Annotated in this window: 52 protein-coding genes, 1 tRNA gene, 2 pseudogenes and 1 riboswitch (1 of these 56 running past the window's edge); of the genes and pseudogenes, 27 read left to right on the top strand and 28 right to left on the bottom strand. The window is 66.0% G+C overall.

Annotated elements, in window-relative coordinates; genetic code table 11:
* From M2650_RS15910 to M2650_RS15900, 3 genes are all read right to left on the bottom strand, one after another.
* Window positions 1-269 carry the 5' portion of an Rv1355c family protein gene (locus M2650_RS15910; protein WP_249476144.1) on the bottom strand. Its footprint begins 1915 nt before the window's first position, so 269 of the gene's 2184 nt are visible here — the first part of the coding sequence; it begins with the start codon at window positions 267-269; the stop codon falls past the left edge of the window.
* Window positions 266-1030, bottom strand: a complete 765-nt coding sequence (locus M2650_RS15905) for a GNAT family N-acetyltransferase (RefSeq protein WP_249476143.1) — start codon at window positions 1028-1030, stop codon at window positions 266-268. The genes M2650_RS15910 and M2650_RS15905 overlap by 4 nt, the downstream gene beginning before the upstream one ends.
* Before the next feature lie 258 nt (window positions 1031-1288).
* Window positions 1289-2527: a hypothetical protein gene (locus tag M2650_RS15900; RefSeq protein ID WP_249476142.1), complete on the bottom strand. Its 1239-nt coding sequence runs from the start codon at window positions 2525-2527 to the stop codon at window positions 1289-1291.
* A 42-nt stretch (window positions 2528-2569) separates the two neighbouring features.
* Between M2650_RS15900 and M2650_RS15895 the strand changes: the two genes are divergently transcribed.
* Window positions 2570-2953: a putative signal transducing protein gene (locus tag M2650_RS15895; protein ID WP_249476141.1), complete on the top strand. Its 384-nt coding sequence runs from the start codon at window positions 2570-2572 to the stop codon at window positions 2951-2953.
* Between the two features lie 93 nt (window positions 2954-3046).
* On the opposite strand, the gene M2650_RS15890 is transcribed toward M2650_RS15895, so the two are convergent.
* The 3 genes from M2650_RS15890 to M2650_RS15880 form a co-directional block, all read right to left on the bottom strand.
* Window positions 3047-3883, bottom strand: coding sequence for a nucleotidyltransferase domain-containing protein (locus M2650_RS15890; RefSeq protein ID WP_249476140.1), 837 nt, complete (start codon window positions 3881-3883; stop codon window positions 3047-3049).
* Window positions 3880-5769, bottom strand: a complete 1890-nt coding sequence (gene mnmG, locus M2650_RS15885) for a tRNA uridine-5-carboxymethylaminomethyl(34) synthesis enzyme MnmG (RefSeq protein ID WP_249476139.1) — start codon at window positions 5767-5769, stop codon at window positions 3880-3882. The genes M2650_RS15890 and mnmG overlap by 4 nt, the downstream gene beginning before the upstream one ends.
* A gap of 555 nt (window positions 5770-6324) precedes the next feature.
* Window positions 6325-6927: a hypothetical protein gene (locus M2650_RS15880; RefSeq protein WP_249476138.1), complete on the bottom strand. Its 603-nt coding sequence runs from the start codon at window positions 6925-6927 to the stop codon at window positions 6325-6327.
* A 142-nt stretch (window positions 6928-7069) separates the two neighbouring features.
* Between M2650_RS15880 and M2650_RS15875 the strand changes: the two genes are divergently transcribed.
* From M2650_RS15875 to M2650_RS15855, 5 genes are all read left to right on the top strand, one after another.
* Window positions 7070-8038: a pyridoxal-phosphate dependent enzyme gene (locus M2650_RS15875; protein WP_249476137.1), complete on the top strand. Its 969-nt coding sequence runs from the start codon at window positions 7070-7072 to the stop codon at window positions 8036-8038.
* Between the two features lie 196 nt (window positions 8039-8234).
* The gene (locus M2650_RS15870; RefSeq protein WP_249476136.1) at window positions 8235-8999 is read left to right on the top strand and encodes a hypothetical protein; all 765 of its coding nucleotides are present in this window, start codon (window positions 8235-8237) and stop codon (window positions 8997-8999) included.
* 47 nt (window positions 9000-9046) lie between these two features.
* Window positions 9047-9799: an MHYT domain-containing protein gene (locus M2650_RS15865; RefSeq protein ID WP_249476135.1), complete on the top strand. Its 753-nt coding sequence runs from the start codon at window positions 9047-9049 to the stop codon at window positions 9797-9799.
* A 103-nt stretch (window positions 9800-9902) separates the two neighbouring features.
* Window positions 9903-10328: a ketosteroid isomerase-related protein gene (locus M2650_RS15860; RefSeq protein WP_249476134.1), complete on the top strand. Its 426-nt coding sequence runs from the start codon at window positions 9903-9905 to the stop codon at window positions 10326-10328.
* Window positions 10329-10510: 182 nt separating this feature from the next.
* Window positions 10511-12013 (top strand): ArnT family glycosyltransferase, encoded by a 1503-nt coding sequence (locus tag M2650_RS15855; RefSeq protein WP_249476133.1) that lies wholly within the window; start codon window positions 10511-10513, stop codon window positions 12011-12013.
* On the opposite strand, the gene M2650_RS15850 is transcribed toward M2650_RS15855, so the two are convergent.
* The 5 genes and pseudogenes from M2650_RS15850 to bioB all read right to left on the bottom strand — a co-directional run bounded on the left by M2650_RS15850 (window position 11988) and on the right by bioB (window position 16906).
* Window positions 11988-12611, bottom strand: a complete 624-nt coding sequence (locus tag M2650_RS15850; RefSeq protein ID WP_249476132.1) for an EcsC family protein — start codon at window positions 12609-12611, stop codon at window positions 11988-11990. The two genes, M2650_RS15855 and M2650_RS15850, sit on opposite strands and share 26 nt — an antisense overlap.
* A gap of 241 nt (window positions 12612-12852) precedes the next feature.
* Window positions 12853-13731 carry a malonyl-ACP O-methyltransferase BioC gene (gene bioC / locus M2650_RS15845; protein ID WP_249476131.1) on the bottom strand — a complete coding sequence of 293 codons (879 nt, stop codon included), beginning with the start codon at window positions 13729-13731 and terminating at the stop codon, window positions 12853-12855.
* 130 nt (window positions 13732-13861) lie between these two features.
* Window positions 13862-14635 (bottom strand): annotated as a pseudogene (gene bioH, locus M2650_RS15840) (pimeloyl-ACP methyl ester esterase BioH); the annotation flags it as partial.
* A gap of 7 nt (window positions 14636-14642) precedes the next feature.
* Window positions 14643-15857 (bottom strand): 8-amino-7-oxononanoate synthase, encoded by a 1215-nt coding sequence (bioF, locus tag M2650_RS15835; RefSeq protein ID WP_249476129.1) that lies wholly within the window; start codon window positions 15855-15857, stop codon window positions 14643-14645.
* A 5-nt stretch (window positions 15858-15862) separates the two neighbouring features.
* Window positions 15863-16906, bottom strand: a complete 1044-nt coding sequence (gene bioB / locus M2650_RS15830) for a biotin synthase BioB (RefSeq protein WP_249476128.1) — start codon at window positions 16904-16906, stop codon at window positions 15863-15865.
* 49 nt (window positions 16907-16955) lie between these two features.
* On the opposite strand from bioB, the gene M2650_RS15825 reads away from it, so the two are divergent.
* On the top strand, window positions 16956-17672 hold the full coding sequence (locus tag M2650_RS15825) for a ComF family protein (protein ID WP_249476127.1): 717 nt from the start codon (window positions 16956-16958) through the stop codon (window positions 17670-17672).
* Between the two features lie 105 nt (window positions 17673-17777).
* On the opposite strand, the gene M2650_RS15820 is transcribed toward M2650_RS15825, so the two are convergent.
* Window positions 17778-18398 (bottom strand): hypothetical protein, encoded by a 621-nt coding sequence (locus tag M2650_RS15820; RefSeq protein ID WP_249476126.1) that lies wholly within the window; start codon window positions 18396-18398, stop codon window positions 17778-17780.
* A 92-nt stretch (window positions 18399-18490) separates the two neighbouring features.
* Between M2650_RS15820 and M2650_RS15815 the strand changes: the two genes are divergently transcribed.
* Window positions 18491-18964: a nuclear transport factor 2 family protein gene (locus tag M2650_RS15815; protein ID WP_249476125.1), complete on the top strand. Its 474-nt coding sequence runs from the start codon at window positions 18491-18493 to the stop codon at window positions 18962-18964.
* 21 nt (window positions 18965-18985) lie between these two features.
* On the opposite strand, the gene M2650_RS15810 is transcribed toward M2650_RS15815, so the two are convergent.
* From M2650_RS15810 to ubiA, 3 genes are all read right to left on the bottom strand, one after another.
* Window positions 18986-19507 carry a Rid family hydrolase gene (locus tag M2650_RS15810; protein ID WP_249476124.1) on the bottom strand — a complete coding sequence of 174 codons (522 nt, stop codon included), beginning with the start codon at window positions 19505-19507 and terminating at the stop codon, window positions 18986-18988.
* 119 nt (window positions 19508-19626) lie between these two features.
* Entirely contained in the window at window positions 19627-19830 is a 204-nt protein-coding gene (locus M2650_RS15805) for a hypothetical protein (RefSeq protein WP_249476123.1), read from the bottom strand.
* Window positions 19831-20926: 1096 nt separating this feature from the next.
* Window positions 20927-21832 (bottom strand): 4-hydroxybenzoate octaprenyltransferase, encoded by a 906-nt coding sequence (ubiA, locus tag M2650_RS15800; protein ID WP_249476122.1) that lies wholly within the window; start codon window positions 21830-21832, stop codon window positions 20927-20929.
* A 59-nt stretch (window positions 21833-21891) separates the two neighbouring features.
* Here ubiA and M2650_RS15795 point away from each other — a divergent pair.
* From M2650_RS15795 to M2650_RS15755, 9 genes are all read left to right on the top strand, one after another.
* Window positions 21892-21968 (top strand) — tRNA-Arg (locus M2650_RS15795).
* Between the two features lie 109 nt (window positions 21969-22077).
* Window positions 22078-22596 carry a c-type cytochrome gene (locus tag M2650_RS15790; RefSeq protein ID WP_249476121.1) on the top strand — a complete coding sequence of 173 codons (519 nt, stop codon included), beginning with the start codon at window positions 22078-22080 and terminating at the stop codon, window positions 22594-22596.
* Between the two features lie 77 nt (window positions 22597-22673).
* Window positions 22674-24458 carry an ExeM/NucH family extracellular endonuclease gene (locus M2650_RS15785; RefSeq protein WP_249476120.1) on the top strand — a complete coding sequence of 595 codons (1785 nt, stop codon included), beginning with the start codon at window positions 22674-22676 and terminating at the stop codon, window positions 24456-24458.
* Window positions 24459-24470: 12 nt separating this feature from the next.
* Window positions 24471-25139 carry an alpha/beta hydrolase gene (locus M2650_RS15780; protein ID WP_249476119.1) on the top strand — a complete coding sequence of 223 codons (669 nt, stop codon included), beginning with the start codon at window positions 24471-24473 and terminating at the stop codon, window positions 25137-25139.
* Window positions 25132-26238 (top strand): cell division protein ZapE, encoded by a 1107-nt coding sequence (gene zapE / locus M2650_RS15775; RefSeq protein WP_249476118.1) that lies wholly within the window; start codon window positions 25132-25134, stop codon window positions 26236-26238. The genes M2650_RS15780 and zapE overlap by 8 nt, the downstream gene beginning before the upstream one ends.
* Window positions 26239-26495: 257 nt before the next feature.
* Window positions 26496-27383, top strand: coding sequence for a sterol desaturase family protein (locus tag M2650_RS15770; RefSeq protein ID WP_249476117.1), 888 nt, complete (start codon window positions 26496-26498; stop codon window positions 27381-27383).
* A 3-nt stretch (window positions 27384-27386) separates the two neighbouring features.
* Window positions 27387-27688, top strand: a riboswitch (cobalamin riboswitch).
* 373 nt (window positions 27689-28061) lie between these two features.
* Window positions 28062-30398 (top strand): ribonucleoside-diphosphate reductase subunit alpha, encoded by a 2337-nt coding sequence (locus tag M2650_RS15765; RefSeq protein WP_249476227.1) that lies wholly within the window; start codon window positions 28062-28064, stop codon window positions 30396-30398.
* 143 nt (window positions 30399-30541) lie between these two features.
* A complete protein-coding gene (locus M2650_RS15760; RefSeq protein WP_249476116.1) occupies window positions 30542-31561 on the top strand; it encodes a ribonucleotide-diphosphate reductase subunit beta in 1020 nt (339 codons plus the stop codon).
* Between the two features lie 142 nt (window positions 31562-31703).
* Window positions 31704-32084, top strand: coding sequence for an acyl-CoA thioesterase (locus tag M2650_RS15755; protein ID WP_249476115.1), 381 nt, complete (start codon window positions 31704-31706; stop codon window positions 32082-32084).
* 122 nt (window positions 32085-32206) lie between these two features.
* On the opposite strand, the gene M2650_RS15750 is transcribed toward M2650_RS15755, so the two are convergent.
* Window positions 32207-32833 carry a superoxide dismutase gene (locus M2650_RS15750; RefSeq protein WP_249476114.1) on the bottom strand — a complete coding sequence of 209 codons (627 nt, stop codon included), beginning with the start codon at window positions 32831-32833 and terminating at the stop codon, window positions 32207-32209.
* Between the two features lie 175 nt (window positions 32834-33008).
* Window positions 33009-34373, bottom strand: coding sequence for an APC family permease (locus M2650_RS15745; RefSeq protein WP_249476113.1), 1365 nt, complete (start codon window positions 34371-34373; stop codon window positions 33009-33011).
* A 97-nt stretch (window positions 34374-34470) separates the two neighbouring features.
* On the opposite strand from M2650_RS15745, the gene M2650_RS15740 reads away from it, so the two are divergent.
* The 5 genes from M2650_RS15740 (at window position 34471) to icd (ending at window position 40036) form a co-directional block, all read left to right on the top strand.
* Window positions 34471-35778, top strand: coding sequence for a M20 family metallopeptidase (locus M2650_RS15740; RefSeq protein ID WP_345779872.1), 1308 nt, complete (start codon window positions 34471-34473; stop codon window positions 35776-35778).
* 238 nt (window positions 35779-36016) lie between these two features.
* Window positions 36017-36823, top strand: a complete 807-nt coding sequence (gene queF, locus M2650_RS15735; RefSeq protein ID WP_249476112.1) for an NADPH-dependent 7-cyano-7-deazaguanine reductase QueF — start codon at window positions 36017-36019, stop codon at window positions 36821-36823.
* Window positions 36824-36920: 97 nt separating this feature from the next.
* Window positions 36921-37226: a LysM peptidoglycan-binding domain-containing protein gene (locus M2650_RS15730; protein WP_249476111.1), complete on the top strand. Its 306-nt coding sequence runs from the start codon at window positions 36921-36923 to the stop codon at window positions 37224-37226.
* A 51-nt stretch (window positions 37227-37277) separates the two neighbouring features.
* Window positions 37278-37760 (top strand): FimD/PapC N-terminal domain-containing protein, encoded by a 483-nt coding sequence (locus M2650_RS15725; protein ID WP_249476110.1) that lies wholly within the window; start codon window positions 37278-37280, stop codon window positions 37758-37760.
* A 944-nt stretch (window positions 37761-38704) separates the two neighbouring features.
* Entirely contained in the window at window positions 38705-40036 is a 1332-nt protein-coding gene (gene icd / locus M2650_RS15720) for an isocitrate dehydrogenase (NADP(+)) (protein WP_249476109.1), read from the top strand.
* Between the two features lie 73 nt (window positions 40037-40109).
* Here icd and M2650_RS15715 read toward each other — a convergent pair whose 3' ends face one another.
* From M2650_RS15715 to M2650_RS15700, 4 genes are all read right to left on the bottom strand, one after another.
* Window positions 40110-40478, bottom strand: a complete 369-nt coding sequence (locus tag M2650_RS15715) for a hypothetical protein (RefSeq protein WP_249476108.1) — start codon at window positions 40476-40478, stop codon at window positions 40110-40112.
* A gap of 798 nt (window positions 40479-41276) precedes the next feature.
* The gene (locus M2650_RS15710) at window positions 41277-41621 is read right to left on the bottom strand and encodes a hypothetical protein (RefSeq protein WP_249476107.1); all 345 of its coding nucleotides are present in this window, start codon (window positions 41619-41621) and stop codon (window positions 41277-41279) included.
* Between the two features lie 19 nt (window positions 41622-41640).
* On the bottom strand, window positions 41641-42012 hold the full coding sequence (locus tag M2650_RS15705; RefSeq protein WP_249476106.1) for a hypothetical protein: 372 nt from the start codon (window positions 42010-42012) through the stop codon (window positions 41641-41643).
* Between the two features lie 32 nt (window positions 42013-42044).
* Window positions 42045-42257: a hypothetical protein gene (locus M2650_RS15700; RefSeq protein ID WP_249476105.1), complete on the bottom strand. Its 213-nt coding sequence runs from the start codon at window positions 42255-42257 to the stop codon at window positions 42045-42047.
* A gap of 108 nt (window positions 42258-42365) precedes the next feature.
* On the opposite strand from M2650_RS15700, the gene M2650_RS15695 reads away from it, so the two are divergent.
* From M2650_RS15695 to M2650_RS15680, 4 genes are all read left to right on the top strand, one after another.
* Window positions 42366-43286 (top strand): LysR substrate-binding domain-containing protein, encoded by a 921-nt coding sequence (locus M2650_RS15695; RefSeq protein WP_249476104.1) that lies wholly within the window; start codon window positions 42366-42368, stop codon window positions 43284-43286.
* Between the two features lie 82 nt (window positions 43287-43368).
* Window positions 43369-44214, top strand: coding sequence for a class I SAM-dependent methyltransferase (locus M2650_RS15690; RefSeq protein ID WP_249476103.1), 846 nt, complete (start codon window positions 43369-43371; stop codon window positions 44212-44214).
* 124 nt (window positions 44215-44338) lie between these two features.
* A complete protein-coding gene (locus tag M2650_RS15685; protein WP_249476102.1) occupies window positions 44339-44881 on the top strand; it encodes a pseudouridine synthase in 543 nt (180 codons plus the stop codon).
* A gap of 89 nt (window positions 44882-44970) precedes the next feature.
* On the top strand, window positions 44971-46116 hold the full coding sequence (locus tag M2650_RS15680) for a hybrid sensor histidine kinase/response regulator (RefSeq protein ID WP_249476101.1): 1146 nt from the start codon (window positions 44971-44973) through the stop codon (window positions 46114-46116).
* A 45-nt stretch (window positions 46117-46161) separates the two neighbouring features.
* On the opposite strand, the gene M2650_RS15675 is transcribed toward M2650_RS15680, so the two are convergent.
* The 3 genes and pseudogenes from M2650_RS15675 to M2650_RS16570 all read right to left on the bottom strand — a co-directional run.
* Window positions 46162-46521, bottom strand: a complete 360-nt coding sequence (locus M2650_RS15675) for a hypothetical protein (protein ID WP_249476100.1) — start codon at window positions 46519-46521, stop codon at window positions 46162-46164.
* A 183-nt stretch (window positions 46522-46704) separates the two neighbouring features.
* Complete coding sequence (gene hrpB, locus M2650_RS15670) at window positions 46705-48849, bottom strand: ATP-dependent helicase HrpB (protein ID WP_345779874.1); 2145 nt, start codon at window positions 48847-48849, stop codon at window positions 46705-46707.
* A gap of 33 nt (window positions 48850-48882) precedes the next feature.
* Window positions 48883-49206 (bottom strand): annotated as a pseudogene (locus M2650_RS16570) (ATP-dependent helicase HrpB); the annotation flags it as partial.
* Between the two features lie 355 nt (window positions 49207-49561).
* Here M2650_RS16570 and M2650_RS15665 point away from each other — a divergent pair.
* Window positions 49562-50359, top strand: a complete 798-nt coding sequence (locus M2650_RS15665) for a TatD family hydrolase (RefSeq protein WP_249476098.1) — start codon at window positions 49562-49564, stop codon at window positions 50357-50359.
* A gap of 336 nt (window positions 50360-50695) precedes the next feature.
* On the opposite strand, the gene M2650_RS15660 is transcribed toward M2650_RS15665, so the two are convergent.
* From M2650_RS15660 to M2650_RS15645, 4 genes are all read right to left on the bottom strand, one after another.
* A complete protein-coding gene (locus M2650_RS15660; RefSeq protein WP_249476097.1) occupies window positions 50696-50998 on the bottom strand; it encodes a hypothetical protein in 303 nt (100 codons plus the stop codon).
* A 90-nt stretch (window positions 50999-51088) separates the two neighbouring features.
* Complete coding sequence (locus M2650_RS15655) at window positions 51089-51793, bottom strand: dihydrofolate reductase family protein (protein ID WP_249476096.1); 705 nt, start codon at window positions 51791-51793, stop codon at window positions 51089-51091.
* Between the two features lie 132 nt (window positions 51794-51925).
* The gene (locus M2650_RS15650; RefSeq protein ID WP_249476095.1) at window positions 51926-54166 is read right to left on the bottom strand and encodes a YadA family autotransporter adhesin; all 2241 of its coding nucleotides are present in this window, start codon (window positions 54164-54166) and stop codon (window positions 51926-51928) included.
* A gap of 503 nt (window positions 54167-54669) precedes the next feature.
* Window positions 54670-56727 (bottom strand): tetratricopeptide repeat protein, encoded by a 2058-nt coding sequence (locus M2650_RS15645; protein ID WP_345779871.1) that lies wholly within the window; start codon window positions 56725-56727, stop codon window positions 54670-54672.
* Between the last annotated feature and the right edge of the window lie 71 nt (window positions 56728-56798).

Below are 56798 nucleotides of genomic sequence, written 5' to 3'. Positions count from 1 at the left end.
CATGGGTAGTGCGCCCAAACGCCGTAATCGGGGCCGCGTTCGGCCAGGAACGCGTCGACGGCCGACCGCAGCCGCGGCGCATCCAGCTTTTCGGACACGAACCGGGACTGCAGCAGATCGGCTATCTGCAGCCGCAGCGTATCGACGGCCTCGTAACCCGATTGTCTCGAGAGGCACTCGGCGTCGCGACCGACCACGATCTCGGCAGCGCACTCATGGCGAGCGACACGATGCGCGGAATCCGACGATGCAGGGGAGGCGGTAGTCATGGTTTCAGAGCAAGCCGTTCGTTGAAATTCCGCCACAGGATCGGCTGGCCGAAAGAGATGCAGTCTGCGAAGCGCTTCACCATCGGCCTGCGCTCGACGGGCAAAGTCAAAAAGGCAACCGGATCGCCCCAGACTACGGTCGATACGTAGTCCGCATTCGGATAGTCGTACTGGCCCAGGCCGAAATCCGGTACGAGCCCGACCGTGCCGTAAAACTCAAGCACGTGCTGATGCGAGAAACCGACGATTTTGTCCGCACGCAGGCGATGCGCAGCGGCGAAGGCGACCAGCATCAACTGTTCGCTCAAACCGGTCTTGCGCCATATCTCGTCGGCCCAAAGACCGCTGAACTCGACGACATGCCGTCCACGCCAACTGTCGATCTCGGGTTGCAAGCGCACCATCCCGCCGAGCGCTCGTTCCAGCGGCAGCATCGCGCCGTCGCCACGCCGGTACAGGCTCACGCTACCGACGATTTCATGGGAATCGCAGTCGATCGCAGTCACCAGATGCAGGTGCCCATCGGCCGTCTGTTCCAGCGGCACCGAAGCGGCAGCCGCACGAAACTTGGCGTAGCAGGCCTGCTTCTTGCGATAGCATGTCTCCGCCGTCGCTGGTTTTTCCGCGGCATTGGCCAGTTCGAACTTCAGTATCGGGCCGGTAATGGAAAGCGTATCGGGTCGCGAGCGGTACTCTCGCGGTCGTGTCTCGTTGACGGCTTTTGCGGCCATGCCGTCGCTTTTCTTTTCGTCGATGATCATCGATGTCTCTCCCGCTGGTGGTCGGACCGGCTTCTTGAACCGGAACAGGATTCGGTGCGGGCTTAACGACGAAAAAAGACCTCGAGAGTGGACATGCGGACACAAATCGAGCCGTCGCCACGTTAAAACGGGCGTTTTTGGGCGCTGGCGCTAGTCCGACCGGGGATGCCCGGTCAGCAAGATTCGGCGAGGCCATGCACCGTCGGCTTTGTTTTCGTTTTTCGCGGCTTACCGGCAGGCCCGCGGCGGACCCTGCGTTCAGCGCAGGATCTGTGCCCCGCGCAGACGTGGCTGGCCGTCCACCGCGTCGGTCCATACGGCATAAGCGCCATCGGCGCGCAATGCGAGTTTGGCAAATCCGCTTGCCGATCCGCGCGCCTGTAGGTCTGCAACTTTCGACTTGCGGGTTTCTTTGCTCAAGTCGGCCGGATAACGTGCCAGCCATAAGGATTGCGCGCCAGCTTCCTCACGCAACCACAACACCCATGCCTCTTTGCCGTCGTAGGCGACATCGACGCGGCCGAGCACTGCCGCGCCACGGTCGACCTTCAGCGGCGCCGCGAAACTGGCGCCGCCGTCGCGGCTGCGCGCGAGTTGCAATACGGGTACACCACCGGCAGCGGTGTACCAGGCGACGATGACGTCGTCGTTTTTCGCCGCCACTGCGGGCCCATTCACCGGGCAGGCCGGCATCTTCCAGCCATCGGCGTGCACGCGCACAGGCGCGCTCCAAGCCTTGCCGTCGTAGCGGACCGCGGCGATGTCGCGTATTTCATCGACGTCGCGGTCGCGATAGACGATGACCGGGCCGCTCGCGGCCATGGCGACATCGGTCTGGCAGCATTCGCAGGTGGCTTCGTCGAGCGGGCTTTCGGCGATGCGCTGCAGCGATGCGTCGAAGCTCGCGGTGCGCAGCGACATGCCGCCGTGGTTTTCGTGCGCGCCGCCCTCGCCCGCTTGTGCGGGATTCAGCCACGCCACGCCCAGCGTCGTCGGCGATGCGGGCCACAACGATGCGAAGCCGTGTTCGCCGCCCTGGTCGCGGTTGACGACCACCGGCGCGCTCCAGTTGAAGCCGCGGTTGCCCGAACGGCTCAGCGCCAAATCGTATTCGGCGGGTCCGGCGCCGGTCCTCTGCAGCCAGTGCACCCACAGCGCGCCGTCGGGCGTGGCGGCGATGTGCGGCGTGTCGGCCCAGTTGGAGAGCAGCGCCTCGCCGACGGCGATCGTCTTCGGGGTGCTTTGCCAGCGGCCGTCGGTGCCGTAGGCGGCGAATTGCAGCGCGTTGTCGCGCCCCTTGCGCACGCTGATCCAGCTCAGCAGCAAACGGCCGTCTGCAGCGACGGCGAGATCGGGTTGCGCTGCGCCTTGCTCGGCGAGCAGGGGCCACACGCGTACTTCGCCGGATGCGCCGGTCGGCGCCGATGGTTCGGCCTGGCGCTGACAGGCGCCGAGCAACGCGAGGGGCAGCAAGACCAGGGCTGTGGCGGCTTTCATGCGCCAAGCGTACCCTGACCTGGCCGCGGAGGCACCGAGCCGATGTTTACGACCGTCGCCCACTATCACGATCCGATCGAAGCGCATATCGCCCGGGGCCTGCTGGCTTCGCAAGGCATCGATGCGCATCTGGGCGACGAGCACCTGATGATGGCGAATTGGGAATGGCGGCTGGCGGTGGGCGGGGTGAAGTTGCGCGTGCCGCGGGCGCAGGCGCAGCAGGCGCGCGATGTCCTGCGTGCGGCCGAAGCGGGCGAGTACGTGCTGGAAGACGAAGAGGATCCGGCAGAAGCGCGGACGCTGGCGCCGCCGGACCGCGAATCGTGGTCGAGCCGGCTGGCGTGGATCGCGTTGATGCTGTTCAGCGTTCCGCTCCCATGGCGGCGCAAGCCCGCGTCGGATCGCGAAGCCGTCCGCGAGCTGTAATCGCGCTCTTCGTTCTTTGTGGGAGCGGCTTCAGCCGCGAGCTTTCGACGCGCACGGCGATCGGAAGGAAAGAGCTCGCGGCTGAAGCCGCTCCTACAAAAGCCCTTGCCTTATTGTGCGACGGAGAAAATCGTCCAGCTCGTCGGGATGTCCCTCCGCCGCGCGCAGCCGGGGTGGACCCATCTCGAATTCGGCGAGCGTCCGTTCCACGTACTCGTTGATCTCCGCTATTCGCGGGCCCTGCGCGATTTCGGCGCTGCGGCGCTTCACCGCCAGCAATGCGTCGATCCGCTCCCGCAACATGCCATTTGGCAACAAGCGTTCCAACAGCAGCTCGAACGCCATCGGCGGCGGATCATCGGATCGCTGGATCCACAGGCAAGCCAGCAACGGGCGCAGCACATACAGATACTTCTTCGTACGAACGCTCTCGCCCTGCAAATAACCGCGATAGTTGCCTTTCGCCATGCTGAAGTAATGGCGCCAGGCGCCGATCGGCGAATAGAAGCGTTCGGACAAGCCTCTTAACTCGCTAGCGACAGCACTGTCCTGCCGATAGACGATCGGCGAACGCACCCATTCGGACAGCGTGGGATTCGATTTCGCCAACAGCCGGAGCGCCTTGCGCAGATCCCAGCCGCTGACATCCAGGTCGTCGTCGATCGGCAGTTCGATCACGTCGCGCTGAGGCTGTCCCGGCCGAGTCCGTTCCAGGACCGTCACGTACCAATCCGGCTCGTGCGAATAGATGAAGCGCGCGTCGTAATCGCTGTCGGGCGAGGAAAACCCCCAGCCGCGGCTGCCGGACTCGCAGGCGAATAGGACCCGCACCCGATGCTCCCGCTCGATGCCATCCAAGGCATCGAGAACCGCCTGTCTTTTGTCCGCCGCTATCGGATGGATGTCGCCGGAACCGTCGGCCGAACTCATGCGACCTGCGCGCGCCGCTGGCGCGCGATGTGCACCAGCAGCAGCGAGATCGCCGCTGGGGTCATGCCCGGGATGCGCTGGGCCTGGCCGACGGTCTGCGGGCGCACGCGTTCCAGTTTCTGCTGTACTTCGGCGGACAGGCCGCGCACCGCGGCGTAGTCGAAGCCATCGGGGATCGCGGTGTCTTCGTTGCGCTGCTGGCGTTCGATCTCTCCGCGCTGGCGCTCGAGATAGCCGGCGTACTTCACGCCGATCTCGACCTGCTCGGCCACCTTGGCGTCTGCGACCGCAGGCCCCAGCGACGGCACCGACAGCAGCTTGACGTAATCCAGTTCCGGCCGCTTGAGCAGGTCGAGCGCGTTGGTTTCGCGGCTGACGGCGACGCCGGTCGCTTGTTCGAGCTCGCGCCCCAATGCATTGGCGGGCGTCGCCCACACACCGCGCAGGCGCTCGGTTTCGCGCGCGATGGCCTCACGCTTGGCGGCGAAAGCGTTCCAACGCGCGTCGTCGACCAAATCCAGGTCCCTGCCGGTTTCGGTCAGGCGCAAATCGGCGTTGTCCTCGCGCAGCTGCAGCCGGTATTCGGCGCGCGAGGTGAACATGCGATACGGCTCGAGCGTGCCGTGTGTGATCAGGTCGTCGATCAGCACGCCGACATAGGCCTGGTCGCGGCGCGGCGACCACGCATCCTTCTGTTGCACGAAGCGCGCTGCGTTCATGCCGGCGATCAGCCCCTGCGCGGCGGCCTCTTCGTAGCCGGTGGTGCCGTTGATCTGGCCGGCGAAGAACAGGCCGGCCACCGCCTTGGTTTCCAGCGAGGTCTTCAGGCCGCGCGGATCGAAGAAATCGTATTCGATCGCGTAACCCGGCCGGGTGATGTGCGCGTTTTCGAAGCCGCGGATGCTGCGCACCAGCGCCAGCTGCACATCGAACGGCAGCGAGGTGGAGATGCCGTTGGGATAGATCTCGGCGACGTCCAGGCCCTCGGGCTCGACGAAGATCTGGTGGCTCGCCTTTTCGGCGAAACGCACGACCTTGTCTTCGATCGACGGGCAGTAGCGCGGGCCGATGCCTTCGATGGCGCCGGTGAACAACGGCGAGCGATCGAGCGCGCCGCGGATGATCTCGTGCGTGCGTTCGGAAGTGTGGGTGATCCAGCACGACACTTGGCGCGGATGTTCGGACGCGTCGCCCAGATACGAGAACACCGGCAGCGGCGTGTCACCCGGCTGTTCTTCCATGACCGTGTAATCGAGCGTGCGGCCGTCGATGCGCGGCGGCGTGCCGGTCTTGAGCCGGTCGACCGCGAACGGGCCTTCGCGCAAACGATGCGCCAGCGTCGTCGCGGGCGGATCGCCGGCGCGGCCGGCGGCATACTGGGTCTGGCCGACGTGGATCTTGCCGGCGAGGAAGGTGCCCGCGGTCAGCACCACCGCCGGCGCTTCGAAACGCAAACCGGTTTGCGTGACCGCGCCACGCACCGTTTCGTTTTCGACGATCAGGTCGTCGACCGCCGCCTGGAACACCGTCAGGTTCGGCTGCGATTCGACGATGCGCCGGATCGCGCTGCGGTACAGCGAACGATCGGCTTGGCAGCGCGTCGCGCGCACCGCCGGCCCCTTCGATGCGTTCAAGGTGCGCCACTGGATGCCGGCCAAATCGGCGGCATGCGCCATGGCGCCGCCGAGCGCGTCGATCTCTTTCACCAGATGGCCTTTGCCGATGCCGCCGATCGCCGGATTGCAACTCATCGCGCCGACCGTTTCGATGTTGTGGGTCAGCAGCAAGGTGCGGGCGCCGGCGCGCGCGGACGCGAGCGCGGCCTCGGTGCCGGCGTGGCCGCCGCCGATCACGATGACGTCGTAGCGATGGAAGGAAGCGGTCATGACGATCTGGCGGTAGGCGACGGTTGCCTTCTTCCTGCGGGAGAAGGTGGCCCGAAGGGCCGGATGAGGGTTCGGAGTATCGCGTCAGCGGAACGGCGTCGCTTCGCCGAACCCTCACCCCAACCCCTCTCCCGAGAGGAGAGGGGCTTAATGGGCCGGCATTATCGCCGACCCCGTGCCGGGCGGGTTGGCACGCTTCCTGCTTTATCCCTACTTGCACCCAGCGTGGCAAGACGCGGGGGCGTTGGCCGGGCAGGAACAGGGACGGCCATGCGCACACTGGGGACGCGAGGGGCCGGATGTCGGGGGACGTCCGGCCCCGTTTTTTTATGGCGCCGACGCCCGGCGGAGGCGGAACAGGGGGGATCCGTGATTCCCCACCGGGCGTCGACAGAGGTCGACCACTACACTCAACGTCGTAAAACGACGCGTTCGGTCATTAGTGGCTAGAGTGCGACCGCCGACCGGCCAGCGCAAGCGGTTTGAAGTTCGCAGTTCGGGACGATGGTCGCGTTTTTGCCATCGCCCGAGCCGTCGCCCACCGGCGGCCCGCGGTCAGCGCGTTCCCGACTTCATTTCCGCACGGGCGCGGCGAGCTTCTTCACGCCGCTCCGAACCGGCCGGGACCGACGCCCTGGGCGCGACCGGCGCGCGTGGGGCCACCACCGGAGACGGGCGAGAAACAGGCGAGGGGCGGGAAACCGGTGCAGGACGATAGGCGGGCGTCGGCTGCACGCTTCCGGACGACGAACCCACGCTTCGGCGCGGCGGCATCATCGGTTGGGCGCCTTCGGCCGGGCGGATCTTGTTCAGGTCGCGCCACGGCGGCTTGCCCGAAGGCGGCCGGCTGCTGGGCGGGCGGTAGTGCCCGCCGCCATGACCGTGCCCGTAAGGCGGCCGGTAGTAATAGTGGTGGTGGCGCGGATAGCTGTAATAGGGATAGGCGTAATACGGGTAGCCGTAATAGCGGCGCGAATCGTAGTAGCCGTCGCCGTAGTAGCCATCGTAATAGCCGTAGGGATAGCTGCCGTAGCGGCGGTAAACGACGTTCGGCTGCGTGCGGTAGTACCCGGCGCCGTAACCGTAGCCGTCGTAGGTGACGCAGCCGGCCAGCGCGAACGCGGCGGCCAGGATGGGAATAAGCAGACGCAGTTTCATGACGGACCCCCGATAGGCCGAACCAGCATCGGCCGCAGGCATTGAATCGCCGCTTAATTCTTCCGATGCGGTCGACGCGCCGCTGAACGCGTCAGCGCTGCGGACGGCGATCGGCGCGGGCGGCATCGGCTAAGCTGAACGGATGACGATTCCCGCCGATCCGCCCAGCGCCCAGGACATCCTCGCCGCCGCCGCCCGCATCGCGCCCTATGCGCATGCCACGCCGGTGCTGCGCTCGCGCGGCATCGACGCCCTGGCCGGCTGCGAACTGCATTTCAAGGCCGAACACCTGCAGCGCGCCGGCGCATTCAAATTCCGCGGCGCGTGCAATGCGGTGTTCGCCTTGGACGATGCCCGGGCCGCAGCGGGCGTGGTCACGCATTCTTCCGGCAACCATGGCGCCGCGCTGGCGCTGGCGGCGCGTTTGCGCGGCATCGCCTGCCATGTGGTGGTGCCCGAGGGCGCGCTGCGCTCGAAGGTCGCGGCGATCGCCGCCTACGGCGCCACGCTGCATACCAGCGCGCCCACGACCGCGGCGCGCGAAGCCAAATGCGCCGAAGTGCAAAGCGCCACCGGCGCGACGCTGGTGCATCCGTACACGAATCCGTGGGTGATCGCGGGGCAAGGGACGGCCGCGATGGAATTGCTCAACACCGTCGATGGCTTGGACCTGCTGGTCGCGCCCGTCGGCGGCGGCGGTTTGTCTTCGGGCACCGCGCTGGCGGCGGCGGCCTTCGCGCCGCAGTGCCGGGCGATCGGCGCCGAACCCAGCGGCGCGGCCGACACGTTCGAGTCGCTACGGCGCGGCGAACGCGTCGCGCAATTCACGCCCGATACCGTTTGCGACGGCTTGCGCACGCTGGTGGGCGAACCGAATTTCGCACTGCTGCGCCGCCTGCGCGTGCAGGTGGTGACCGTCGACGACGACGCCACCGTGGCGGCGATGCGCCTGTTCTGGCAGCGCTGCAAGCAGTTGATCGAACCGTCTTCGGCGATCGCGCTGGCGGCGGTGCTGGGCCATCGCGAAATCTTCGCCGGGCGCCGGGTCGGCGTGATCCTGTCCGGCGGCAATGTCGATCTGGATGCTTTGCCGGGCTTGTTCGCGCGCTGATGCTTCGCCCTAGGCGTAAGTACAGGACAAAAAAGCCCGTTTAGTTTTGTGATCGCGTGTACGTTTTTTTATTGCGTCCGCTGGCAGGCTGGATGAGGGCGATGTCCGCCGCACGTTCGTGACGGCGGTGCCGGGTAAAGGGGCCCGGCCCTACTTCTTTCTCTGATTTCGACCAGGCATGCCGAGGGGGGCGCGGATGGCGGATGTCGAATTTCGCGTGGTCTCGGATCGGCGCGACGGCTTGCTGCTGGCGCTCGGGCAGACCGTCATCGCCGCCGGATTCACGCTGTTGCGCCAGCGCATGGTCAACAGCGACGAAGGCGTCGTGCTCACCATGATCGTGCGCGGCCCGGACAGCGGCCTGCTGATGCTCGAGGAACGCCTGGGCACGCACCACCTGGTCAACAGTTTCGAAGCGTCGCCGCTCGACGGCGCAGCGACGAACGGCGCGGCGCCGGCAGCGGCCAAGCCGGCGGCCGCCGCGAAACCCACGGCGGCCGCGCAGGCCGCGACCGCCGTCGACATGCGGCGCGTAGAAACGCTGCTGCCGCAGCTGGCGCGCAACTATCCGAACATCTTCATCCAGCTGATGGCGCTGGAGCACGACCTGCCGCCGCCGCAGCGCGAACCGACGTTGCGCTACATCGGCCAGCGCGTCGGCGCCTGGGTCTACAAGCGCGACTACGCGCTCGGCGGCCATCTGCCGCTGCTGGATTCGGTGCGGCATATCGCGCTGCCGGCCATGCGCCAATTGCTGCAGGCGGACATGCACGAGGACGTATTGCGGGTCAAAAACAGCCCGTTCTGCCACCGCGGCGAGCACGGGGCATGCTGCCATTTCCTGCGCGGCATGCTCGGCGGACTGCTGGCCGGGCCGCAGGGCACCGACAGCGTGCGCATCGTCGAGAGCCATTGCCGGAACAACGGCGCGGAAGCCTGCAGTTTCGAATTCAGCGCTTAAGCCAGCCACGCAACAGCCAGCCACTCAACGCGAAGGGGAGTTCGCCGATGCCGCACGATCACGCTATCCAATGCCTGCACGACCCGCTGCTGGTCGTCCTTTCCTATCTGGTTTCCGTACTGGGTTCTTTCACCGCCCTGCAATTGGCGATCGCGATCCCGGCCGCGCAGAGCGCATCGCAGCGCCGAGGGGCGATCGTCGCCGCCGGCGCGGCGATGGGCGGAGGGGCGATCTGGGCGATGCACTTCATCGCGATGCTCGCCTGCAAGATGGACATCGCGGTGTCGTACGACCTCGCGCTGACCGCGCTCTCGGCCGTGATCGGAATGGCCTCGTGCATGGCCGGACTGGCGATCGCCGGCACCGGCGTGTTCGGTTGGAGCAAACTGGTCGCCGCCGGCGTGTTCATGGGCCTGGGCGTCACCGGCATGCACTACACCGGGATGGCGGCGATGCTGATGCCGGCCGATACGCATTACAACATGGCCTTGGTGGGGGCTTCCGGAGCGATCGCGATCGTCGCGTCGATCGTGGCGTTGTGGCTGGCGTTCAACCTGCGCGGCCGGCTGCAGATGCTGGGCAGCGCGCTGGTGATGGGCGTGGCGGTGTGCGGCATGCACTACACCGGCATGCAGGCGGCCAGCTTCGTGCCCAACGGCGCGGGCGACGGCGTCGTCGCCGGCGGACTCAGCGTGGCCAACCTGGGCATGGGCGTCTTCGCCGTCACCACCGTGCTGCTGGCGGCGATGCTGTCGCTGAGCCTGCTGCGCCAGCGGCAACGCGCGATGGTGCAGATCTGAGGATGGGAACGGGGAACGGGTGCCTCCCGTTCCTCGCTTCTCCTGTGCCGCGCCTCAAAACCAGTATCATTCCGGCCGGCCATGGCGGCCTCCGAGGATGGCGATGAAAATCGATGGCACGCGCCGCAACGACCGCGCGACCGAGTTGGTCTTGGCCTACTACGCGGCTTTCAACCGCGGCGATTGGACCGCCATGCTCGAATGCCTGGACGAGTACGTGGTGCACGATCTCAACCAAGGCCCGCGCGAAACCGGCCGCGCCCAGTTCGCGGCCTTCCTGCAACGCATGGCGACGAGCTATCGCGAGAAACTCAGCGACATCGTGGTGATGAGTTCGCCCGACGGCCAACGCGCCGCCGCCGAATACGTGGTCGACGGCGAATACCTGGCCGACGATGCCGGCTTGCCCAAGGCGCGCGGCCAGAAATACCAACTGCCGGGCGGGGCCTTCTTCGAGATCCGCAACGGCCGCATCGCCCGCATCAGCAACTACTACAACCTGCAGGAATGGCTGGCGCAAGTGTCCTGATCCCCAAAGCAAGGCTCGGACACGGATCACATCAGAAATAAGGCGGACAAAGGCCAACTTTAGGGTTTATCCGTTTTTCGGATTTGATCCGTGTCTAAACGCTTCGCCCAGCGGTGAGCGGGATAACGAAATACTGAGGGCGCACCGACTAAGCTGCGCCGCCTTCCCTTCCGAACGCGACGATGCGCGCACTGTTCCGATCGCCCGGGTTCTGCGTCGCGCTGCTCGCGGTGTTGCTCGCCCTGGGGTTTCTGGGCGTGCGCGGCATCTGGGATCCCGACGAAGGCCGCTACACCAACGTCGCCCTCAACATGCTGCACAGCGGCGACTGGCTCAATCCGCGCCGCAACGACGAGGTCGGCCACTGGACCAAGCCTCCGCTCACCTACTGGCTGATCGCGAGCAGCGTGGCGGTGTTCGGCAGCAATCCGTGGGCGGCGCGGCTGCCCGCGGCGCTGTCCTATCTGTTCTGCGTGTGGTTGGCGTGGCGCATCGGCCGGCGCCTGGTACCCGGGTCCGAATACGTCGCCGCCCTGATCTACGCGACCATGCTGTTCCCCGTCGGCGCGTCGCAGCTGATCACCACCGATTACGTGCTGGCTGCGTGCGAGACGCTCGCGGTCTGGGCTTTCGTTGAAGCGCGGTTCGGCGACCGGCGCCGGCCCAAGCGCTGGATCTCGCTGATGTGGGCGGCCTTCGCGCTGGCGTTCCTGACCAAAGGCCCGCCCGGACTGCTGCCGTTGCTGGTGGTGCTGGCCTTCGACCAGGCGATGCCCGAGCGCGCGACCCATCGTGTGTTCCGGATCTCCGGCGTGCTGTTGTTCGCGCTGCTCGCATTACCGTGGTATGTCGCGGTGATCCACGGCAATCCCGGCTTGTTCGAATACTTCATCGGCGACGAAGTGGTGAACCGGGTCACCACCAACGAATTCGGCCGCCACGGCGAATGGTACGGCTGGCTGCAGGTGTACGTGCCGACCTTGCTGATCGGCACCCTGCCCTGGACCGGCGCATTGCTGCGCGGATCGCGCGGCGTCCCCGCCGCGGTGGCGCGCTGGTGGCGGGATGCGCGAGCCCGCCAGGCCGAAGCGCCGCAGCTGTTCCTGACGTTGTGGCTGCTGTTGCCGCTGCTGGTGTTCTGCGTTTCGCGGTCGCGTCTGCCGCTCTACCTCCTGCCCTTGTTCGTGCCGCTGGCCCTGCTGGCGGCGCTGCAGCGCGAACGCGAAGGGCGGCCGCCGCCGCGATGGCGCTGGCTGGCGCTGTGGGTGGCGCTGCTGCTCGGGCTGCAGCTGGCATCGGCCTGGTGGCCCACCCACAAGAACGCCGCGCAGTGGGCCGATGCGATCCGGCAGCGCGCGCCCGGCGAGGTGCGCGAAGTCGTATTCGTCGAGGACATGGCCCGCTACGGCCTGCACCTGCACATGGGCGTGGACACCGAAATCGAAAAGATTTCGCAGGATCCGCGGCGGGAACCGCGCTTCAACCCCGAATACGACGAACCGCTCGCGGTCGAACTGGCCGAAGCCGAAACCGACCTGGTCTGGGTCTGCAAGCAGGATTACTGGCCGGAACTGCGGCGCCGCATCGCCGCCCACGGCTATCGCGCGATCGCGCTCGGCACGCCTTACCAGCAGCGCGTCATCTTCCGGGTGGAGCCGCTCAACGCGTCTGCGCCAGCAAAGTGAGTCCTTCGTTGAGCAGCAGCCGCGTCGCCGATGCGCGTTGCGCCTGCGGCACGTCCTGCAGCGCGTCCAGCATCCAGCGCATCGAGCGGCAGCGCGCGTCGCGGCTGGCGCGATCGCTGCCGGTGCTGTTCAGGCCGAGCAGGAACCCGTCGTGCAGCAGCATCGCGGTCACGCCGGCGGATTTCAGCACTTGCCGCGCTGCGACTTCGTCATAAGGTTGCGGGGGATTCTGTAAGCCGGTGGTCGCGATTTCGGCGACGGCAGTGGCGAATTTCTGGCGGCTGTCCGGCCCGAGCCTTTGCGCGGCGCGGCCGATCGCTTCGAGGCTGCGGTCGGCGTCGGGTTCGAGCAGGCCGCACATCGTGTCGGCTTCTTTCGGCACCTGCGAGGAGGCGTGTACGGCCTGGAACAGGCCGTCGATCGCGCTGTCCGGCGCGCGCATGAGCACGCCGCCTGCCTCGCCGATCAGCGCGTCGATATCGATGCCCGACAGTGCTTGCTGGATATCGTCGGCGCTGTAGCGCTGAGCGGCGGCGGCCGGTGCGGCGCCGAGGACGATCAACGTTAGCGATGCGATCAGGACGCTTGACTTGGACATTACTGGCTTCCTCGCACGATGTGCGCGACTGGGAAGACTAAACCGGGATTCGTGAACCGCCGGCCATATGCATTCTTCGCCATGGCCATCCCGAACACCAGGTTTGTCATCCCGATAGCCATATCTGTCATCCCGAACGCAGTGAGTGATCTGCTCCGCGTGAAGCAGATCCCTCACTGCGTTCGGGATGACAAGCGAAAATGTTCGGGAGCGACGGCTGGACGCGAGTGCAAAGGCGTTCTTAACGCCGCCGTATCGGGATCCGGTCCACTGGCACGGCCGCCACGTCGTAGCCGGCTTCGCGGATCGGCGCGCCCGGCGGCGGCGCCCAGGCCTGCGCGTAGATCACTTCCCAAGTGGCGGGCAGCAGGCCGTCGGCGCGGCGTTCGGCTTCGTAGGCGCCCGCGGCGGCGGCGAAACGGGCGCGGCCGGTCAGCGTGTGGCGCCGCGTACGCAGCGCATTGGTCGCCCCCAGCGTGCGCAGCTCGCGCATCAGCGCGGCCAGGTCCGGATAGCCGGGGACGAACAGGTCGCGGTCGAGCACCGGATCCTTGAATCCCGCCCGCACCATCGCATCGCCGAACTGGCCGATCGATGCGAACGGGCTCACGTGCGGCACCGCATCCGCGCGGGCGAAAGCGTCCCGCAGTTCGATCAACGTTTCCGGCCCGAACGTGGATACCAACAAGCGCGCACCGGGCTTGAGCACGCGGCGCCATTCGGCGAACAGCGCCGGCAGGTCTTCGATCCATTGCACGCACAGATTCGAGAACAGCACGTCGACGCTGGCATCGGCCAGCGGCAACGCACGCGCATCGGCGCAGATGCGGTCGAACGGCCGCCACCAGCCCGCCTGCTTGCGCGCCTGGCGCAGCATCGGCAATGCGATGTCGAGCGCCAGCGTGCGTGCGCGCGGCCAGCGCTTGCGCATCGTCGCGGCGGCATGGCCGGGGCCGGAGCCGAGATCGACAACGACTTGCGGCTGGTTGTCTTCGAGATAATCCAACGATTCGAGCAGGCGCGATTCAACCTCGCGCTGCAGCGCCGCGGCGGCTTCGTAACGGCCGGCGGAGCGCGAAAAGGCGCGGCGGACTTGGCGGGTGTCGAAAACTTCGTTCATTGCCTTGGTGCTTTTTCAGCCGTCATTCCCGCGAAGGCGGGAATCCAGTGACTTGCGCTCTTCCTCCCACGCCTGAATCCGAGTTCAAAGTCGCTGGATTCCCGCCTTCGCGGGAATGACGGCTCAGAAGCGAGGCAAACTCATCGATGGCCTGCGAAACCGCATCCGCGTGACCGAGAAAGGGCGCATGCCCGCCGCCGGCAATATCGAGATACGTACTGTCCGTTGCCATCGCCGCTGCATCGCGCATTCCGGCGGGCGGAACCAGCCGATCGCGCCGTCCCGAAACCCACAGGCTCGGCACGCGCAGCTGCGGCAACGCGTCGCGTAGGTCGCTGCGCTCGAGCAGCGTCAAGCCTTGCTGCAGGATCCGCGGCGCCGGCTCGCAGCGCGAGAACAATTCCTGCCGCAACGTGCGCAATTCTTCGCGGCCATGCTCGGCGCCGATCGTGTCGAGCACCAGGAAGCGGTCGAGCGTGCTGCGGTAGTCGGTTTCCAGATCGCGTGCGAACTGCGCGAACACGTCCGGCGACACCGCATGCGGCCAGGGCCGGCCATCGGCGCCGCCGTCGACGACGAAGCGCGGCGTGGCGCAGACCATCGCCAGGCCGCGCACTTGCGGCAGCGTAGCCGCGGCATGCAATGCGAACAGGCCGCCCATCGACCAGCCGATCCAGACCGCCGGCGGCGTGCGCGCCGCGATCGCCGCGACGCAGGCCTCCAGCGTCAGCGGCGTGTCGTCGCGATGGCTGTAGCCGTGGCCGGGCAGGTCGACCAGATGCAGCGTATAGCGATCGCGTAGGCGCGCGACCAGCGGCGCGAAGATGCCGCCGTGCATCGCCCAACCGTGGATCAGCACCAGCGCCGGGCCGTCGCCGGCGATTTCGATATGGAGTTCGCTCACGCCTGCGTCACGTCGCCGCCGGGGCGGCCGCTTTCGCCTTGTCGTCGCCGAAACGGTCGCGCGCCCGCGACAGCGTGTCGATCAGGCCGTCGATTTCTGCCGAGCCGTGCAACGCCGACAAAGTGATGCGCAGTCGCGCGCCGCCTTCGGGCACCGTCGGCGGGCGGATCGCGGCGACCCAGTAACCGGCGTCTTCGAGCGCGGTCGCATACGCCAGCGCGCGCGTCTCGCTGCCGCAGACGAAGGGCTGGATCGGCGTATCCGACGGCAACAGTTCCAACCCATGCGCAGCCGCGGACGTGCGCAGGCGCACGATCGATTCGCGCAGCTTCACCCGGCGCCATTCTTCGCGCCGCGCGATCTTGACCGCGGCCAGCGAGGCCGCGGCCTGCGCGGGCGGCAACGCAGTGCTGTAGATGTACGGCCGCGCGACTTCCGACAAGTGCTGGATCAGCCCTTCGTCGCCGACCAGCACCGCGCCGTAGCCGCCCAGCGCTTTGCCCAGCGTGACCAGTTGCAGCGGCACGTCGGCCGGGCCGAGTCCGCAGGCGGAAACGCTGCCGCGTCCGGTGTTGCCGAGCACGCCGACTCCGTGCGCATCGTCCACGTACACCAGCGCCTGCTGCATGCGCGCCGCTAGCATCAGCGCGCGCAGCGGCGCGATGTCGCCGTCCATGCTGAACACGCCGTCGGTGGCCAGCATCGCGGCGCCTTCGGGAATGCTGCGCAGCTGGCGCAGCGCGCCTTCGGCATCGGCGTGCGGATAGCGGCGCAGACGGCAGTCGGCCAGGCGCGCGGCGTCGATCAGGCTGGCGTGGTTGAGGCGGTCCTGCACGCAAACGTCGTCGGTGCCCAGGAACGCCTGCAACACCGCGAGGTTGGCCAGGAAGCCGCTGCCCAGCAGCAGGCCGCGCGGATATTCGAGCCAGTCGGCGATCTCGCGTTCGAGCGCTTCGTGCGCGGCGTGATGGCCGCAGACCAGGTGCGAAGCGGTGCTGCCGATGCCGTCGCGCGATGCCGCGTCCTGCAAGGCGGCGACCACGGCGAACTGCTGCGCCAGGCCCAGGTAGTCGTTGCCGCAGAAACCGGTCAGCCAGCGGCCGTCGACTTCGTAACGCGCGCCGTCGCGACGGGTCACGTTGCGGCGCACGCGCGTGCGCTGTTGCGCTTCGCGTTGCGCGCGCGCATCGCGGATGCGCTCGTACAGGTCGGGCCGGGTCATAGGGCTCAGGCCGCCGCGCAGGCCTGCGCCGCGTCGACGATGTCGGCGTGCACCGTGTTCGCCTCTTCGATCACCGGCATCGGACGCAGGCCCAGGCGCGCGAACAGCGCCATGTCGCGCTCGGTATCCGGATTGCCGGTGGTGAGCAGCTTTTCGCCGTAGAAGATCGAGTTGGCGCCGGCGGCGAAGCACAGCGCCTGCAGCTCGTCGCTCATCGATTCGCGGCCGGCCGACAGCCGCACCATCGACCGCGGCATGACGATGCGCGCCACCGCGATCGTGCGAACGAATTCGAACGGATCCAGCTCGGCGGTGCCGGCCAGCGGCGTGCCTTCGACCTGCACCAGGCGGTTGATCGGCACCGAATCCGGATGCGCCGGCAGGTTGGCCAGGGTCTGCAGCAAGCCGGCGCGTTGCGCGCGCGACTCGCCCATGCCGACGATGCCGCCGCAGCAGGTCTTCATGCCGGCGTCGCGCACGTGCGCGAGCGTGTCGAGGCGGTCCTGGAATTCGCGGGTATGGATGATTTCGCCGTAGAACTCCGGCGCGGTGTCCAGATTGTGGTTGTAGTAGTCCAGGCCCGCCGATTTCAGCGCTTGCGCCTGGCTGCCGCTGAGCATGCCCAGCGTGGCGCAGGTCTCCAGGCCCAGGGCTTTCACCTCGCGGATCATCGCGGCCACTTTCGGGATATCGCGGTCCTTGGGCGAGCGCCAGGCCGCGCCCATGCAAAAGCGCGAAGCGCCGGCGGCCTTGGCCTGCTTGGCTTTCTCCAGCACCGCTTCGGTGCTCATCAGCTTGGTCGCGTCGACGCCGGTGTGGTATCGCTGGGCCTGCGGGCAGTAGGCGCAATCCTCCGGGCAGCCGCCGGTCTTCACCGACAACAACGTGCTGACCTGCACCTCGGCCGGATCGAAATGCTGGCGATGCACGCTGCCGGCGCGGTGCAGCAGTTCGGTGAACGGCAACGCGAACAGGGCTTCGAGTTCGGTGCGGGACCAGTCATGGCGCGTGGCCGGCAGAGGTTGGGGCTGTTGGCTGACGGCAGGCATGGGCGTTTTCCGACGGACAGGGCAAGGCAGGCTCGGCAGTCTGGAAACCATGCCGGCCGCTGTCAACCGAACGCTGTCCGCCGCCGTTGACGGCCTCGGTAAGTGGCTATGGCCGCTGCGCTGCCTGCTGTGCGGCGAAACCGGCGCGCAGGGACGCGATTTGTGCCGCAGTTGCGCCGCGGCGCTGCCCTGGAACCGCAGCGCCTGCCTGCGTTGCGCCCTGCCCCTGCCTGTCGCTGCAGCCGCCTGCGGCGACTGCCTGCGACGCCCGCCGGGCCTGCATCAGAGCCATGCGGCGCTGGTGTACGGCTTTCCGGTCGACCGGTTGCTGCCGCGGCTCAAATTCCACGCCGATCTGGCCTGCGGCCGGCTGTTGTCGCAACTGATGATCGAGGCCTTCGCCGCCTTGCCGCGCTCCGAAGCGCTGATCCCGCTGCCGCTGCACCGCGCGCGGCTGCGCAGCCGCGGTTACGACCAGGCGCTGGAGCTGGCACGGCCGTTGTCGCGCGCATTCGGCATCCCGATGCTGGACGGGGTCCTGACCCGGTCGCGCGCCACGCCCCCGCAATCGCGGTTGGATGCGGACGCGCGGCGGCGCAACCTGCGCGGCGCTTTCGCGGTGGCGCGCGGCGCGGTGCTGCCGCAATCGGTGACGCTGATCGACGATGTGATGACCACCGGCGCCACGCTCGACGCCGCGGCCAAGGCGCTGCGGCGTGCCGGCGCGTCCCGTATCGATGCCTGGGTGTGCGCGCGCACGCCCTGACCTCCGTTTTTGTAGGAGCGGCTTTAGCCGCGAGCTCTTTGCCAGGAATGATCAGCCCGATAAAGCTCGCGGCTAAAGCCGCTCCTACAAAAAAGAAGGGCGCGCTCAGCGCGACGGCGGTTCCGGTTCCAGTTCCAGCAATTCCAGGTAGGCGCCGGTCAATTCCAGATTGCCCGCCTTCTGCATTCGCACCTGGTAGAACAAGGTCTTGATCAGATCTTCTTCGCTGGGACTGCCTTCGCGCCGCGTGGTGAATTCCACCAGCGCGTCCATCGCCGACTGTTGCTGGCGTTGGTACAGCTCCTGCAGTTCGTAAGCCTTGGCGACTTCGATCCGCCACGCGGCGGGCAGTCGCTCCACCGCATTGTTGGATGTTTGCGTGGTCTGCCACGCGGCCGCGGTCAGCACCGCCGAGGTCACCACCAGTCGGGACGCCTGCTCGCGCTCGTCTTCGGATTTGACCGCGCGCTCGGCATCGGCCAGGTTCGCGTCGATCTTCGGCAGCACCCGCCGCAGTTCTTCCAGATTGCTGCGCATTTCCGCCGCCACCGCCTGCCGCAACGCCGCCGCCTGCCGGTTGAGCGTGCGTTCGTCGCGCCAGTTGTCCACCGCCAGCGCGAGCACCACCGCCAGCGCCACCGAGAACGCCTCGACGAAGATCTCGGGCAATTTCTCGCGGATGTGGTCGCGCAGGCGCGGGCGGGGGGTCGTGGTGGCTTGATCCATCCGTAAAGCCTAACCCCAGACCCCTACTTTCGGCAGATACTGCGGCAGCTCGGCCGCTGCATCGTTGGCATGCCCACTTATCGAGTGTCCTTATGAAGCCCTTGCTCGCCATCGCCCTCGGCCTGGCTTTCGCCTCGTCGGCCCGCGCCGCCGATCCGCAGACCGAGAAAGAACTGACCGCGGTAGCGCAGGCGGTCGTTGACGCCCAAATCCGTTTCGACCTGAAGGCGCTGGACGCGCTGCTGGCGCCGGACTACGTGGAAGTGTCGCCGGTCGGCGACGTCGACGAGCGCGCCGAAGTGCTCAGCTTCTACACGCCGGAAGCCCGGGCGCAGATGCTGGCGGCCGGCATGGAGCCGCTGTCGAACAAGATCGAAGAAGCGCGGATCCGGGTCTACGGCGACCAGGCCACGGTCATCGCCAAGGACACCGCGGAGCTGAAGGTGAACGGTGTTGCCGAGCAGCGCGCGATGCGCATGCTGTTCCACTTCCGCAAGCTCGGCGGCAAATGGCTGCTGCAAACCATGCAGGCCACCTGGCTCCGGCCGGCGCCGCCGGCAGGTTGAGGACCGCGGCGCCGGCGCGCGTCACTCGTCTTTCGCAGGCGCCGGCTTGGGAATGTCGGCTTTGGGCGCCTTGCCCGAGCCGATGATCGCTTCGGCGCGCATTTCCACCGGCGCACCTTTGGAAAACAGCGCCGTCGTGCCGACCGCGGTCCAGGCCGGGTAATGGTCGCGGAACACTTCGTGGTGCACCTTGAGCATCGGCTCGACCTTCTTGCGGAAATCGTCGTGGCCTGCGGCGACGTGGAAGCTGGTGATCTCGACCACGTCTTCGAGCGCGGCGCCGGCTTTTTCCAGGTGCGCCTTGAGCTGACCGAACATCCAGCGGATTTTTTCCTCGTCGGTCTTGCCCGGGCCGCCGGCCGGTATGCCGGACACGATCACGCGGTCGCCGATCTTCACCACCGGCGTGTAGTGGAAGTCGTGGTAGGAATCCTCCCAGCCCGAAGGCGCGAGGTGTTCGCGGGTCGGCGCGGGCGCAGTCTGCGCATTCGCGGCGGTGGCGGCGAGCGTTCCTAGCAGGCCGAGCAGCAGGCAGGTGCGCATCGCAGTACTCCGGAGGGCGGGGAACCGATTGCAGCGCGCGCGCCGGGGCGGCGCAAGCCCCCCCAACGAAAACGGCCGGTGCGCAGGCACCGGCCGCCGATATCGCGTCGCGACGACGATCAGGTCGCCGGGGCGGCCTTCTCGCGCTTGTTGCCGACGAACCACAGCAGGCCGCCGACCACGATCAGACCGACCCGGATGGCGGTGCCGACCGTCGGACCCCAGTTGTCGACCCACATCAGCAGCTTGAACTCCATATTCATGTAATGCAGCACGAACGATCCCAGGCCGAGCAGCAACATCAGTCCGCCGATCGATTTCATCGTCTTGCCCCCTTTGAGGTTGTGGACCCGCTCCCCGCGGGCAGGGCGAGTCTGACACTTGAACGGCCGGAGGGGAAACCAGGACCCGGACTCGAGCCGATTCCGGCCTTTTTTGGCCCAGTCTTCCGGCCGCAATCGAACAGAGCTCTACTCTGTAGAGCGGAACTTGCCCTGCTGCTCTGCCTTGCCTGACTTCGTAGAGCGGCGCTTGCTCCGCTGCTCTTGTCTTGCTCCGCCTTTGTAGAGCGGAGCCTGCTCCGCTGCCCTTGCTGTTAGGCCATTCGCTCTTAGGCCGTTGCTCTTAAGCCGTCATCCCAGCGAACGCTGGGACCCATGTTGCTTTTGCCCTTAGCCGTCATCCCGGCGAAGGCCGGGATCCAGGCCCGCGTCCTGGCCAGTGGCGCTGCGACTCGCGCCATGGACAAAGGCTTCCGGCTGCGCCGGGTCACTTTCTTTGCTGGCCCAAAGAAAGTAACCCAAGAAAGGGCCTGAACTGCGGTGCGATGCGTCGCGCCTGAAAGTCCGCCAGCGGCCCGGCTTTCGTCGTGGGTGACCTTCTTACGCAGGTACTAGATTTTGATTCGTAGCCTATGGGTGACGTGGCTTTTGCGGATGTGCGCTAAGTAGGCGTTCTGATCGATCGCCTCGGATCTAAATGTCGAAGCGACGGAGGAATCACGAGAGCCGGTGAGAAGGGCCAAGAACACGGGGGAGCCCCATCGCCGGGATCCCTTCCAAAGGCCCTTTTTCTTTGGTTACTGTTCTTTTTGGGCCTCACAAAAAGAAAGTAACTCGGCCGCGGTTTTAGCGGACGAAACCCCGGCCCAAAGGGCCGGCAGGTCGCCAGAACCCCCAAGCCAAGGCAGCGGAGCAAGCTCCGCTCTACACAGAGCAACCGCAAAGGCGCTGGATTACTCGCTTCGCTCGCCCTCCGGGCCATCTGCTGACGCAAATGTTCGCTCCGGCCTTCGGCCTCCGCAGTCCCGCCTTCGCGGGGATCACGGCTTGAAGGGCAAGAGCAGCGGGGCAAGCCGCGCTCTACAGAGCCAGGGCAACGGCATCTCGGCTTTCACCGTGATGACGATCTGCGGTGCCGTCAGCGCAATGCGTAATCCAGCGCGATGCCCGCGAACACCGCCATCCCCACCCAATGGTTGTGCAGGAACGCGCGGAAGCACGCATCGCGATCGCGGTGCCGCGCGATCGCGAACTCGTACGCGACCAACAATGCCGCCAAGCCCAGCGCCGACCAGAAATACAAGCCCATCTGCGCTTGGCGTCCGCACAAAGCCAATGCCGCGAAGAACGACGCATACAGCACGCCCTGCGCGATCAGGTCCAATTCGCCGAACAAGATCGCCGTGGACTTGGACCCGGCGCGGATGTCGTCGTCGCGATCGACCATCGCATACCAGGTGTCGTACGCCGTCGACCACAGGATGTTGGCCACGTACAGCAGCCAAGCCAGCGGCGGCAGCTCGCCGCGCACCGCTGCGAAGGCCATCGGAATGCCCCAGCCGAACGCCACCCCCAAATACACCTGCGGCAGATAGGTGTAGCGCTTCAGATACGGATAACTCGCCGACAGCACGACGCCGACGAAACTCAGGTACATGGTCAGCCTATTCAATGTGGCGACCAGGCCGAACGCCGCCAGCATCAGCACCGCGAACACCAGCAGCGCCTCGCGCCCGGACACCGCGCCGGTGGCCAGCGGCCGGCCCTTGGTGCGCTCGACCAGCGGGTCCAGCCAGCGGTCCGCGTAATCGTTGATCACGCAGCCGGCCGAGCGGGTCAGCCAGACCCCGGCCGAGAACACGAACAGCGTCCACAGCGGCGGCACGCCTTCGGCGGCCAGCCACAAGCCCCACCACGTGGGCCACAACAACAGCAGCCAGCCGATCGGCCGGTCGCCGCGGATCAGGATCCAGTACTGGCCCAGGCGCTCGCGCCAGCGCGGTACCGGCGCGGGTATCGAGGGGTTGTAGCGTTCGTAGCTCATGCGGGCGACAGGTTAACGACTCGCGTCGCCCGGCGCGATCATGGACAATACGCGGCTCGGCGCCTGTAGCTCAGCCGGATAGAGTAGTGGCTTCCGAAGCCATTGGTCGGGGGTTCGAATCCCTCCAGGCGCGCCAAACCCCCAGATAAAAGCCACCGCAGTCCTTGGCGAGCTTCGCCGCGCAGGCCTCGGCATTTATACTGGTCGGATGCACGGCCTCGATTAGCGGCCGCCAAAGGTGGAACGTGCGCAATTACGACCTCGATTTTCTGAAGAAATTCTCGCTGGTGATCGGCTTCCTGATGCTGGTGACCTTGGGCCTGATCCTGTTCGCGAGCCATCTGAACAGCGTGATCCCGCCGGAAGTCTCGCCGCAGGCGGCCAAACGCACCGAGGCGCGCATCGCCCCGGCCGGCGCGGTCTATGCCGGCGCCACTGGCGCCGCAGCACAGGCGGCAGCGGTCGCCGCAGCCGCAGCCAAGGCCGCCTCGCAGGTCGCTTACGGCGGCACCACCGACGGCTCGGTGATCTTCGGCAACCTTTGCACGGGCTGCCACACCTCCGGCGCCGGCAATGCGCCGACGATGACTCAGGGCGCCTGGTCGGCACGCATCGCCCAAGGCAAGGACACGCTCTACAAGCACGCCATCGAGGGCTACACCGGCCCCGACGGCGGCGTGATGCCGGCCAAGGGCGGCAACCCGGCGCTGACCGACGAGCAGGTCAAGGCCACCGTCGATTGGATGCTCGACAACCTCAAGTAGCCCTGCCGCAAACGGGCCCATTCTGAGACACTTCCACGCCGCCTTCGGGCGGCGTTGTTGTTTGCAGGGGAATGCCGATGCACGATCGGATCGCGATGTTGGCCGCCGCTTGCTGCGTGCTGGCCGCCTGTGCGCCGGACGCGGTCCGGGAACGCGCGCCTGCGGCGCCGCATCCCGAGGCTATCGCGATCGGCAGCGTGCAAGGCCGCGGCAATGCCAGCCCTCGCGCCGGCGAAATCGTAGTAGTCGAGGGTACGGTCGTCGGACTGCTCGGCGGCGCCATGGGCGGCTGGTTCGTGCAGGACGGCGGCGACGGCGATCCGGCCACCTCCGACGCGCTGTTCGTCGAAACCCAGAACCGCGAGGCCAAACCGCAACGCCGCGTCCGGATCCGCGGCCGCGTGGTGGAACGCGACGTGGGTGGCCACGCCACCCTGACCACGCTCGAACCGCTGCAGATCGAAACGCTAGGCCGCGGCCCGCCGTTGGCGCCGACCCCGGTGTCCGCCGCGCCCGCGCAGGCCGCCGATTGGGAGCGCTGCGAGGGAATGCTGCTGCGCATCGACGCGCCGCTGACAGTGACTGCCACGCGCCAACTATCGGGCTTCGGCATATTGAGCGCGAGTTTCGACGGCCGGCCGTTCACGCCGACCGAAATCGCAGCGCCCGGCGCGGAAGCGCAACGCATCGCTGCGGACAACGCGCGCCGGCGCTTCGCGCTGGACGACGGCCAGCTCGTTCGCGATCCGTACCGCATCGGGTACCTGCCGCCGCAGAGGGGCACGCCGCGCGCCGGCAGCGTCGTCGAACGTGCCATCGGCGTGCTCGATCAACGCGGCGGTTACAGCCTGCAGCTGACCGAACCCTTGCAGATCCGCGCGGCGGCGCGCCCGCCGGCGCCGAAAGTCGACGGCAATGTGCGCATTGCCAGTCTGAATCTGGAGAACCTGTTCAACGGCGACGGTCGCGGCGGTGGCTTTCCGACCAAGCGCGGTGCCAAGACGGCGCAGCAGTACGCCGTGCAACTGTCGAAACTGGTCGCGACCCTGCGCGCGCTCGATCCGGACATCGCCGCGCTGATGGAACTGGAAAACGACGGCTACGGCCCCGAGTCCAGCCTCGCCCAGCTGGTCGCGGCGATGAACGAGGGCGGCGGCGATTGGCGCCATGTCGAAACCGCGCGCGGGCCGGGCAGCGACGATATCCGCGTCGGCCTGATCTACCGCGGCAAACGGGTCGAGACCGTCGGCCGTCCCGCGACCCTGACGGCCGGCCCCTTCGCCGACCGCAGCCGCGCGCCGCTGGCGCAGGCCTTCCGCGCCGGACGCGGGCCAGTGTTCGTGGTCGCCGCCAACCACTTCAAGTCCAAGGGCTGCACGGAGGCCAGCGGCGCCGATGCCGATCAGCGCGACGGCCAGAGTTGTTGGAACGCGACCCGCGTCGAATCCGCGACCGGCCTGGACCGCTGGCTGAAGACCGACCCCACTCGCTCCAGCAGCCCCTTGGTGATGATCGTCGGCGATCTGAATGCCTACGCCGAGGAAGATCCCCTGCGCCGGCTGCGTTCGCGCGGCTGGCAGGACGCTTTCGCCATCGCCCGCCGCCACGGCGCGCCATCGGCCGACGCGCCCGGGGAACGGCCCTATAGCTATGTCTACGATGGCCAGTCCGGCCGCCTGGACCACGCCCTGTTAAGCCCGGCCCTGGCCAAGCGCCTCGGGGGCGTCGCGGAATGGCATATCAACGCGGATGAAGCCGGCAACGTCGGTTATCGGGAAGACATCAGCGCCGAAAATACCGCTACGCCGTGGCGCAGTTCCGACCACGATCCGCTGCTCACCGGCTTCGACCTGCGCCGCTAGTATCATCGCCCGATGACCCGCCCTCCCTTCCCCGATGCCTCCGGTCCGGTGGTGCTGCACGGCCCCGCCGGCGCCCTTGAAGCCGCAGTCGAATATCCGGAGCCCGACTGCCCGGCCGTGCCGGTGGTGGGCGTGGTCTGCCATCCGCTGCCGACCGAAGGCGGCAGCATGCACAACAAGGTGGTGACGATGGCCGCGCGTGCCCTGCGCGAATTGGGCGCGACGACGGTGCGCTTCAACTTCCGCGGCACCGGCCATTCCGAAGGCGAGTACGACGAGGGCCGCGGCGAGACCGACGACCTGCGCGCGGTGGCGGCCTGGGTGCGCGAGCAGCGGCCGGAGCATGCGTTATGGCTGGCGGGCTTCAGCTTCGGCGCCTTCGTTTCGATCGGCGCGGCCGAAGAACTGAAGCCGGCGTTGCTGATCTCGATCGCGCCGCCGGCCGGGCGCTGGGATTTCGAAAGCGTCCCGCTGCCGACCATGCCTTGGCTGGTGATCCAGGGCGAGAACGACGAGATCGTCGACCCGCAGGCCGTTTACGATTGGCTGGAGAAATCCAAGGCCCAGGCCGAACTCGTGCGCATGCCCGACACCAGCCATTTCTTCCACCGCAAGCTGATCGACCTGCGCGGTGCGATCAAGAACGGCGTACGCCCTTACCTGCCCGCAACGAATGGCTGACGCGAAGGCGGCGGCGCTGCCGTCGGAAAACTACCGCGCCGGCGCCGCCCGCGGCGACTGGCAAGACGATCCGGCGCAACGCGGCGCCCTGCGAGAACTCGACCGCATCCATGCCGCGCTCGTCGCGCCGCCGAAATCGCGCGGCCTGCTGGAGCGGATGTTCGGCGAAGGCCCGCCGCCGCCCGAGCGCGGCCTGTATTTGTGGGGCGGCGTAGGCCGCGGCAAGACCTTCTTGATCGATCTTTTTTACGACGGACTGCCGATCGCGCAGAAGCGCCGCACCCACTTCCACCGCTTCATGCGCGACGTGCACGAACGCCTGCGCGCGCACGCCGGCGAGCGCGATCCGCTGGCGATCATCGCCAAGGAATGGCAACGCACGCTGCGCGTGCTGGTGCTGGACGAATTCTTCGTCAGCGACATCGGCGACGCGATGCTGCTCGGGCGCCTGCTCGACCGCCTGTTCGCCGAAGGCGTGATCCTGGTCACCACGTCCAACAGCGCGCCGGGCGAGCTGTACAAGGACGGCCTGCAACGCGCGCGCTTCCTGCCGGCGATCGCGCTGATCCAGCAGCATTGCATCATCGCCCACCTGGACAGCCCCACCGACTACCGCCTGCGCGAACTGACCCGCTCGCCGGTCTACCGCGCGCCGCTGGACGCCGGATCCGACGCTTGGCTGGAATCGCGCTGGCATGCGCTCGGCGGCGACGACGCGCACCGCGGCGGCACCATCGAACTGGAAGGCCGCAAGATCGCCGTGCGCGCGCGCTGCAAGGGCATGGCCTGGTTCGATTTCGCCGAATTGTGCGAAGGCCCGCGCGGCGCGTCCGACTACATCGAGATCGCGCGCGAGTTCCACACCGTGCTGCTGGGCGGCATCCCGCGCCTTGAGGAACGCATGGACAACCCGGCGCGGCGCTTCATCACCTTGATCGACGAGTTGTACGACCGCCACGTCAACCTCGTCTGCACGGCGGACGCGCCGCCGCCCGCGCTCTACGAAGGCACGCGCCTGGCCGCGGCGTTCGAGCGCACCGCCTCGCGGCTGATCGAGATGCAGTCGGCCGAATACCTCACCCTCGAACACCGCCAGTGACCGCCGCTTCCGTTTCGTAGAGCGGGGCTTGCCCCGCTGGCTTTGCCATTGCTTCTGCGCCGTCTGCTCCACACCGCAAGCAAGAGCGGCGGAGCAAGCGCGGCAACGAAACCACGCGCACCTATCTTCGGTCAGTGTTCCCACTCCGCCTTGCGACGGCGGCACCGCACGCGCCCGCGCCGCTAGTCTGGCCGCGCGCCGACGCCGTTCGCGTTCGCGCAACCCTTCTCTTCTGCGCCGGCGGAGCGTGCCCTTTGTTGAGCCTTAAACTTACGGCCTGGCTGATGCTGGCGCTCATTCTGCTCGCCGCGATCGAAGCATGGTGGCTGGTTCGAAGCGGCCGCGGCTACGCTTGGGGCGAATTCTGGGCGTCGCTGGGCGATGTCGCCGGCCGCATCGTAATCATCGCCGTAGTCAAGACGGGCATCGTGGGCCTGATGCTGTATGCGGTGTGGCACTGGCGGATCGGCGAGATCGCGATGGACCGCTGGTGGCACTGGGCCCTGTTGCTGCTCGGCCTGGACTTCTGCTATTACTGGATGCACCGCGCCGAGCACCGCATCCGCTGGTTCTGGCTCAATCACTCCGTCCACCACTCCTCGCATCGGATCACGTTCGCCGCCGCTTACCGGCTGGGCTGGACCAGCCGCATCGTCGGCACGCCCGTCTTCATGGCGCCGCTGGTGCTGATCGGATTTCCGGTTCCGATCGTCCTCGCCACGCTGTCCCTGAATCTGCTGTACCAGTTCTGGCTGCACACCGAACTGATCGGCAAGCTGCCGCGTCCGATCGAATACCTGTTCAATACGCCTTCGCACCATCGCGCGCACCATGCGAGCAACCAGATCTACATCGACCGCAACTACGGCGGCGTGCTGATCGTCTTCGATCGCTGGTTCGGCACTTTCCAAGCTGAAACGGCGGAGCATCCGCCGCGGTACGGGCTGGTGGAACCCTTCCACAGCAACAATCCCTTCCGGCTCGTGGCGCACGCCTGGCGCGGCATGTACCGCGACCTGCGCGCCGCACGCGGTTGGCGCGAACGCGCATGGGTGGTGGTCGGTCCGCCGGAGTTCAAACCCGCCGGCCAAACAAGCGCGGCCAATTTGAATATCGCTACATCTGGCGTTGACGGCGCCGTCTAGGCACCGTATGTTGTGGCCGTCGGTTCCGACGGCTCGCGCCGCCGGATGAAAAGGGAAGCCGGTTGGAATCCGGCACTGCCCCGCAGCGGTATGTGGAAACGAAAGCCGTCATTGGCACTGGGATCCAGGATCCCGGGAAGCGACGGCCGGTAGGTGGAATAGCCTTTCGTAGGAGCGGCTTCAGCCGCGAGCTTTTTCCTGACGCTCGCGCGATCTGGCCGGAAGAGCTCGCGGCTGAAGCCGCTCCTACAAAGAAGCGTCCCGCGTCCACGAGTCCGAAGACCTGCCGACAACCGCGCGATGCACACCGCGCGGTGCCGGCCGCGGAATCTCCGGGGGGAGATGGCTGGTGACGCAAGCCGGCCTTTGCTTTCGTGCGAACGCATCGCGGCTGTTGCGACACCGCTCGCCCACCCTGAGATCGCCGCACGCCCGAGGGGGCGGGGTCGCGCCGTGGACTTGCGTCCCTGCGCGATGCCGCCCCTTCCGCCGTCCGCGTGGGACAGACGGCATCGGTGCGCCATCGCAGGAGAAGCACGCATGAACCCGAACGACAGCGCCGTTGCGGACACCGCCGCGACCGAAGCGCGCGACCCGCTTTCGAACAACACGCTTTCCAACAACACGCTTTCCAACAACACGCCCTTCCTGCTCACCCCGCCGCCCGCCGCCACCGCGATGAGCGTGACCAAGCGCAACGGCGGGCGCGAGCCGGTGGATCTCAACAAGATCGTGCGCGCCGTGCAGCGCTGCTGCGAAGGCCTGCACGCGATCGATCCGATGCGCGTGGCCACGCGCACCATCTCAGGACTGTACGACGGCGCCAGCACGCGCGAACTGGACGAGCTGTCGATCCGCACCGCTGCGCTGCTGACCGCCGAAGAACCCGAATACGGCCGCCTCGGCGCGCGCCTGCTGGCCAACGTCATCGCCAAAGAAGTGGCCGGCCAGGAAATCCATGCGTTCTCGCAATCGGTCGCCCGCGGCCACGAAGTCGGCCTGATCAACGACCGCCTGCTCGGCTTCGTGCAAGCCAATGCGCGCAAGCTCAACGACGCGCTGGACATGTCGCTGGACCTGCACTTCGACTATTTCGGCCTCCGCACGCTGTACGACCGCTACCTGCTGCGCCACCCGCATACGCGCAAGGTGATCGAGACGCCGCAGCAGTTCTTCCTGCGCATCGCCTGCGCGCTGAGCGAGGATGTTCCCGAGGCGCTGGCGCTGTACCGGCGCATGGGCAACCTGGACTACCTGCCGAGCTCGCCGACGCTGTTCAACAGCGGCACCACGCACGAACAGCTGTCGTCGTGCTTCCTGCTGGATTCGCCGCGCGATTCGCTGGAATCGATCTACCGGAAGTACGGCGACATCGCCCAGCTGTCCAAGTTCAGCGGCGGTATCGGCGTCAGCTATACGCGCGTGCGTTCGCGGGGATCGCTGATCAAATCGACCAATGGCCATTCCAACGGCATCGTGCCGTGGCTGAAGACGCTGGATTCGTCGGTAGCCGCGGTCAACCAGGGCGGCAAGCGCAAGGGCGCCGCATGCGTGTATCTGGAGCCGTGGCACGCGGATGTGGAGGAATTCCTGGAGCTGCGCGACAACACCGGCGACGACGCGCGGCGCACGCACAATCTCAATCTGGCCAACTGGATCCCGGACCTGTTCATGAAGCGGGTCGAAGCCGGCGGCGAATGGTCGCTGTTCGATCCGCGCATCGTGCCCGAGTTCACCGATCTGTTCGGCGAAGAATTCGAGCGCGCCTACGAACAGGCCGAAAAACAGGGCAAGGCCGTCAAGACCGTGCAGGCGCGCGAACTGTACGGGCGGATGATGCGCACGCTGGCGCAAACCGGCAACGGCTGGATGACGTTCAAGGACAAGTGCAATCGCGCCTGCAACCAGACCGCCAAAGCCGGCAACGTGATCCACCTGTCCAATCTGTGCACCGAAATTCTGGAAGTGACTTCGGCGGAGGAAACCGCGGTATGCAACCTCGGCTCAATTAATTTGAGCCGGCATTTTGACGAAGACGGCCACTTCGATTACGACAAACTCGGTGAAACCGTGCGTCTGGCCGTGCGCCAACTGGATCGCGTGATCGATTTGAACTTCTATCCGATCGAATCCGCGCGCCGCGGCAATCTGCGCTGGCGGCCGGTCGGGCTGGGCGTGATGGGGTTGCAGGACGTGTTCTTCCGGCTGCGCCTGCCTTTCGACAGCGAGCCGGCGCGCGTGCTGTCGGCGAAGATCGCCGAAACCATCTATTACCACGCGTTGGAAACTTCCTGCGAACTGGCCGAGGAACGCGGCCGCCACCCTTCGTTCGACGACACCCGCGCCGCCGCCGGCGAGCTGCAGTTCGACGCCTGGGGCGTGACGCCGGAGGGCACCGAGCGCTGGGACACGTTGCGCGACCGTATCCGCGAGCACGGCCTGCGCAATTCGCTGCTGATCGCGATCGCGCCGACCGCGACCATCGCTTCGATCGCCGGCTGCTACGAATGCGTCGAGCCGCAGGTCAGCAACCTGTTCAAGCGCGAGACGCTGTCGGGCGATTTCCTGCAGGTCAACCGTTACCTGGTGGTCGAATTGAAGAAGCTGGGCCTGTGGACGCCCGAGATCCGCGACGCGATCAAGCAGGCAGAGGGTTCGATCCAAGTCATCGCGCAGATTCCGGAAACGCTGCGCGCGATCTACCGCACCGCCTGGGAGATTCCGATGCGCTCGCTGATCGACATGGCGGCCGATCGAGGCGCCTTTATCGACCAGTCCGCCTCGCTCAACCTGTTCATGGAAAGCCCGAACATCGGCGCGATGTCGTCGATGTACATGTACGCGTGGAAGAAAGGCATCAAGACCACGTACTACCTGCGCTCGCGGCCGGCGACGAAGATCGCCAAGACCACGCTCGGCAATGCGCCCGCGCAGGCCTCGCAGCCGGAGATCGCGCCGGCGGATGCCATCGCGTGCTCGTTGGAGAACCCCGAGAGCTGCGAAGCCTGCCAGTAACGCTTGAAGCCCCTCTCCCTGCGGGAGAGGGGTTGGGGTGAGGGTACGGCGGAGCGTCGTTGTTCGACTGCCGCACCTTCGCCGAACCCTCATCCGCCCTTCGGGCACCTTCTCCCGAGGGAGAAGGAAAAACGAGAAACACGATGTCCACCCACAACCGCCAACTCCTGCTCGACCCGGGCTTCGAACTGACCCTACGCCCGATGCGCTACCCGCAGTTCTACGAGATGTACCGCAATGCCATCCGCAACACCTGGACGGTGGAGGAAGTGGACTTCTCGCTGGATCTCAACGACCTCAAGCACAAGTTCGGCCCGGCGGAGCGCCATCTGATCGAACGCCTGGTCGCGTTCTTCGCCACCGGCGACTCGATCGTGTCCAACAACCTGGTGTTGAACCTCTACCAGCACATCAATGCGCCCGAAGCGCGCATGTACCTGTCGCGGCAGCTGTACGAGGAAGCGCTGCACGTGCAGTTCTACCTGACCCTGCTCGACAGCTACCTGCCGGATCCGAACGAGCGCGCCAAGGCTTTCGCCGCGGTGGAGAACATCCCTTCGATCCGAAAGAAGGCCGAGTTCTGCTTCAAGTGGATCGATTCGATACAGGATCTGCAACGACTGGACACGCGCGAGCAGCGCCGGCGCTTCCTGCTGAACATGGTCTGCTTCGCCGGCTGCATCGAAGGTCTGTTCTTCTTTGGCGCTTTCGCCTACATCTACTACCTGCGCTCGCGTGGGTTGCTGCACGGCCTGGCGTCCGGCACCAACTGGGTGTTCCGCGACGAGAGCTGCCACATGGCGTTCGCGTTCGAGGTGATCCGCACCGCGCGCGAGGAGGAACCCGATCTCTTCGACGACGAATTCCGCGCGCAGGTGCTGCAGATGATGTGCGAAGCGGTGGAATGCGAAGCCGCCTTCGCCGAGGACACGCTGTCCGGCGGCGTCGCCGGCCTGTCGCTGAAGGACATGCGCCAATACCTGGAGTACTGCGCCGACCAGCGCATGGCCCAACTCGGCATGCCCAAGCATTTCGGCGCACTGAATCCGTTTCCGTTCATGGATCTTCAGGACGTGCAGGAGCTGACCAACTTCTTCGAGCGGCGCGTGTCGGCCTACCAGGTCGGCGTGCAGGGCGAAGTGGGCTTCGACCACGCTTTCTAAGCTGTTCCCCCCTTTGAAAAAGGGGGCAGGGGGATTTGCTTTTGCTGTTGTTCTTTTCTTAAAGCAAGGGCAAAAGCAAAAGAAAATCCACCCCCGCCCCTTTTTCAAAGGGGGGAACGGCTCTTCTTTTAGTAGAGAGAATATGACCGCGCATCTGGAAGCCCGCCTGCTCGAAATAGTCTTCCCCGACCACACCAACCACCTCGGCACGCTGTTCGGCGGCCAGGCGCTGGCGTGGATTGACAAGGCCGCGTTCATCGCCGCTTCGCGCTATTCGCGGCGCTCGGTGGTCACTGCGCGATCGGAGCAGGTCGATTTCAAGTTGCCGATCCGCCAGGGCCAACTGGTCGAAACGGTAGCGCGCGTGGTGGAAGTGGGACGCAGCTCCATGCAAGTCGAGGTGGAGCTGATCGCCGAGGATCTGCTCAGCGGCGATCGCGAACTGTGTACGCGCGGCCGCTTCGTGATGATCGCGCTCGATGCGCGCGGCAGACCGACGCAAGTGCGGAATCTCGAAGGCTGAAGATTAAAACCCTCTCCCGTTCACGGGAGAGGGGCAGGCCGAAGGCCAGGGAGAGGGCCCGGCTTTTCGCGGCATCAAAACCAGAAGCAGCGGAGCAAGCTCCGCTCTACAAAAAAAGCGGATCAACCCTTCTTGGCCTCGGCATACCGCCGCGCCACTTCCTTCCAGTTGATCACGTTGTAGAACGCGGCGATGTAATCGGGCCGGCGGTTCTGGTACTTCAGGTAATACGCATGCTCCCACACGTCCAGTCCCAGGATCGGCGTATTGCCCGAACCCACGCCCTTCATCAGCGGGCTGTCCTGGTTGCCGCTGTCTTCGACGGCCAGCTTGCCCTTGCCGTCGACCACCAGCCAGGCCCAACCGCTGCCGAAACGCCCGACCGCCGCTTTGGTGAACGCTTCCTTGAACTTGTCGAAGCCGCCGAAATCGCTGTCGATCGCCTTGGCGAGCTCGCCGTCCGGTTGGCCGCCGCCGTCGGGAGCCATCACGGTCCAGAACAGACTGTGGTTGGCGTGGCCGCCGCCGTGGTTGCGCACCGCGCCGCGTTTGCCTTCCGGCACCACGTCGAGGTCGCGGATCAGTGCTTCGACCGGCTTGTCGGCCAATGGCGTACCGTCGACCGCTTCGTTGAGCTTGTCGACGTAAGTCTGGTGGTGCTTGGTGTGGTGGATCTCCATCGTCTTCGCGTCGACATGCGGTTCGAGCGCGTCGTAGGCGTAAGGCAGTTTCGGCAACGTATACGGCATGATCCTGCTCCATCGTGGGGGATGGCGCACCGCGCGGATGCGCCTTGGCGACGCTCATGATAAGTCGGGGAGATGAAAAGCCCGTCAGGATGGTGTGTTGCGTACTGCGTCATCGAGAGCACTGGAAGTGCGCGACACGTTAAGTTCGCGTCAAATGGCGCCGCTATCGTTCTGATCAGGGCGACTTGCGTGGACGCATCGTCCGCAAGATCGCATACACCGCGATCAACGCCGCCAGCGCGCCGCCGAGCGCCAACCATTCCTTGGCAGTCAGGGTGGCGACGATGGCGACCATCGCCACGACGGAGATCAGCGGGATGGCGCCGCCGCCGGGCATCACGAAAGGCTCGCCGCGCTCGCGCAGATCGATGCGCTGCGCGCGCCATGCCGCCAGGCAGACGGTGATGTAGACCAGGCAGTTGCCGCCGCCGGAGATCAGCACCAGCGTGTCGAAGCCGCCGGCCACCAATTCCGATGCATCCAACACGCTGGTCAACGCCAGTACGCAGGCCAGCCCGGCGTGCGCGGTGATCGCTAGCAGCGGCACGCGGTGCGACGCGCTGACGCGGCCGAAAGCGCTGGGCAGGTAGCCGTCGCGCCCGAGCGCGAACACCAGGCGCGAAGTGCCGAGCAGGTTGCCCATCAGGAAGCCCAGCATCGATACGCACGCCGTCAACAGCAGCACGGTGCGGCCCGACGACGACCACAACGCACCGGCGGTATCGGCCAGCGGCACGCCGCTTTGCCCCAACGCGGGGCCCAACACGCCCTGGGTGACCACCTGCAGGCCGAGATAGAGCAGCACTACCAGCAGGATCGCGGCGATCGTCGCGCGCGGCACGCTCTTGGACACGTCGCGCACTTCGCCCGACGGGATCAGCGCGGTCTCCATGCCCGAGTAGGCGAACATCACCAGCACCATCGAAGTGCCCATCGCGCTCCACGACGGCACATCGGTCCAGCTGATGTGGTTCCAGTCGACGAAGAACAGGCCGACGCCGGTGAGCAGGAACAGCGGCGTCAGCTTCAGCGTGGCCAGCACCGCGATCGCGCGCGCGCCGAGCCTGACGCCGTACGCGTTCAGCGCGAACACCGCCAGATAGACGGACACGATCAGCCCCGCGCGCGGACCCGGTTCGGCGAACGCCGGGAACAGGCCGGCCACCTGCACCGACAGCGCGGCGCTGACGCCGGCGCTGGAAGCGACATTGCTGATCCACATCAAGGCGCCGGCGATGAAGCCGGCGAACGGGCCGAACACCGCGCTGGCGTAGGTGTACGGTCCGCCGGTAGCCGCCGCGCGGCTGCCGACCGCGGCGAAGCACAATGCGACGGGCAGGATCGCCAGCGCGCCGGCGATCAGGGCCAGCGGCGCCGCGGCGCCCATCTGCGCGGACAACGTCGCGGGCATCTTGAAGATGCCCGCGCCGACGATGATGTTGATCACCGCCGCGGTCAGCGCCATCGATCCGACCGCGCGCACCAGCGCCGCGTCGCCCTGCAATGCGCCGATGCCGCCGGCGGGTCGTTGCTCGCTCATATCGCGCCTCTGCCTTCGAGGCACGAAGACTCGCATGGACCCGCCCCCGGACGCGAGTGCTGGGTTAGCATCGGGGCGGGCCGGATGGAGGCAATCGATGCGATCCCTTTACCTCGCTGCGCTTTTCGCGCTGGCGGCCGCAGGCCCTGTGTCCGCGGCCGACGTCGAAACCCTGGCCGCGCCGCTGGACGCGCAGGTCCTGGCCTGGCGGCGCGACATCCACCAGCATCCGGAACTGGGCAACCGCGAGACGCGCACCGCGAAACTGGTCGCGGACCATCTGCGCAAGCTCGGCCTGCAACCGAAGACCGGCGTCGCCCATACCGGCGTCGTCGCGCTGCTGAAAGGCGGCAAGCCCGGGCCGCGGATCGCGTTGCGCGCGGACATGGACGCGCTGCCGGTGACCGAACGCAATGCGTTGCCGTTCGCGTCCAAGGCCACCACGACCTACCGCGGCGAGACGGTAGGCGTCATGCACGCCTGCGGCCACGATGCGCATACTTCGATCCTGATGGGCGTGGCGCAGGCCTTGGTGGGGATGCGCGACGAATTGCCGGGCGAAGTGCTGTTCGTCTTCCAGCCCGCCGAAGAAGGCCCGCCCCAAGGCGAGGACGGCGGCGCGACGCTGATGCTGGAAGAAGGCGTGTTCGCCGATTTCAAGCCCGACGCCGTGTTCGGGCTGCACGTGTTCAGCACGCTCAACGCCGGCCAGATCGGCGTGCGCGCCGGGCCGACGATGGCGGCATCGGATCGTTTCGAGCTCACCGTCAAAGGCCGGCAGACGCATGGCTCGCGGCCATGGTCCGGCGTCGACCCGATCGTGGCCGCCGCGCAGATCATCGGCAACGCGCAAGCCATCGTCAGCCGCCAGATGGACATCAGCAAGCAGCCGGTGGTGGTGACGTTCGGCGCGATCAAGGGCGGTGTGCGCCACAACATCATTCCCGACCAGGTGCAGACCATCGGCACCATCCGCACCTTCGACACCGGCATGCGCGAAGACGTGTTCGCGCGGCTGAAGACTTTGGCCGAGCACGTCGCCGCGGCGCACGGCGCCACCGTCGACGCCAAGATTCCGCTCGACGCGCAAGGCAACCCGGTCACCGTGAACGATCCCGCGCTGACCGCGCGCATGCGGCCCAGCCTGGAAAAAGCGGCCGGCGCAGGCAACGTGGTCGATATGCCCCTGGTGATGGGCTCGGAAGATTTCTCCTATTTTGCCCGCCAAGCACCCGGCCTCTTCTTCTTTGTCGGCGCCACGCCCCAAGGCCAGGATGCGTCGAAGGCGCCGAGCAATCACTCGCCAGAATTTTTTCTGGACGAATCGGCGCTGAAGTTGGGCACGCGCGCGATGCTGCAGGTGGCTTTGGACTATTTGAACGGCACAAGCAGCGACTCCAAATAAGGCGAAGCTCTGCTTGTCCCCTCTCCCTTTTACGGGAGAGGGACAGGCCCGAAGGGCCAGGGAGAGGGTCCGGCTTTTCGCGCCATCCAACAAGAACTGCAAAAGCACGCTTCGCTCCGCTCGCGTTCCCCTCTCCTGCCCTTCGGGCATCCTCTCCCGCAAGGGGAGAGGAAACAGCAGGACGTGCGCCTCTTGCCGACAAAAAACACGTATCAGCGCCGCAGGCCTAAAATAAGCCATGACCTCCACCCTCCCCCTAGGCCGCGAAGTCGCCTACCCCGCGCACTACGACCCTTCGCTGCTGTTCCCCATCGCGCGCGCTGTCGGCCGCACGGCGCTCGACCTGCCCGCCGCTGCGTTGCCTTTCATCGGCCACGACCGCTGGCACGCCTACGAACTGAGCTGGCTGGACGCGCGCGGCAAGCCGCGCGTGGCCACCGCCACGCTGCGCGTGCCTTTCGATTCGCCGAACCTGGTGGAATCCAAATCGCTCAAGCTTTACCTCAACTCGTTCAACGCGCACCGCTTCGAAGACGACGACGCGGTGCTGTCCACGATCGCGACCGACCTGTCGCGCGCGGCCGGCGCCCCCGTCGACGTGGCGTTCGGCCTGCCGGAGATCGGGGACGACGCAGCCGAATCGATCGACGGCCTGGACATCGACATCGCCAGCTACGGCCCGCCCGACGCGCAGTGGCTGCAGGCGGATGCCGATACGATCGTCGACGAAGCGCTCAGCTCGTCGCTGCTCAAATCGAACTGCCCGGTCACCGGCCAACCGGACTGGGCCAGCTTGCGCATCGCCTATCGCGGCCCGCGGATCGATCGCGCCGGCTTGCTGCGCTACCTGGTCTCGTTCCGCGATCACGCCGAATTCCACGAGCAATGCGTCGAACGCATCTTCGTCGACACGATGGCGCATTGCCGTCCGCAAGCGTTGTCGGTGGAGGCGCGCTATACCCGCCGCGGGGGTTTGGACATCAACCCCTGGCGGGCGACGCCGGGATCGGCCGCGCCCCGGCAAGGGCGCGACCTGCGGCAGTGAAGCCTGCACGCGGCGTTCACGGCGCCGCAATGCCTTCTTAACAAGGTTCGTGCAAACGTGGCGCGACCCAGACCGCGTCCGGGTAAGGAGCCCCTACATGAGCAACGAGAAGAAAGCCGATTTCTCCGGCGTCAGCGCCAAAGTCGACACCACTGCGGAAAAGGTGGAGAAGGCCGATTTCTCCGGCGTCACCGCCAAGGTCGATACCACTGCGGAAAAAGTGGGATCGCCGGAGCAGACCTATACCGTGCAGAAGGGCGACACGCTCTCGCATATTTCCAAGCAGTTCTACGGCAAGGCCAGCAAGTGGAACGCGATCTTCGAAGCCAATCGCGACCAGCTCGACGATCCCGACCGGATCAAGCCGGGCCAGGTGCTGAAGATTCCCGCCGAAGAATCCTGATCGCAAAGCGCGATCGATCCTTATCCCCATCCGCCTTCCAAGGACATCCTCATGAACCGTAAAACGCTCTCGTACGCACTGATCGTGGCCCTGGCCGGCTCCGTGGCGCTGGTCGGCTGCAAGAAGAAGGAAGAACCGGTCGCCGCGACGCCGCCGCCGGCCGCCACCGAACCCGCGCCGATGCCCGAAGCCGCGCCGCCCGCGCCGGCCGCCACCGTCAGCGCCGTGACCGTGGGCACCACCGCCGCGGCCGACAAGTCGGTCGCCGCCGTGACCACGTTCAAGCCCACCGACAAGATCATCGCTTCGGTCAAGACCGACGGCGCTGCCAGCAACGTCGAAGTCGGCGCCAAGCTGACCTTCCAGGACGGACAGGTCGCCGGCGAGCAGAAGCAGACGATCAACACCAGCGGCCCGGAAACCACCAACATCGAGTTCAGCAACGCCAATCCGTGGCCGGCCGGCAAGTACACCGTCGACGTGACCTTGAACGGCGCGCCTGCGGGCACGCAGCAGGCGATCGAAGTGAAGTAATCGGATAACGCTTCCCGCTTTGGGGCAGCAACGGGGCGCGGCGCGAGCCGCGCCCTTTTTTGTCTCTACGCGGCATATGCCGCTTTGCTCTTGGTCGTCATTTCGGCGAACACTGGGACCCATCTTGCTTTCGCTGTGCTCTTAAGCCGTCATTCCCGCGAAGATGTAGAGCGGAGCTTGCCCCGCTGCCTTTGCTGATGGGTTCTCGCGACCTGCCGGCCTTTCAGGCCGGGGTTTCGTCCGCTAAAAACGCGGCCGAGTTACTTTCTTTTTGTGGGGCCCAAAAAGAGAAGTAACCAAAGAAAAAGGGCCTTTGGAAGGGATCCCGGCGATGGGGTTACCCCGTGTGCTTGGCCACCGCTCGCCAGCCCTCGGGATTCCTCCGTCGCTTCGATATTCAGATCCGAGGCGATCGACAAGAACTACTCCTTAGCGCAACTCCGCAAAAGCCACGTCACCCATACGCTGCGAATCAAAATCTAGTACCTGCGTAAGAAGGTCACCCACGACGAAAGCAGGTCCGCTGGCGGACTTACAGGTACGACCATCGCACCGCAGTTCAGGCCCTTTCTTGGGTTACTTTCTTTGGGCCAGCAAAGAAAGTGACCCGGGCGCAGCCCGGAAGCCTTTGTCCATGGCGCGAGTCGCAGCGAGGCCCACGAGCACGCGGGCCTGGATCCCGGCTTTCGCCGGGATGACGGCTAAGGGGGCAAGAGCAACATGGGTCCCAGCGTTCGCTGGGATGACGGCTTAAGAGCGAACGACTTAAGAGCGAACGGCTTAAGAGCGAACGGCTTAAGAGCGAAGAGCAGCGGAGCACGCCCCGCTCTACAAAACGAGAGAGGGTACCGCCGGGGCGGCCGGCTTTGCCCCGCGCCCCACAAATCGCGACAATACCGGTCTCGCCCGCGCCGTACGTTGCGCGGCACCGCAGGAGACTCCCCTTGTCCGATTCGTCCCACCCGACCCCGCCGGCCGGCGGCGCCAAGATCACCAAGGCCCCCCAAGGCCTCAACGTTCCCGATCAACCCATCATCCCCTTCATCGAAGGCGACGGCACCGGCCCCGACATCTGGCGCGCCAGCGTGCGCGTGCTCGACGCCGCAGTCGCCAAGGCCTACGGCGGCAAGAAGAAGATCCACTGGATGGAAGTACTGGCCGGCGAAAAAGCCTTCAACGCCACCGGCAACTGGCTGCCCGACGCCACCGTCGACGCCTGCCGCGATTACCTCGTCTCGATCAAAGGCCCGCTGACCACCCCGGTCGGTGGCGGCATCCGCTCGCTCAACGTCGCGCTGCGCCAGATGCTGGACCTGTACGTCTGCCTGCGCCCGGTACGCTGGTTCGAAGGCGTGCCCTCGCCGGTCAAGAAGCCCGGCGACGTGTCGATGACGATTTTCCGCGAGAACACCGAAGACATCTACGCCGGCATCGAATTCGAACCCGGCAGCGCCGATGCGCAGAAGGTGTTGGACTTCTTGCAGAAGGAATTCCCCAAGTCCTTCGATAAGATCCGCTTCGGCACGCAGGACAAGGTCGACGCCTGGGACAAGCAGCTGCAGGGCATCGGCATGCCGGCGCGCCCGGGCAAGGTGCAGGTCGGCGTCGGCATCAAGCCGGTCAGCTACCAGGGCACCGAACGCCTGGTGCACAGCGCGATCACGTATGCGATCGCGAGCGGCGCCAAGTCGGTGACGCTGGTGCACAAGGGCAACATCATGAAGTTCAGCGAAGGCGCGTTCCGCGACTTCGGCTACCAGGTCGCGCGCGAAGCGTTCGGCGCGGTCGAACTGGACGGCGGCCCGTGGCACGTGATTCCCGAAGGCAAGCCGGGCGCCGGCATCGTCATCAAGGACGCCATCGCCGACGCCTTCCTGCAGCAGATCCTGCTGCGGCCCAAGGAATACGACGTGGTCGCCACGCTCAACCTCAATGGCGATTATTTGTCCGACGCGCTGGCCGCGCAGGTCGGCGGCATCGGCATCGCGCCAGGCGCCAACATCAACTACGTGACCGGCCACGCCGTGTTCGAAGCTACCCACGGCACCGCGCCCAAGTACGCCAACCAGGACAAGGTCAATCCGGGTTCGGTGATCCTGTCCGGCGAAATGATGCTGCGTTACATGGGCTGGACCGAAGCGGCCGACGCGATCATCGCCGCGATGGACAAGGCGATCGGCTCCAAGCGCGTCACCTACGATTTCGCGCGCCTGATGGACGGCGCCACCGAAGTGAAGTGCAGCGAGTTCGCCGACGAGATCATCAAGCATCTCTGAGGCGCGGGCGCTCAGGCACGACCGAAGGCCCGGCAACGCCGGGCCTTCGCTTTTCGGCGCTGCGCCGGTGGTCTCAACCGAGGAGTCGCTTCAGTTTGTCGACCCGTATGTCGTACTCGGCCTCGCGGTCCAGCTTGGAAATGAGCTCGCTGTGCAGCCGCCGCGCCAGATGCTTGAGTTCCGGCTTGGAATAGCCGTCGAATTCGAAGATCTTACCGACGATCGCATGACTCAGGTTCAGGGCCGCGGCATCGCCACGCCCCCATTCGAAGCCGCCGCTATAGACGTAGAGATGGCCGCGCGTGGGCAGCACTTCCGGGGCCAGGCTGGCATCGTGCCGGTATAGCGCTACGTATGCGCCCTCGACAATCCGCAACAAGATATCTGGCATGAAGGCAGCCCTCCATGGTTGCAACTGGCTTTGCAGTTGCTTGGGGCTCATCAGGAGCCGTGCTGCCTTAAAAGACGAAAAGCGCCGCGAACGGTGGCCCCTTGAAATCGCAGAAGATCTTCAAGATGGAATCTCCATCCCAATTTTTTTGTAAGAAATTTTGATATTGCCGTCTCGGGAGGCGCATCGGCACCGAGGGCATAGGATGGCTTGAGCGAGCGATACCCATCTCCCATGGCAGGCGAACCGCGATGGATATCGTTTCGCTCAACCCATCCTGCGTTTCTTGAAAGGCATTACGGCGGCGGGCAGGGATGTGTTCTTGACCCTTGCGCCGCCGTTCGGACCTCTTCCGTCGCTCCGGCACTTGGATCCGAAGCGATCGACCCGAACGCCTCCTTAGCGCAAATCCGCAAAAGCCACGTCACCCATGCGCTACGAATCAAAATCTAGTACCTGCGTAAGAAGGCCACCCGCGACGAAAGCCAGGCCGCTGGCGGACGTTCAGACGCGACGAATCACTTCAGCTTCGGGCCCTTTCTTTGGTTACTTTCTTTGGGCCAACAAAGAAAGTGACCCGGCGCAGCCGGAAGCTTTTGTCCATGGCGCGAGTCGCAGCGCAAGCCGCGAGGACGCGGGCCTGGGTCCCGGCCTTCGCCGGGATGACGGCTTAAGGGCAAGAGCAAGAGCGAAAGCAAATGGGTCCCAGCGTTCGCTGGGATGACGGCTCTGAGAGCAAACGGCTTAAGAGTAAACGGCCTAAGAGCAAGAGCAGCGGAGCAAGCTCCGCTCTACAGAGCAAGGTGCTGGATCTGCGCCTTCGCGAGGATGACGACTAGAGATCGACGGCTAGATCGGTGGATCATGCGGGCTTCGTTTCCGAATCGCAGCCGGATACGTTTCGATTTCGTAGTGCTGCACCGTCGGCTCGTACTCGAGCAGGAAACCGGCATCCTCGGGGTAGTACTTGGCCCGCGCGATGTCCTCGCCGGCGAAGGCGCGGACCGCTTCCATCGATTCCCAATGGGTCAGCGTAATGAAATGCGTGAGCCGCCCTTCCCGCCGATGCAGGATGTGCACCGCCAGGTTGCCGGGCGTGGCGCCGTAGTCCTTTACCGCGCGGTCGCGCAGGAAGGCGAGATAGCCGTCGGCCACCGCGGCCAGAGTGATGCCATGCCAGATGCGTGCGATCACGTGCGTTCCTCGTGCGGCGTCAGAAGATGGCGGCCTGGTGCTCGCGCAGGCGGAAGAAATCGCGCACCACTTCCACCGCGCGGTCCTCGTCGAAATCGGCGCAGGTATAGATCACCGTCGACAGGAAACGCGGATTGATCCAGGCGGCGATGTAGATGCCCGAGTCGATCAACGGCACGAAACCGTCGTAGCCTTCGTTGGCGGCTTTGCCTTCGCCGCTTGTGCGATGGATGATCGGCTCGCCGTAAGTGCGCAGGCCCAGTTCGCCGGTGATCCTCGCGAAGTAGGCCAGCAGTGCGTCGTGCGTGACCTCGCTGCGGAAATAGCCTTCCACCAGCAATCGCTTGCGGTAGATCTCCGGTGCGATGGTGGTCAGCGCGACCCGGTTCATGGGCCGCGCCGGTGCGGGAGCTTGGACGGCCATCAGCGGAACGGCGACAACGCGGTCGAGCACACCGCGAAGATCGCGCCTCGCCTGAATGAGGCGTGCTTTTCCTTCCGTGCCGGACGCCGATCCTGCGATGCCCGATGGCTCGGTGCCTGTGCCGGCCGGTCTTCGCCGCCGGCCAACGACAAGGCCAGCTGCGGATCCTGGATATGGCCGTGCTGGAACAATAATCCGGTGTAGATGTTCATGGCCTGACCTCGAGTTCACTTGAGTGAAATCAAAGATAGGCGCATGCTTTGCCAACGAAAAGCGACGCTTTTGCAAATCTTACTTGAATTTCATTCAAGGCATACGTCATGAGCCGACCCCCTTTGCATGCCCTGCAGGGCTTCATAGCCGCCGCCCGCCTGGGCAACCTGTCGCGCGCGGCCGAATCGCTCAGCCTCACCGTCAGCGCGCTCAGCCACCAGATGCGCAGCCTCGAAGAACGCCTGGGCCAGCGCCTGCTGGTGCGCAATTCGCGCGGGGTCGGCCTCACTGCCGACGGCGAACGTTTGCTGGAGCGGGTCGCGCCGCATATCGATGCGATCACCCAGGCATTGCGGCCTTATGCGGCGCGCCACGACGATGTGCTCACCGTCAGCGCCACGCCGTCGATGGCCTCGGCCTGGCTGGTACCGCGGCTGAGCGAATTCCTCGCCGCGCATCCGCAGATCGAGATCAACCTGCAGTCGAGCTCGGCGGTGGTGGATTTCGACCGCGACACCAGCGTCGATGCGGCCTTGCGGATCGGCTTCGGCCGCTGGCATGGCGTCACCGCCGAGCACCTGTTCGACGAGTGGCTCGTGCCGATGGCCAGCCCCGCCCTGGTCGAGCGGATGGGCAAACCGACCTTGCGCAACCTGCGCGATTGGCCCCTGCTCGGCGATCCGGACGGCCAGTGGAACCGCTGGTTCGCCAGCCACGGCATGGAACCGCCAGCACGCTACGTGGCCTTTTTCGACGATTCCGAAGCGCACCATCGCGCTGCGCTGGACGGCGTCGGCGTCGCGCTCGGGCGCTTGACTCGTGCGCGCCTGCTGCTGGATTCGGGGCAGCTGGTGATGCTGACCCGCGAGCGGATGAAGACCGACTACGCGCACTATCTGGTCTACCCGCCGCGATCGGCCTCCCATCGCGGCCTGCAGGCCTTCCGCGAGTGGCTGCACGGCAAGGCGCAGGAGCACGCGCGGCATATGGAACGCGCAGCGCCAGCGACGGTCGGCGACGCCGGCTGAACGACGGCCGGCGATACGCACCGTCATCGCGACCGCGTAAGCTAAGGCCCCGCTTCGCAACACCCCTCAACGGAGCTCCGTCATGCGACTTATCGCCAAGACCTTTTTCGTCGTAGCGCTATCGAGTGCCTGCGCGTCCTTCGCTATCGCCGCGGACAAGCCCGCATCCGCAACGCAACCCGCCGCCGAGCACGGCGCCGCGCTTGCCGCCGCGATCGCCGGCGACTGGCGCAGCGCCAAGAACACGGCGCGGGACGTCTATCGCCATCCGCGCGAAACCCTGTCGTTCTTCGGCGTGGCGCCGGACCAGACCGTCGTCGAAATCACGCCCGGCGGCGGCTGGTACAGCGAAATCCTGGCGCCTTATCTCCGCGACAACGGCCGTTACATCGCCGCCATCGCCAAATCGAGCGATCCCAACAGTTACGGCGGCCGCAACAACAAGGCGCTTCGGGACAAGTTCGCCGCCGACGCTGCGCATTACGGCAAGGCCGCAGTGGTCGAGTTCGACGCCAAGGCGCCCGTTTTCGGCGCGCCCGGCAGCGCGGATACCGTGCTGACGTTCCGCAACGTGCACAACTGGGTCGACGCGGGCAACGCCGAAGCCTATTTCAAGGCGTTCTTCGCGGTGCTCAAGTCCGGCGGCACGCTCGGCGTGGCGGACCATCGCGCCAAGCCCGGCACCGATCTGGAAAAGATGAAGGAATCCGGTTACCTCACCGAAGAACTGGTGACCAAGCTCGCTACCGATGCCGGCTTCAAGCTCGACGCCAAGAGCGAGATCAACGCCAATCCGAAAGACACCGCCGATCACCCGAACGGCGTATGGACCCTGCCGCCGACCAACCGCCACGACGCTGCCGACGCCGCCAAGTACAAGGCGATCGGCGAAAGCGACCGGATGACGTTGCGGTTCGTGAAGCCGTAACGCGCAGCCCATCGCTCTTTGTAGGAGCGGCTTCAGCCGCGAGCTCTTTGCCGACGGCGAATAACAAGATCAAGAGCTCGCGGCTAAAGCCGCTCCTACAGAAACAAAAAAACCATCCCACTGCGTGCTCATCGCCTTCAACAAGCCCTACGGCGTGCTGTGCCAGTTCACCGACCGCAGCGTGCCGCCGCGGCGCACGCTGGCCGAGTTCGGATTGCCGTCCGGGGTCTATCCGGCGGGACGCCTGGATTTCGATTCCGAAGGCCTGTTGCTGCTCACCGACGACGGCGCTTTGGCGCACAAGCTCACCGACCCGCAGCACAAGCGACCCAAGACGTATTGGGCGCAGGTGGAAGGCGATCCCGTCGAGGCGCAACTGTCCGCATTGCGCGGCGGCGTGACGCTCAACGATGGCCCGACCGCACCCGCGCAAGCGCGCAGGCTCGAACCCGCGCCCGAACTGTGGCCGCGAAACCCGCCGGTGCGGATGCGCAAGACCGTGCCCGACGCCTGGATCGAGCTGACCATCGCAGAAGGCCGCAATCGCCAGGTGCGGCGCATGACTGCCGCCGTCGGCTTGCCGACGCTGCGTTTGGTCAGGGTCGCGATTGCGGGGTACGGGCTGGACGACCTGGCGCCGGGCGCATGGCGCGTCGCCGACATCTGAATCGTTTAGCCACGCCGCGCTGGCCGATGCTCCGGAGAACCTGATAACGTCGTCGCACGGCAGCTGAATAGCCGCGTTTCGGGGGCGGGATGATCGTTACCAGCAACAATGCGGGCCGGATCCTGGTGGTCGACGACCAGCCCGCCAACTTGCGCGTGGTCAGTTCGTTGTTGTCGCGGCACGGCTACGAAGTGGACAACGCCGCCGACGGTCCCTCCGCACTCGCGCTTTGCGAGCAGCGCGCGCCGGACCTGGTGCTGCTGGACATGATGATGCCCGGCATGGACGGCTTCGGCCTGATCGCCGAGCTGAAGCAGCGCGAACCGCTGTTGCGCATCCCGGTGGTCTTCCTCACCGCCGCCCACGACCGCGACCTGCTGTTGCGCGCCTTCGACGCCGGTGCGGTGGATTACGTCACCAAGCCGTTCACGCCGGAAGAGCTGCTGGCCCGGGTCAGCGCGCACATCGGCCTGAAGCTGACGCGCGATCGCCTGGAACGCGTGGCGCGCGATCGGCAGGAGCTGGTCAACCTGGTCGCGCACGACCTCAAGAATCCGCTGACCAGCGTGCTCTTCGCCAGCGACCTGCTGCTCAGCGGCGGCACCCGGCCCGAGCGCGTGCCGCACTACCTGCAGATGATCCGCGAGAGCGCCGACGATGCGCTCGGTTATATCCACCGCTACTTGGAGCTGCAGTCTGCCGCCGAACACGCGCGGGCGCAGACCGATCAACCGCCGGCGGCCTGCAGCCTGCGCGAAGCACTGCAATGGCTGGCGCGGCGTTACGAGATGCAGTTGGAAGCGCGCGGCATGCGGCTGGGCGTGCGCATGCCCAACGACGAGGTGCTGGTGGCGATCGACGGCCTGGTGCTGCGCCAGGTCGCAGAGAACCTGGTGACGAACGCGATCAAGTACGCGCAGCGCGGGGGCGAGCTGGAGCTGTGGGTACGCGGCGGCGCGCAGGGCTATTGGCAGCTGATCGCGCAGGACCGCGGACCCGGCATCACCGAGTACCAGCAGCGCGACCTGTTCAAGCCGTTCGTGCGCCTGGGCGATGCGGCCGCAGGCGATCCGCAATCGAGCGGGCTGGGTTTGTCGCTGGCGCGGCAGATCGTGGCCAACGTAGGCGGCCATCTCTGGTACGAGGACCGCGAAGGCGGCGGCGCGCGTTTCATCGTCGAATTGCCGGAAGCGCGAACGATGCCGGAAAGCGGCCCGCCCGCGAACGCTCCGTAAAAAACGTCGGCGTGCGCCGGCGTTTTTGCCTCCGCGGGCAACCGGTTATTCGGTCGCGGCGCTGCGCGAGCTGCGTTTGCGCGCCGTGGACGGCCGCGATGCGCGCTTGGCCTCGACCCGCGTCGAGGTGCCTTCGATCGCGCCGCTGCCGTTGCGTTCGGCTTGCTTGGCCTTGCGCCGCGCGACGTACCAGAGCAGGCCGGCGCCTGCGACCGCCGCCACCGCCACGGCGGGATTGCGCTTGACGAATTTCGTCGCGACGCGAGTGCCGGTTCTTAACGCAGTCAGGGCGGCGCCGGTTTCCACCCACTTGATCGCGCTGTTGGGTACGGCCTGGCGGATGCCGTCGCCGACGCTGCCGACCAATTCCAGCGCACGTTCGGGCAGCGAATTCAATTTGTTCATGATGGCGTTTTCCTGACGTCGGGTCATGGGGCGCAGTGTCGAGGCGGAGGCGTTCAGGGTATGTGAGAGGCCGCGGCGGAACTCTGCCGACAGCTGAACCCGCATCGTAGGGCGGGCCTTGGCCCGCCATCGCGCTACCGCATTTCCGCAGCGCACGATGATTCGCGTTGGTGAAGGCCCACCCTACGTGCCGCGGGGCTTGGCGCGGTGGGTCGCCGTGGCCGACCACGGGTCGTCCGGCCAGGGATGCTTGGGATAGCGGCCTTTCATCTCCTTCTTCACTTCCGGATAGGTGCGTTCCCAGAATCCCCTCAAATCCTGCGTGACCTGCAAAGGCCGGCCGGCCGGCGAAAGCAAGTGCAAGGTCAGCGGCACGCGGCCGTCGGCGATGCGCGGCGTATCGGCCAGGCCGAACAGTTCCTGCAGCTTCACCGCCAGCACCGGCGCCTCGCCGTGCCGGTATTCGATGTCGCGCTCCATGCCCGACGGCACCGCGATTCGGATCGGCGCCAAGCGGTCGAGTTGTTGGCGAACGTTCCAATCGGCTTGCGATTTCAGCGCGGCCGACAGCTCCTCCGCGCCGAGCGCATCGAGCCGCGTCTTGCCCGCGAACGCCGGCCGCAGCCACTCGTCCAGCGTGTCCAGCAGCGCCGCATCGGACAGATCGGGCAACGCCAGTTCCGGCATCCATTCGCGCAGCGACAATAGGCGTTGGCGCCATTGCGACAGGGCCTCGGTCCACGGCAGCGCCGCCAGGCCCAGGTCGCGCACGGCATCGGTCAGCGCTTGCGCGGCTTGCGCGGGATCGGGGCGGCCGGCGGGACGCGACGACAGCACGATGCCGTCGTAACGGCTTTCCCGGGACGCGACCAATGCGCGCCGGTCGCCATCCCAGCGTACCGCGTCGGTTTCGGAGAATCGCTCGGGGAAGTCGCGCCGCAACCGGGCTTCGTCCAGCGGCGCGGCGCGCAGGACACGGGCATCCTTGCTTTCGAAGCGCAATTCGCTGGCGACGATCCAGGGTTCGCCGTACAGCGCGCTGTCGTCGAACAGCCGCGCCATGCGGCCGTTGGCGAGCTGGTAACGAAGCGGATCGCCGACATGCTGATAGGCGATGCGATCCGGAAAAGCGTGCAGCAGCACATCGCCCAGCAGATGCGCGGGCGCATCGTCGACAGGCTTGGCGCCGATGCGCAGGCGTCGACGCCATTGCTTGGCCGCGGCATCGATGGCGGCCAATGCGCCGCGATTGGCGTCGCCGGCGACGCGGCCCGATCGGAATGCCGCCAGCGCGCGCCAACGTTCGGCCCATGCGTCGGAACGCTGCACGCCTCTTTGCGGTAGCGGATCGCGCGCTTCGATCAGCGCCGCCAGGTCGCAAGCCAGCGTGCGCTCGCGTTCGTCGTGCGGCGACAACAGCATCGCCGCCAAGCGCGGATGCGTGCCCAGCGCGAGCATGCGGCGGCCCAACGGCGTGATGGCGCGTCGGCCGTCGAGCGCGCCTAACCGGTGCAGCAGATCCTTCGCCGCTGCGATCGCTCCCGGCGGCGGCGCATCGACGAAACGCAACGCATCGCTGCCCCACGCAGCCAACTCCAAAGCCAGTCCGGCGAGCTCGACCTGCGCGATCTCCGGCCGGCGCTGCGGCTCAAGCCGTTGCGACTGCGGCCACAACCGGTACGCCCAGCCTTCGGCGACGCGGCCGGCGCGGCCGGCGCGTTGATCGGCGGAGGCTTGCGAGATCGCGACGACATCCAACCGCGAGAATCCGGAATTGGGGTCGTAGCGCGGTTCGCGCGCCAAACCGGCGTCGATCACTATGCGTACCCCTGGCAGCGTCACGCTCGACTCGGCGACGTTGGTCGCGAGCACCACGCGGCGGCGGCCTTGCGGATCGGGCCGCAGCGCTTCGGATTGTTTTTCGATCGGCAGTTCGCCGTGCAATGGCAGCATTACGATGCCTTGCGCTTTTCCTTCTCCCTCCGGAAGAAGGTGGCGCGAAGCGTCGGATGAGGGTTCGGCGAAGCCTCCGATGTCCGAATTTCCGTCGCTTCGCCGTACCCTCTCCCCAACCCCTCTCCCGGTGGGAGAGGGGCTAAAGCCGGCTTCGACGCGCGCGATCTCGCGCTGCCCCGGCAAGAACACCAGCACATCGCCTGGATGTTGCGCCAGAGCGTGTTCGATGGCGCGCCTGACCTGCACTTCGAGCGATTCATCGCGCCGCGCAGGGAAATGTCCTACCTCCACCGGAAAGCTGCGGCCCGCGCTCGACAACCGCGGCGCATCGAGCCACTGCGCCAGGCGTTCGCCGTCCAGCGTGGCCGACATCAGCGCGATGCGCAGATCCGGGCGCAACGAGGCTTGTACGTCCAGGGCCAGTGCCAGGCCGAGATCGCCGGCCAGGTGACGTTCGTGGAATTCGTCGAAGAGCAGCGCGCCCACGCCGTCGAGCGTCGGATCGTCCTGCAGCATGCGCGTCAGGATGCCTTCGGTGACCACTTCTATGCGGGTACGCGCGGAGATCTGGTTATCGAAGCGAATCCGGTAACCGACCGTGCCGCCGACCGATTCGCCCAGCTGCTGCGACATGAAGCCGGCCGCGGCGCGCGCGGCGACGCGGCGCGGTTCGAGCATCACGATCTTGCGGCCTTCCAGCCATGGGGCATCGAGCAGCGCCAGAGGCACCTGCGTGGTCTTGCCTGCGCCGGGCGGCGCTTCCAGCACCAGGCGCGGATGGACGGCCAGGCTTTGCCGGATATCCGGCAACAGGACATCGATGGGGAAGGCAGGTCTGCTCACGCGCGCAAGGATACGCGTTGGCCGCGGTGGTCGGCGGCTGTAGCCCTCTCCCGTTTGCGGGAGAGGATTGGGTGAGGGCGCGCGCAACCGACTGTAGCGTCGAACGTCGGGTCAAGCACTTAACCTCATGGAGGTTTGACGCGATCTGATGCGTCGCGCGCCCTCACCCCAGCCCTCTCCCGCAAGCGGGAGAGGGAGTGATTCGTCGCTTCGGGCAGGAACGGTTGCTAACATTGCGCGCATGGATTTGATCGACATCGGCGCCAATCTCACTCACGACAGCTTCGACCACGACCGCGATGCGGTGTTGCAGCGCGCCCGCGACGCGGGCATATCCCAGCTGGTCGTCACCGGCGCCAGCCGCGAGCACTCGTCGAAGGCCTTGGCGCTTGCGCAGGCGCATCCGGGCTTTCTCTACGCGACCGCCGGCGTCCATCCGCATCATGCGGTCGAGTACACCGACGAAGCCGATGCGGAGATTCGCGCCTTGCACGCGCATGCGGAAGTGGTCGCGGTCGGCGAATGCGGCCTGGATTACTTCCGCGACTTCTCGCCGCGCCCCGCCCAGCGTAAGGCTTTCGAGCGACAACTGCAGATCGGCGTCGATACCGGCAAGCCGCTGTTCCTGCATCAGCGCGACGCGCACGCCGATTTCATGGCGGCGATGAAGAATTTCGACGGCCGGCTCGGCCCCGCCGTCGTGCATTGCTTCACCGGCACACGGCAAGAATTGTTCGACTACTTGGATCAGGACTGGTACGTCGGCATCACCGGTTGGCTTTGCGACGAGCGCCGCGGCCTGCACCTGCGCGAACTGGTGAAGTCGATACCGGCCAACCGCCTGATGATCGAAACCGACGCGCCTTATCTGTTGCCGCGCACGGTCAAGCCGCAACCCTCCCATCGGCGCAATGAACCGATGTACTTGGCGCATATCGTCGAGGAGCTGGCAAAGGATCGCGGCGAAAGCACCGCAGCCGTGGCGGCGGCGACCACGGCGGCTGCGCGCGCGTTCTTTCGCTTGCCCGCGGCTTTGTGATTCCCCGCCGCCTATCATCGAGAACGGAATGAAAAACGACTCGATAGCGTCCTGTAGAGCGTTGTAGCGTCGCAGCTCTTGATAGTCTCCTTCCCCTTCAAGGGGAAGGCCGGGATGGGGATGGGTTTGAATTTGCGGCTGAGATCGCATTCAAAGTCAAACCCATCCCCACCCAACCCTCCCCTTGAAGGGGAGGGCTTTGAAAGCAGCGGAGCAAGCTCCGCTCTACAAAAAAGTACGGCATATTCGAATAAGGCATCGCGCGGCAGGGGGGATGCCTACCGCGCGATGGAAGAGGCGACCGGGAGAGTGTTGATTGGCCGCCCGCAACAGGAATTACTTCTCGATCCTTTCGACCGGCGGTTCCGCCAGTCCGCGCCCGGCGATGACGGCATCCGAGCAAAACCTCATGTAATTCATGATCGCGCAGCCGCCGCTGCGCTTGCGCTGCTCCGGCGTCTGCACCGCATCGCATTCCTTCCGGGCCTGCTCGCGGTATTCCAAGCGGGCCTCGGACAGCAACACGCGGCAGCGCGGCACCGCGCCATTGAGCACCGCCGAATCGGCGTGCAGGGGACGCTGGCATCCGGCCGTGCCCAAGCACGCCGCAACCAGCAAGAACATAGTCAGCTTTTTCATATCAACTCCTTCGCTGTTCGGTCGCGACACAACCTCCAGCTCGGTGTTCAAGGCCAAGAAGGCCTTGAATGGTGGATGGACGAATATGTTTTACGAATGCATGGATGTCGCGACACGGGCGATTCCGCCCGCTATCGGCTGGCCGACATCGTTCTTTTGCACGCGGTAAGTCAGCATCACCACGCCGTCGTCGTAGGCGGCACTGCTGTTGTGGACCAACGCGATTTCCGTTTCGAGGCCGGACAGCAATCTCCTGCCGGCTCCCTTCAGCAACGGGTTTACCTTTAGGATGACCTCGTCGATCAGACCGGCCTTGAACAAGGACGCGGCCAGATCCGCACCGCCGCACAAGTACAGATCCTTGCCCGGGCACGCCTTCATCCGCCGCACCCAATCCGTGGCCTCGTCCCGCACCAGCTCCACCTGCGGGTTCGTCCGCACGGATGACGAGCGCGAGAAGACATAGCTCATCAGGTGCGGATACGGATCGTCGATGCCCGTCTTCTGGCTGGCCTCGTACGTGCGCCGGCCCATTAGGGCGATGCCGTAAGCGTGCAATGACTGCAGGTACTGCGCCGATTCGTCGCCGTGCGGAAACGCATCGAAGCCTTCCCCTTGGCTCAAGATGAAACCGTCCACGCTGACGTTGACGTGGTATTTCAGCTTGCGCATCTGGAGAAGCTCTCGACGCGGGCTCGGCGCGAAAGTGCCGTTGGCCGCCGGCCACAAAGGGTAGGCGGGCTGCAACTTGTCGACGGGCAACGCTCGAGCGATACGTGCGGTGGCGCGATTCATGGCAGGTCCTGCCTGATCAGATGCCCCGACGGCTTCGGCAACTTCGGGGGAATATGCGTCGGCCGTCGGGGCAAAACGAGAATGTGTGAGCGAGTGGGCGACGCGGATATTCCCCGCGCCGCCCGTCAGGGCTTACCAGCCGAAGCCGACAGCGGCGCCAGCTCCGCATTTGCCATGCCCTGCGCACGTGCCACCGATGGTGAAGGTGCTCTTCTCGTCCATCAGCCGCTGGTAGCTGACCGCAAGGGCAGCTTGGCCGCCCTGATAGCCGGTACCCACCGCGAGACGGTTGCGGTTGTTCTGACCCGCACTGCTCGAGGCCGACATGATCAGCGCGATGCCCATGGCGCCGCTTGCATTGAGGCGCTTGTCGAACTGCGCGAACTTGTCGTTGACTTCGTTCTTGAACCCGTTGAACTGGTCGCCGAGATTGTTGACCACGTCTCCGAGGTTGTTGACCACATCGCCGAGACCGCCGACCGCATCATTCAACTGGCTGACATTGACCGCATCGGTCAGTTCCGTACCGGCGGCGACGTTGGTGATCTGGCGTTCCGCGCCCGCCGTACCCACCGACACACTGTTCGCGCGATTGGCCACCGAACCGGCGCCCAAAGCCACCGAGTTATCCGACTGCGCTTGGGCACCGGAGCCCACCGCCACGCTACCGGCCGTCTGGGCCACGGCGCCTGCGCCCACAGCCACACTACTGGCCGCCTGTGCCTGAGCGCCGGAGCCGATCGCGGCGCTGCCGTCCGCAGCAGCAGTGCTGCCGGAACCGGCGGCAAAACTATCCACGCCTTGAGCCATAGCGCCCGCGCCGATCGCTGCGCTGCGGTCTGCAGCGGCGATGCTGCCGGAACCGGCCGCGAAGCTGTCGGCGCCTTGAGCCACATTGCCAAAGCCCATCGACGTGGCGCGCTCGCCAGAAGAGTTGTTACCGTTGCCCAGCGCCGAAGCGTTGGCGTTAGTGGCGAAGTTGGTGAAGCCGACGGCGGTGCTGAAGCCTCCGCTAGCTTGGTTGCCAACGCCCATCGCCGTGTCTTGCAGCTGCGTAGCGTTGTTCGCAAAACCCACCGCTACGCTTTCCTGTCCGGAACCGAGAAGACCGTTAGTGTTGCCGATCGCCGTGCTGCCCAAGCCGCTGCCGATGTTGTCGATACCTACCACGGTGCTGGAATCGCCGCTCGCCGTATTGTTGAAACCTGCCGCCAAGCTGGTAGCGCCGCTGACGTCGTTCTCTCCGCCGACCGCCGTGCTGCTGAAGCCGGTTGCGCCAATCGTGTTGTGGAAACCGAACGACGAAGCCTGGCCGGCTGCGACCGTATTGTTGTGGCCTGTTGCCATGCTGAAGGCACCGCTGACCGTGTTCTCACTGCCAACCGCCGTGCTGCTGACGCCCGTTGCCTCGATCGTGTTGTGGAAACCGAACGACGAAGCCTGGTCGGCAGAGACCGTATTAGTATGGCCGGTTGCAGTGGCTTGGTTGGCCTGGACGGTGTTCGTCCAACCGATCGCCGTGGACTGGTTGAACGCTACCCCGTTTGCATCGATCGGAATCGTGTTATTCGCGCCAAAGGTGGAATTGCCGTCGCCGATGATTAAATTATCGGCGCCAACGGCCGTGCTTTCATTGCCGGTTACGCGGTTGTCGGAACCGACCACGCTGGAGTCATCGCCAGTGACGGAGTTTTCGCTGCCCACGGACGTAGAATCGGCCCCATTGACCGTGTTTCTGAAACCGACTCCCGTGCTTCCGTTGCTATTGGCCTGCATCGCGCCGATGGAATTGAAGGCGCCCAGCGCGGTGGCAGAACCGCTATCGTTCAGTATGCCGTTGGACGAGCCGTAAGCCTGGCTGTGCGTGCCGGTGCCGTTGGGCCCTTGGATGGTGTTGTCGAAGCCCACCGCCGTGGTGGCGTCCGCATTGGCTTCGTTGCTGGCGCCCACCGCAGTGGCGGAGTTGAACGTTGCCTCGTTCTCGCTGCCGATGGCCGTGCTGGCAATACCGGTGGCTTCGTTGAAGATGCCATAGCTGCTGCTGGCCGCGCCCGACGCCGTGTTGGTCAAGCCAACCGCTGTGCCGCCAAGGCCGGTCGCTTCATTGTTGTTGCCGATGGCCGTACTTTGTACTCCCGGGTTTCCCGGAAGCGCATTGTTGTTGATGCCCACCGCCGTGGCGCCGTCGGCGTTGGCATCGTTGTTGCTGCCGCAGGCCATGCCGTTGGCTGCGCTGACGCTGCCGCCCGTGTCTTCGGTGTTGGGGTCGCCGTTGGCGATATCGCAGGTGCCCGCGTAAGCAGGCAGAGCCGTTGCCGCGAGCAAGGCCAGCGCCAACACAGTGGGACGGGCGACGTAACGTTTGATATTCATGTGGGGACCTCTCCCTATCTTGTTCAGGAATAGCTGCCGCAAGCCGACAGTGCGTTACAAGACGGAAAGCCACGAAAAAGTGGCCACGGCCCCGCGCGACTTCTTCGGAAGGCTTATCGGGAGCAAAAAAAAAGCCGCCTGGTCTTTAATTGACCAAGCGGCTCGACAGAAAGGCGGTCTGAGGACCGCCGTAAGTGTTTGTCCGGCTTAGATTGCTACTTATAAGCAGCGAGGCTGCAGTCCGTTCATACTCGGGTAGGGCTGCTTTCCTTAACCGGAACCGCCCTGCTCCTGCTTACTTAATAGCTTTTGGCTCTACACCGAAGTTCCAATCGGCCGATACCTTACCTTCGCTGAACATGCCTCTCGGCGACAGCGCTCGCCGATCCGCTGCCGTCGCCGGTCGTATACGGCCTACCACTGGCCGAGTTGCTGCGGCGTTACTGTCGGCGTAGGCGCCGCGCCGAGCGCGATCGCTGCGCTGAACGACATCCGCCTGGCGGTTATAACGACGTCGCCGCCACTTGACGGAAACGGTCGTTGCCTGCCGCGATCGCCTCGGCAAGCGCCTTCATCCTCGCCATCGGCGGCGCTGCGGGCATCAGTTGCGCCACAAGCGCCGGTCGCGCGGCGGCGTATTGCTTACGGGCTTCAGCGGCATGCCCCGTCTTCGCCAACTGTTCGATGTAATCCAGCCGCCATAGGGCCGCATGGGCCGTGCCCGCACCCGCGACGGCTTCCGCCTGTTCGATCGCGCGCGCGTACTCGACCAGCGCGGCCGCGCTTTCACCACGCATGGTGTGGATGCGCGCCTGCCAGTAACGGCGACGGGCTTGCAGCAAGGGTTGTTCCGCGGCGGCGGCATCTGCGAACAAAGCGGTCTGCGCACCCTGCGGATCGCCCTGCAGCAGCCGATATTCCGCAAGCAACAGCCGCGCCGCCGCCAGATCCTCCGGTATGGCCGTAGCCGGCTGCGGGCCGAACATCGCGATCCATTCCGTCAGCGCTTGCTCAGTGCGGTCGCGCGGGATGCCGCTCTTGCCATGCCGGGTCAGGAAGACGCCATGACTCGCGATCGCCTGCCATTTCTCAAGTCGGTGGGATGCGCCGTCCTGCTCAGCCATCCTCTCTTCGGCAGACCGATACGCGCGTGCGGCGCCTGCGATGTCGCCGCGCAATTCCAAGACTTCGGCGAGCATACGGTAGGCATGCGCCGTAGCCGCTTCGCGCAGGTTCTGACGTTCGTTTGCGGCAATCGCTTGCTCGTAGCCTTGCTGGGCGCGCACCAAGTCGCCCCGTTCGTGGTGCACCATCGCCAAGCGTTGGGTTGCGCGAGCGAGTCTGACGTCGTCGTCGGGATAGACCACCGGCGCCAATTCCAGATTCTTGCCCAGCGCGGCTTCGGCCTCGGTAAGGCGCCCCTGTTTAGCGATCGCCATCGCTAACTGGGTTCGGCTCGTGAAGAAAGCGCTCTGCGTCGCTTTCAGCTTTGCTTTCATCTCCAGGGCTTCGCGGGCCCATCGTTCGGCTTGGCTATATCGCCCCGCACTGTTGGCTAACGCGGCGCGATTGTGGAGAACGCGGGCCAATTGCTTCGAAGGGTTGCCATATATGAAAAAAGCCATGTTCTGGGCGGATTGCAGCGCTTGGTCCGCTTCGTCATACCGCAGGGCCGAGATTAAGGTCATGCCCAAGGTGTTGTAGCTGATCGCGATGTCTTCTTGACGGCCCAGTTTCTGGTGGATCGCCAGCACTCGACGCGACAACTCGACCGCCTTTGCGTCGTTGCCGCGGTTCTGTTCCACTTGAGCCAACATCGCGATGGCTTCGGCGGTCTTCTCGGGCTGATTCACTGATGGATGGGCGTAACCCTTGGCCGCAGCTGTCAGTAGTTCGGCCGCCTTGTCGTTGTCGCCCAGGTTGAGATAGGTCTGACCGAGCATCAGCCTGACGCGGCCGAGTACGGCTGGCGTCTGCGCGAGTTTTTCCGAAGCCTTCGCGGCGCCCGTATTCAGGACGTCCCGCGCGGTCGGTTCGACACCCGCTTTGTCGCTTTGTGTCGGATCGGTCGCGGCAAATGAAGATATCAGTAACTCGCTGATGCTTTCCGCGGCCAGCGCCTCACGCTTGGCGGTTTCGGCGCGTTCGGTAGCCAGCTGTGTTTGCCATAGCGCCCATCCGGTGGTGGCCATCAATCCCAGCGCCGCGAGTGATGCGGCGACGGCACCGAGCCGATGCCGTCGCAAGAACACGCGTACTCGATAGGTTCTGTCGCGGCGCAAGCTGATCGCCCGGCCGGCCACCACCGCGCGCAGGTCTTCGCCGAAGCGGGCAGCGGAGCGGTAACGGTGCGTGGGATCGGGATCCAGGGCTGCACGCAGGATGCGGTCGATGTCCCCGCGCAGCGTTTTGCGCAATGTGTGCGGCGTGGCCGCACGCGCCGCAGCGCGTTCGCCGGTATTGGCTCCTGCGTCGGTCGCCACCCGCGAGGCCTGCGGCGGCTCACGCGGTGCCAGCGGATCGCTGAACGGCTTGCGCCCGGTCAGCAGTTCGAACAGCACCGCCCCCAGCGCGTACACATCGGTCGCCGTGCTGATCTGGCCGCCGCGGATCTGCTCGGGCGCGGCGTAGT

Source organism: Luteimonas galliterrae (assembly GCF_023374055.1).
Lineage (GTDB): Bacteria > Pseudomonadota > Gammaproteobacteria > Xanthomonadales > Xanthomonadaceae > Luteimonas_C > Luteimonas_C galliterrae.
This window is presented reverse-complemented; position numbering and strand designations above follow the sequence as displayed.

Coding starts and splice junctions, on each gene's coding strand:
- M2650_RS15780 (WP_249476119.1), top strand. CDS start 24,471: ATGACCCGCCCTCCCTTCCCCGATGCCTCCGGTCCGGTGGTGCTGCAC.
- M2650_RS15690 (WP_249476103.1), top strand. CDS start 43,369: ATGCGACTTATCGCCAAGACCTTTTTCGTCGTAGCGCTATCGAGTGCC.
- M2650_RS15725 (WP_249476110.1), top strand. CDS start 37,278: ATGAACCGTAAAACGCTCTCGTACGCACTGATCGTGGCCCTGGCCGGC.
- M2650_RS15805 (WP_249476123.1), bottom strand. CDS start 19,830: ATGAAATCGATCGGCGGACTGATGTTGCTGCTCGGCCTGGGATCGTTC.
- M2650_RS15750 (WP_249476114.1), bottom strand. CDS start 32,833: ATGCCGTATACGTTGCCGAAACTGCCTTACGCCTACGACGCGCTCGAA.
- mnmG (WP_249476139.1), bottom strand. CDS start 5,769: ATGACCGCTTCCTTCCATCGCTACGACGTCATCGTGATCGGCGGCGGC.
- M2650_RS15715 (WP_249476108.1), bottom strand. CDS start 40,478: ATGAGCCCCAAGCAACTGCAAAGCCAGTTGCAACCATGGAGGGCTGCC.
- M2650_RS15765 (WP_249476227.1), top strand. CDS start 28,062: ATGAGCGTGACCAAGCGCAACGGCGGGCGCGAGCCGGTGGATCTCAAC.
- M2650_RS15810 (WP_249476124.1), bottom strand. CDS start 19,507: ATGCGCACCTGCCTGCTGCTCGGCCTGCTAGGAACGCTCGCCGCCACC.
- queF (WP_249476112.1), top strand. CDS start 36,017: ATGACCTCCACCCTCCCCCTAGGCCGCGAAGTCGCCTACCCCGCGCAC.
- M2650_RS15785 (WP_249476120.1), top strand. CDS start 22,674: ATGCACGATCGGATCGCGATGTTGGCCGCCGCTTGCTGCGTGCTGGCC.
- M2650_RS15895 (WP_249476141.1), top strand. CDS start 2,570: ATGTTTACGACCGTCGCCCACTATCACGATCCGATCGAAGCGCATATC.
- ubiA (WP_249476122.1), bottom strand. CDS start 21,832: ATGAGCTACGAACGCTACAACCCCTCGATACCCGCGCCGGTACCGCGC.
- zapE (WP_249476118.1), top strand. CDS start 25,132: ATGGCTGACGCGAAGGCGGCGGCGCTGCCGTCGGAAAACTACCGCGCC.
- M2650_RS15695 (WP_249476104.1), top strand. CDS start 42,366: ATGAGCCGACCCCCTTTGCATGCCCTGCAGGGCTTCATAGCCGCCGCC.
- M2650_RS15755 (WP_249476115.1), top strand. CDS start 31,704: ATGACCGCGCATCTGGAAGCCCGCCTGCTCGAAATAGTCTTCCCCGAC.
- M2650_RS15745 (WP_249476113.1), bottom strand. CDS start 34,373: ATGAGCGAGCAACGACCCGCCGGCGGCATCGGCGCATTGCAGGGCGAC.
- M2650_RS15675 (WP_249476100.1), bottom strand. CDS start 46,521: ATGAACAAATTGAATTCGCTGCCCGAACGTGCGCTGGAATTGGTCGGC.
- M2650_RS15660 (WP_249476097.1), bottom strand. CDS start 50,998: ATGAAAAAGCTGACTATGTTCTTGCTGGTTGCGGCGTGCTTGGGCACG.
- M2650_RS15875 (WP_249476137.1), top strand. CDS start 7,070: ATGACGATTCCCGCCGATCCGCCCAGCGCCCAGGACATCCTCGCCGCC.
- M2650_RS15905 (WP_249476143.1), bottom strand. CDS start 1,030: ATGATCATCGACGAAAAGAAAAGCGACGGCATGGCCGCAAAAGCCGTC.
- M2650_RS15865 (WP_249476135.1), top strand. CDS start 9,047: ATGCCGCACGATCACGCTATCCAATGCCTGCACGACCCGCTGCTGGTC.
- M2650_RS15825 (WP_249476127.1), top strand. CDS start 16,956: ATGCCGGCCGCTGTCAACCGAACGCTGTCCGCCGCCGTTGACGGCCTC.
- M2650_RS15870 (WP_249476136.1), top strand. CDS start 8,235: ATGGCGGATGTCGAATTTCGCGTGGTCTCGGATCGGCGCGACGGCTTG.
- M2650_RS15655 (WP_249476096.1), bottom strand. CDS start 51,793: ATGAATCGCGCCACCGCACGTATCGCTCGAGCGTTGCCCGTCGACAAG.
- bioC (WP_249476131.1), bottom strand. CDS start 13,731: ATGAACGAAGTTTTCGACACCCGCCAAGTCCGCCGCGCCTTTTCGCGC.
- M2650_RS15820 (WP_249476126.1), bottom strand. CDS start 18,398: ATGGATCAAGCCACCACGACCCCCCGCCCGCGCCTGCGCGACCACATC.
- M2650_RS15850 (WP_249476132.1), bottom strand. CDS start 12,611: ATGTCCAAGTCAAGCGTCCTGATCGCATCGCTAACGTTGATCGTCCTC.
- M2650_RS15860 (WP_249476134.1), top strand. CDS start 9,903: ATGAAAATCGATGGCACGCGCCGCAACGACCGCGCGACCGAGTTGGTC.
- M2650_RS15730 (WP_249476111.1), top strand. CDS start 36,921: ATGAGCAACGAGAAGAAAGCCGATTTCTCCGGCGTCAGCGCCAAAGTC.
- M2650_RS15760 (WP_249476116.1), top strand. CDS start 30,542: ATGTCCACCCACAACCGCCAACTCCTGCTCGACCCGGGCTTCGAACTG.
- M2650_RS15705 (WP_249476106.1), bottom strand. CDS start 42,012: ATGAACCGGGTCGCGCTGACCACCATCGCACCGGAGATCTACCGCAAG.
- bioF (WP_249476129.1), bottom strand. CDS start 15,857: ATGACCCGGCCCGACCTGTACGAGCGCATCCGCGATGCGCGCGCGCAA.
- M2650_RS15665 (WP_249476098.1), top strand. CDS start 49,562: ATGGATTTGATCGACATCGGCGCCAATCTCACTCACGACAGCTTCGAC.
- hrpB (WP_345779874.1), bottom strand. CDS start 48,849: ATGTCGGCCACGCTGGACGGCGAACGCCTGGCGCAGTGGCTCGATGCG.
- M2650_RS15890 (WP_249476140.1), bottom strand. CDS start 3,883: ATGAGTTCGGCCGACGGTTCCGGCGACATCCATCCGATAGCGGCGGAC.
- M2650_RS15740 (WP_345779872.1), top strand. CDS start 34,471: ATGCGATCCCTTTACCTCGCTGCGCTTTTCGCGCTGGCGGCCGCAGGC.
- M2650_RS15855 (WP_249476133.1), top strand. CDS start 10,511: ATGCGCGCACTGTTCCGATCGCCCGGGTTCTGCGTCGCGCTGCTCGCG.
- M2650_RS15900 (WP_249476142.1), bottom strand. CDS start 2,527: ATGAAAGCCGCCACAGCCCTGGTCTTGCTGCCCCTCGCGTTGCTCGGC.
- M2650_RS15815 (WP_249476125.1), top strand. CDS start 18,491: ATGAAGCCCTTGCTCGCCATCGCCCTCGGCCTGGCTTTCGCCTCGTCG.
- bioB (WP_249476128.1), bottom strand. CDS start 16,906: ATGCCTGCCGTCAGCCAACAGCCCCAACCTCTGCCGGCCACGCGCCAT.
- M2650_RS15880 (WP_249476138.1), bottom strand. CDS start 6,927: ATGAAACTGCGTCTGCTTATTCCCATCCTGGCCGCCGCGTTCGCGCTG.
- M2650_RS15650 (WP_249476095.1), bottom strand. CDS start 54,166: ATGAATATCAAACGTTACGTCGCCCGTCCCACTGTGTTGGCGCTGGCC.
- M2650_RS15700 (WP_249476105.1), bottom strand. CDS start 42,257: ATGAACATCTACACCGGATTATTGTTCCAGCACGGCCATATCCAGGAT.
- M2650_RS15680 (WP_249476101.1), top strand. CDS start 44,971: ATGATCGTTACCAGCAACAATGCGGGCCGGATCCTGGTGGTCGACGAC.